General features: G+C 38.7%; 55 protein-coding genes and 6 tRNA genes (2 of these 61 running past the window's edge). 13 read left to right on the forward strand and 48 right to left on the reverse strand.

What is annotated here, in order from left to right:
- The 8 genes in view from CDOM15925_RS01905 to gatC are tightly spaced (at most 14 nt apart) and all read right to left on the reverse strand, a layout consistent with a single transcriptional unit that may run on beyond the window.
- Positions 1-336, reverse strand: the 5' end (the start) of a protein-coding gene (locus CDOM15925_RS01905) for an SPOR domain-containing protein (RefSeq protein ID WP_169940524.1). 570 nt of this gene lie to the left of the window's left edge; only the first 336 of its 906 coding nucleotides appear in the window; it begins with the start codon at positions 334-336; the stop codon falls past the left edge of the window.
- Positions 337-345: 9 nt separating this feature from the next.
- A complete protein-coding gene (locus CDOM15925_RS01910; protein WP_169940526.1) occupies positions 346-888 on the reverse strand; it encodes a DUF1882 domain-containing protein in 543 nt (180 codons plus the stop codon).
- Positions 888-2,132, reverse strand: a complete 1,245-nt coding sequence (locus CDOM15925_RS01915) for a serine hydroxymethyltransferase (RefSeq protein WP_169940528.1) — start codon at positions 2,130-2,132, stop codon at positions 888-890. Before CDOM15925_RS01915 ends, CDOM15925_RS01910 begins: the two co-directional genes overlap by 1 nt.
- Positions 2,129-3,637, reverse strand: a complete 1,509-nt coding sequence (lysS, locus tag CDOM15925_RS01920) for a lysine--tRNA ligase (protein ID WP_349644308.1) — start codon at positions 3,635-3,637, stop codon at positions 2,129-2,131. Before lysS ends, CDOM15925_RS01915 begins: the two co-directional genes overlap by 4 nt.
- A gap of 14 nt (positions 3,638-3,651) precedes the next feature.
- Positions 3,652-4,107 (reverse strand): Fur family transcriptional regulator, encoded by a 456-nt coding sequence (locus CDOM15925_RS01925; RefSeq protein ID WP_169940532.1) that lies wholly within the window; start codon positions 4,105-4,107, stop codon positions 3,652-3,654.
- Positions 4,108-4,110: 3 nt separating this feature from the next.
- Positions 4,111-4,722 (reverse strand): CvpA family protein, encoded by a 612-nt coding sequence (locus tag CDOM15925_RS01930; protein WP_169940534.1) that lies wholly within the window; start codon positions 4,720-4,722, stop codon positions 4,111-4,113.
- Positions 4,723-5,805 carry a type IV pilus twitching motility protein PilT gene (locus CDOM15925_RS01935; protein WP_169940536.1) on the reverse strand — a complete coding sequence of 361 codons (1,083 nt, stop codon included), beginning with the start codon at positions 5,803-5,805 and terminating at the stop codon, positions 4,723-4,725.
- A 5-nt stretch (positions 5,806-5,810) separates the two neighbouring features.
- Positions 5,811-6,098: an Asp-tRNA(Asn)/Glu-tRNA(Gln) amidotransferase subunit GatC gene (gene gatC / locus CDOM15925_RS01940; RefSeq protein WP_169940538.1), complete on the reverse strand. Its 288-nt coding sequence runs from the start codon at positions 6,096-6,098 to the stop codon at positions 5,811-5,813.
- Between the two features lie 122 nt (positions 6,099-6,220).
- Here gatC and CDOM15925_RS01945 point away from each other — a divergent pair, with 122 nt between their 5' ends.
- The 5 genes from CDOM15925_RS01945 to hisG are packed head-to-tail and all read left to right on the forward strand — an operon-like array spanning position 6,221 to position 9,340.
- Positions 6,221-6,787 (forward strand): YfgM family protein, encoded by a 567-nt coding sequence (locus CDOM15925_RS01945; RefSeq protein ID WP_169940541.1) that lies wholly within the window; start codon positions 6,221-6,223, stop codon positions 6,785-6,787.
- Complete coding sequence (locus CDOM15925_RS01950) at positions 6,784-7,791, forward strand: PQQ-binding-like beta-propeller repeat protein (RefSeq protein ID WP_169940543.1); 1,008 nt, start codon at positions 6,784-6,786, stop codon at positions 7,789-7,791. Before CDOM15925_RS01945 ends, CDOM15925_RS01950 begins: the two co-directional genes overlap by 4 nt.
- A 1-nt stretch (position 7,792) precedes the next feature.
- Positions 7,793-8,122, forward strand: coding sequence for a hypothetical protein (locus CDOM15925_RS01955; protein WP_169940545.1), 330 nt, complete (start codon positions 7,793-7,795; stop codon positions 8,120-8,122).
- On the forward strand, positions 8,109-8,738 hold the full coding sequence (locus tag CDOM15925_RS01960) for a type III pantothenate kinase (protein WP_169940547.1): 630 nt from the start codon (positions 8,109-8,111) through the stop codon (positions 8,736-8,738). The genes CDOM15925_RS01955 and CDOM15925_RS01960 overlap by 14 nt, the downstream gene beginning before the upstream one ends.
- Positions 8,732-9,340 carry an ATP phosphoribosyltransferase gene (hisG, locus tag CDOM15925_RS01965; protein WP_169940549.1) on the forward strand — a complete coding sequence of 203 codons (609 nt, stop codon included), beginning with the start codon at positions 8,732-8,734 and terminating at the stop codon, positions 9,338-9,340. The genes CDOM15925_RS01960 and hisG overlap by 7 nt, the downstream gene beginning before the upstream one ends.
- 56 nt (positions 9,341-9,396) lie before the next feature.
- On the opposite strand, the gene dapE is transcribed toward hisG, so the two are convergent.
- From dapE to ileS, 15 genes are all read right to left on the reverse strand, one after another.
- Positions 9,397-10,527: a succinyl-diaminopimelate desuccinylase gene (dapE, locus tag CDOM15925_RS01970; RefSeq protein ID WP_169940551.1), complete on the reverse strand. Its 1,131-nt coding sequence runs from the start codon at positions 10,525-10,527 to the stop codon at positions 9,397-9,399.
- Positions 10,528-10,550: 23 nt separating this feature from the next.
- A complete protein-coding gene (locus CDOM15925_RS01975; RefSeq protein WP_169940553.1) occupies positions 10,551-12,473 on the reverse strand; it encodes an EAL domain-containing protein in 1,923 nt (640 codons plus the stop codon).
- An 85-nt stretch (positions 12,474-12,558) separates the two neighbouring features.
- Positions 12,559-13,173 (reverse strand): LysE family translocator, encoded by a 615-nt coding sequence (locus CDOM15925_RS01980; protein WP_169940555.1) that lies wholly within the window; start codon positions 13,171-13,173, stop codon positions 12,559-12,561.
- 211 nt (positions 13,174-13,384) lie between these two features.
- Positions 13,385-15,586: an endonuclease MutS2 gene (locus tag CDOM15925_RS01985; protein ID WP_169940557.1), complete on the reverse strand. Its 2,202-nt coding sequence runs from the start codon at positions 15,584-15,586 to the stop codon at positions 13,385-13,387.
- The gene (locus CDOM15925_RS01990) at positions 15,587-15,928 is read right to left on the reverse strand and encodes a hypothetical protein (protein ID WP_169940559.1); all 342 of its coding nucleotides are present in this window, start codon (positions 15,926-15,928) and stop codon (positions 15,587-15,589) included.
- Positions 15,928-17,232 carry a UDP-N-acetylmuramate--L-alanine ligase gene (gene murC, locus CDOM15925_RS01995; protein WP_169940561.1) on the reverse strand — a complete coding sequence of 435 codons (1,305 nt, stop codon included), beginning with the start codon at positions 17,230-17,232 and terminating at the stop codon, positions 15,928-15,930. Before murC ends, CDOM15925_RS01990 begins: the two co-directional genes overlap by 1 nt.
- Before the next feature lie 61 nt (positions 17,233-17,293).
- On the reverse strand, positions 17,294-17,656 hold the full coding sequence (locus CDOM15925_RS02000; RefSeq protein WP_169940563.1) for an MmcQ/YjbR family DNA-binding protein: 363 nt from the start codon (positions 17,654-17,656) through the stop codon (positions 17,294-17,296).
- Between the two features lie 28 nt (positions 17,657-17,684).
- The gene (locus CDOM15925_RS02005) at positions 17,685-18,206 is read right to left on the reverse strand and encodes a YcxB family protein (RefSeq protein WP_169940565.1); all 522 of its coding nucleotides are present in this window, start codon (positions 18,204-18,206) and stop codon (positions 17,685-17,687) included.
- Positions 18,207-18,227: 21 nt separating this feature from the next.
- Positions 18,228-18,890, reverse strand: a complete 663-nt coding sequence (locus CDOM15925_RS02010) for a HesA/MoeB/ThiF family protein (RefSeq protein ID WP_169940568.1) — start codon at positions 18,888-18,890, stop codon at positions 18,228-18,230.
- On the reverse strand, positions 18,887-19,699 hold the full coding sequence (locus tag CDOM15925_RS02015) for a carbon-nitrogen hydrolase family protein (protein ID WP_169940569.1): 813 nt from the start codon (positions 19,697-19,699) through the stop codon (positions 18,887-18,889). Before CDOM15925_RS02015 ends, CDOM15925_RS02010 begins: the two co-directional genes overlap by 4 nt.
- Complete coding sequence (gene xseB / locus CDOM15925_RS02020; RefSeq protein ID WP_169940571.1) at positions 19,692-19,895, reverse strand: exodeoxyribonuclease VII small subunit; 204 nt, start codon at positions 19,893-19,895, stop codon at positions 19,692-19,694. Before xseB ends, CDOM15925_RS02015 begins: the two co-directional genes overlap by 8 nt.
- A complete protein-coding gene (metX, locus tag CDOM15925_RS02025; RefSeq protein WP_169940573.1) occupies positions 19,885-20,994 on the reverse strand; it encodes a homoserine O-acetyltransferase MetX in 1,110 nt (369 codons plus the stop codon). Before metX ends, xseB begins: the two co-directional genes overlap by 11 nt.
- On the reverse strand, positions 20,994-22,442 hold the full coding sequence (gene guaB, locus CDOM15925_RS02030) for an IMP dehydrogenase (RefSeq protein WP_169940575.1): 1,449 nt from the start codon (positions 22,440-22,442) through the stop codon (positions 20,994-20,996). The genes metX and guaB overlap by 1 nt, the downstream gene beginning before the upstream one ends.
- A gap of 2 nt (positions 22,443-22,444) precedes the next feature.
- Positions 22,445-23,803, reverse strand: coding sequence for an Asp-tRNA(Asn)/Glu-tRNA(Gln) amidotransferase subunit GatA (gatA, locus tag CDOM15925_RS02035; protein WP_169940577.1), 1,359 nt, complete (start codon positions 23,801-23,803; stop codon positions 22,445-22,447).
- Positions 23,804-23,899: 96 nt separating this feature from the next.
- A complete protein-coding gene (gene ileS / locus CDOM15925_RS02040; protein WP_169940579.1) occupies positions 23,900-26,659 on the reverse strand; it encodes an isoleucine--tRNA ligase in 2,760 nt (919 codons plus the stop codon).
- A gap of 127 nt (positions 26,660-26,786) precedes the next feature.
- Here ileS and CDOM15925_RS02045 point away from each other — a divergent pair, with 127 nt between their 5' ends.
- Complete coding sequence (locus CDOM15925_RS02045; RefSeq protein WP_169940582.1) at positions 26,787-27,890, forward strand: CinA family protein; 1,104 nt, start codon at positions 26,787-26,789, stop codon at positions 27,888-27,890.
- 165 nt (positions 27,891-28,055) lie between these two features.
- Here CDOM15925_RS02045 and CDOM15925_RS02050 read toward each other — a convergent pair whose 3' ends face one another.
- A complete protein-coding gene (locus CDOM15925_RS02050; RefSeq protein WP_169940584.1) occupies positions 28,056-28,430 on the reverse strand; it encodes a rhodanese-like domain-containing protein in 375 nt (124 codons plus the stop codon).
- 154 nt (positions 28,431-28,584) lie between these two features.
- Here CDOM15925_RS02050 and CDOM15925_RS02055 point away from each other — a divergent pair, with 154 nt between their 5' ends.
- The 7 genes from CDOM15925_RS02055 to CDOM15925_RS02085 all read left to right on the forward strand — a co-directional run bounded on the left by CDOM15925_RS02055 (position 28,585) and on the right by CDOM15925_RS02085 (position 35,654).
- Complete coding sequence (locus CDOM15925_RS02055) at positions 28,585-29,586, forward strand: Fe(3+) ABC transporter substrate-binding protein (protein WP_169940586.1); 1,002 nt, start codon at positions 28,585-28,587, stop codon at positions 29,584-29,586.
- Positions 29,587-31,137: an ABC transporter permease gene (locus CDOM15925_RS02060; protein WP_169940588.1), complete on the forward strand. Its 1,551-nt coding sequence runs from the start codon at positions 29,587-29,589 to the stop codon at positions 31,135-31,137.
- A gap of 5 nt (positions 31,138-31,142) precedes the next feature.
- On the forward strand, positions 31,143-32,060 hold the full coding sequence (locus tag CDOM15925_RS02065; protein ID WP_349644309.1) for an ABC transporter ATP-binding protein: 918 nt from the start codon (positions 31,143-31,145) through the stop codon (positions 32,058-32,060).
- A gap of 90 nt (positions 32,061-32,150) precedes the next feature.
- On the forward strand, positions 32,151-32,687 hold the full coding sequence (locus CDOM15925_RS02070) for a hypothetical protein (RefSeq protein ID WP_169940592.1): 537 nt from the start codon (positions 32,151-32,153) through the stop codon (positions 32,685-32,687).
- 139 nt (positions 32,688-32,826) lie between these two features.
- On the forward strand, positions 32,827-33,192 hold the full coding sequence (locus CDOM15925_RS02075) for a YtxH domain-containing protein (RefSeq protein WP_169940595.1): 366 nt from the start codon (positions 32,827-32,829) through the stop codon (positions 33,190-33,192).
- Between the two features lie 301 nt (positions 33,193-33,493).
- Positions 33,494-34,870, forward strand: coding sequence for a purine-cytosine permease family protein (locus CDOM15925_RS02080; protein WP_211436643.1), 1,377 nt, complete (start codon positions 33,494-33,496; stop codon positions 34,868-34,870).
- A 10-nt stretch (positions 34,871-34,880) separates the two neighbouring features.
- On the forward strand, positions 34,881-35,654 hold the full coding sequence (locus CDOM15925_RS02085; RefSeq protein WP_169940597.1) for a creatininase family protein: 774 nt from the start codon (positions 34,881-34,883) through the stop codon (positions 35,652-35,654).
- Between the two features lie 379 nt (positions 35,655-36,033).
- On the opposite strand, the gene CDOM15925_RS02090 is transcribed toward CDOM15925_RS02085, so the two are convergent.
- The 24 genes from CDOM15925_RS02090 to CDOM15925_RS02205 all read right to left on the reverse strand — a co-directional run.
- Positions 36,034-36,110: transfer RNA gene (locus CDOM15925_RS02090), tRNA-Arg, on the reverse strand.
- Positions 36,111-36,325: 215 nt separating this feature from the next.
- Positions 36,326-38,404 (reverse strand): elongation factor G, encoded by a 2,079-nt coding sequence (gene fusA, locus CDOM15925_RS02095; protein WP_169940599.1) that lies wholly within the window; start codon positions 38,402-38,404, stop codon positions 36,326-36,328.
- 12 nt (positions 38,405-38,416) lie between these two features.
- Positions 38,417-38,887 carry a 30S ribosomal protein S7 gene (gene rpsG, locus CDOM15925_RS02100; RefSeq protein ID WP_169940601.1) on the reverse strand — a complete coding sequence of 157 codons (471 nt, stop codon included), beginning with the start codon at positions 38,885-38,887 and terminating at the stop codon, positions 38,417-38,419.
- A 74-nt stretch (positions 38,888-38,961) separates the two neighbouring features.
- Positions 38,962-39,351, reverse strand: a complete 390-nt coding sequence (gene rpsL / locus CDOM15925_RS02105; RefSeq protein ID WP_169940604.1) for a 30S ribosomal protein S12 — start codon at positions 39,349-39,351, stop codon at positions 38,962-38,964.
- A gap of 90 nt (positions 39,352-39,441) precedes the next feature.
- Positions 39,442-39,831, reverse strand: coding sequence for a DoxX family protein (locus CDOM15925_RS02110; RefSeq protein WP_169940606.1), 390 nt, complete (start codon positions 39,829-39,831; stop codon positions 39,442-39,444).
- Positions 39,832-39,917: 86 nt separating this feature from the next.
- On the reverse strand, positions 39,918-44,426 hold the full coding sequence (rpoC, locus tag CDOM15925_RS02115; protein WP_169940608.1) for a DNA-directed RNA polymerase subunit beta': 4,509 nt from the start codon (positions 44,424-44,426) through the stop codon (positions 39,918-39,920).
- The gene (rpoB, locus tag CDOM15925_RS02120) at positions 44,419-48,558 is read right to left on the reverse strand and encodes a DNA-directed RNA polymerase subunit beta (protein ID WP_169940610.1); all 4,140 of its coding nucleotides are present in this window, start codon (positions 48,556-48,558) and stop codon (positions 44,419-44,421) included. The genes rpoC and rpoB overlap by 8 nt, the downstream gene beginning before the upstream one ends.
- A gap of 117 nt (positions 48,559-48,675) precedes the next feature.
- Complete coding sequence (gene rplL / locus CDOM15925_RS02125) at positions 48,676-49,050, reverse strand: 50S ribosomal protein L7/L12 (protein ID WP_169940612.1); 375 nt, start codon at positions 49,048-49,050, stop codon at positions 48,676-48,678.
- Between the two features lie 19 nt (positions 49,051-49,069).
- Positions 49,070-49,552, reverse strand: a complete 483-nt coding sequence (gene rplJ / locus CDOM15925_RS02130) for a 50S ribosomal protein L10 (protein WP_169940614.1) — start codon at positions 49,550-49,552, stop codon at positions 49,070-49,072.
- 103 nt (positions 49,553-49,655) lie between these two features.
- Positions 49,656-50,360 (reverse strand): 50S ribosomal protein L1, encoded by a 705-nt coding sequence (gene rplA, locus CDOM15925_RS02135; RefSeq protein WP_169940616.1) that lies wholly within the window; start codon positions 50,358-50,360, stop codon positions 49,656-49,658.
- A 63-nt stretch (positions 50,361-50,423) separates the two neighbouring features.
- Positions 50,424-50,849 carry a 50S ribosomal protein L11 gene (gene rplK / locus CDOM15925_RS02140; RefSeq protein ID WP_169940618.1) on the reverse strand — a complete coding sequence of 142 codons (426 nt, stop codon included), beginning with the start codon at positions 50,847-50,849 and terminating at the stop codon, positions 50,424-50,426.
- Between the two features lie 10 nt (positions 50,850-50,859).
- Positions 50,860-51,390 (reverse strand): transcription termination/antitermination protein NusG, encoded by a 531-nt coding sequence (gene nusG, locus CDOM15925_RS02145; RefSeq protein ID WP_169940620.1) that lies wholly within the window; start codon positions 51,388-51,390, stop codon positions 50,860-50,862.
- 13 nt (positions 51,391-51,403) lie between these two features.
- The gene (gene secE, locus CDOM15925_RS02150) at positions 51,404-51,583 is read right to left on the reverse strand and encodes a preprotein translocase subunit SecE (RefSeq protein WP_169940622.1); all 180 of its coding nucleotides are present in this window, start codon (positions 51,581-51,583) and stop codon (positions 51,404-51,406) included.
- Between the two features lie 14 nt (positions 51,584-51,597).
- Positions 51,598-51,673 (reverse strand) — tRNA-Trp (locus tag CDOM15925_RS02155).
- Between the two features lie 11 nt (positions 51,674-51,684).
- The gene (rpmG, locus tag CDOM15925_RS02160) at positions 51,685-51,858 is read right to left on the reverse strand and encodes a 50S ribosomal protein L33 (protein ID WP_169940624.1); all 174 of its coding nucleotides are present in this window, start codon (positions 51,856-51,858) and stop codon (positions 51,685-51,687) included.
- Positions 51,859-51,911: 53 nt separating this feature from the next.
- A complete protein-coding gene (gene tuf, locus CDOM15925_RS02165; RefSeq protein WP_169940626.1) occupies positions 51,912-53,111 on the reverse strand; it encodes an elongation factor Tu in 1,200 nt (399 codons plus the stop codon).
- Positions 53,112-53,196: 85 nt separating this feature from the next.
- Positions 53,197-53,271 (reverse strand) — tRNA-Thr (locus CDOM15925_RS02170).
- A 132-nt stretch (positions 53,272-53,403) separates the two neighbouring features.
- Positions 53,404-53,480 (reverse strand) — tRNA-Gly (locus tag CDOM15925_RS02175).
- A gap of 8 nt (positions 53,481-53,488) precedes the next feature.
- Positions 53,489-53,573, reverse strand: a tRNA-Tyr gene (locus CDOM15925_RS02180).
- A gap of 54 nt (positions 53,574-53,627) precedes the next feature.
- A tRNA-Thr gene (locus CDOM15925_RS02185) sits at positions 53,628-53,703 on the reverse strand.
- Between the two features lie 85 nt (positions 53,704-53,788).
- On the reverse strand, positions 53,789-54,400 hold the full coding sequence (locus CDOM15925_RS10015; protein WP_349644306.1) for a response regulator transcription factor: 612 nt from the start codon (positions 54,398-54,400) through the stop codon (positions 53,789-53,791).
- A gap of 10 nt (positions 54,401-54,410) precedes the next feature.
- The gene (locus CDOM15925_RS02195; protein WP_169940628.1) at positions 54,411-55,067 is read right to left on the reverse strand and encodes a DUF5416 family protein; all 657 of its coding nucleotides are present in this window, start codon (positions 55,065-55,067) and stop codon (positions 54,411-54,413) included.
- Complete coding sequence (locus CDOM15925_RS02200) at positions 55,067-56,485, reverse strand: HlyD family type I secretion periplasmic adaptor subunit (protein WP_169940630.1); 1,419 nt, start codon at positions 56,483-56,485, stop codon at positions 55,067-55,069. The genes CDOM15925_RS02195 and CDOM15925_RS02200 overlap by 1 nt, the downstream gene beginning before the upstream one ends.
- An 11-nt stretch (positions 56,486-56,496) precedes the next feature.
- A protein-coding gene (locus CDOM15925_RS02205; protein ID WP_169940633.1) for a type I secretion system permease/ATPase crosses the window boundary here: on the reverse strand, positions 56,497-57,671 show its 3' portion. 958 nt of this gene lie beyond the right edge of the window; the window shows 1,175 of its 2,133 coding nt (coding positions 959-2,133); its start codon lies off the right edge, out of view — the gene reads right to left on this strand; its stop codon occupies positions 56,497-56,499.

Here is a 57,671-nt window from a genome sequence, read left to right on the forward strand (position 1 = left end):
GAACAACTCGTCATTTTTAGCCGGCTCTTCAGGCTTTGGCTGCACAGGAGCAGGCACCGGCTTAGCTTCGTTTTGAGCTAAAGCACCATCTTGAGTCTTGGTTGTAGCAGGAGGCGTAGGTTTAGGCGCCTGCGGTTCCGGAGGAAGCACAAGTCTTGAATCAGGCTGCGCTACAGTGCTATCTTGCCCGCTTGAGTTTAAAATTTTCATCGCAACCAAAACACCTAAAAATACTATAAGCGCAAGCGCGATGAGCATTAAAATTTTCTTTGTGTTTTTACCTTTTTTTTCATCATTTTTTTCGAGCATGATATCTCGTAATTCATTATATTCCATCTTATCTCCTTACATATGCTTAGACCACGATGCCCCACGTTCCTTTTGATAGACCTTATAGGGCAAAGTAAGTATGTTAAAATCTCTTGGAACTTCAAGTGTCGGAAACACTCTCCACTCCTTTGCTAGCCGCTGAGACAAAAGCATGGATAGCTTGCTTGCCAGCTGATAGCCTTCATTTAGCGTTGTGTGACCTTTGTGTATATACAGGTGCAAATGCCCAGGTGTCTTGGTCTCATACGCCGTAAAATTTATATACCCCTCTTCTCTAAGCAACAACTGTGCCCTGTGCCAAAATCGCTCGGGCGTGCGTCCGTTATAATCAAATACGATATTTTCAACCTTATCGCTTGCACTTATCAAAGAGTGCGCTGCAATAATCTTGCCTTCGTTATGATCTTTTATCACTTGAAAATTTAACGGTTCGTCAATTTTTTCAAATTTATTAAAAAATATCCTTCCTTTGTGATCAATCTTATTTACGATATTATCGCGCTTGACCCAATAATGAGTCGTGATCATCTTAATTAGCGTTATATCTATATTTTGCATTAATACATTGCTCTATCATAGATGATAAATTTGCTCGCAAGCTCTTTTAGTTCGGCTTTTATCTTGTTTTGAAGCTCTGTATTATTTATATCATCAAGCACGTCGGCTATCTTATTTGCGATAATCTCAAATTCGCCCTCTTTCATTCCTCTAGCAGTAAGCGCCGGGCTTCCTACACGAATTCCGCTTGTTACAAAAGGGCTTCTTGTCTCGCCCGGAACCGTGTTTTTATTAACAGTAATTCCTGCATTTCCAAGAGCTATATCAGCCTCTTTACCGCTAAATTCTTTATTTAAAAAGCTCATTAAGATTAGGTGATTATCAGTGCCTCCGCTTACTAGATCGTATCCTCTAGCCATTAGCACTTCGCCCAGTTTTTTAGCGTTTGCCTTAACTTGTTTCGCATAAATTTTCCACTCAGGAGATAAGTTATGCTTAAATCCTACCGCCTTACCTGCAATAACATGCACAAGTGGCCCGCCTTGAATTCCGGGGAAAATTGCCGAATTTATCTTTTTAGCATACTCTTCGTTGTTTGTCATTATGATACCGCCGCGAGGTCCTCTTAACGTCTTGTGAGTCGTCGAGCTTACCACGTCACAATGCGGAAACGGATTTTGATGCTCGCCTGCAACGACAAGTCCTGCGATATGAGCTACATCCGCAAATAATATCGCACCAACCTCATCGGCTATCTCGCGAAATTTCTTAAATTCAATCTCTCTTGTATAAGCACTAGCTCCGCAAACTATCATTTTTGGTTTTACGATTTTAGCGATATCAAGCACTCTTTCGTAGTTTATCCTGCCGTCAAGCTCAACTCCGTAAAAAAAGCTCTCATAAATTTTACCCGAGCTACTTACCTTTGCACCGTGCGTAAGGTGTCCGCCATGGCTTAAATCCATACCTAAAATTTTATCTCCCGGATTTAAAAGCGCTCCATATACGCCTTGGTTTGCTTGAGAGCCCGAATTTGGCTGAACGTTTGCAAATTCGCAACCAAAAAGCTCTTTACATCTATCTATAGCGATCTGCTCGATCTGATCTACAAATTCGCATCCGCCGTAGTAGCGCTTACCCGGATAGCCCTCGGCGTATTTGTTTGTAAGGATTGAGCCCATCACTTCCATCACTTCAGGATAGGTGAAATTCTCGCTAGCTATCATCTCTAAATGATCGCATTGACGCTTTAGCTCGGCTTGTGTTAAGTCAAAAATTTCTTTATCATAGTTTTGTAAACTCATTTTTCATTCTCCTTGATTTCGTTTTTAAGAGGTCTCATCGCAGGAAACAACACCACATCCCGAATGGATTTTTTATTAGTTAGCAGCATAACAAGTCTATCTATGCCTATACCTTGCCCTGCGGTCGGTGGCATAGCGTATCCAAGAGCCTTTACGTAATCCTCATCCATGGCGTGCGCTTCGTCATTGCCGGCATCTTTAGCTTTAATTTGCTCAGAGAAGCGGTTATACTGATCTATCGGATCATTAAGCTCGTTAAATCCGTTTGCTATCTCTCGTCCTGCAATAAAGAGCTCAAATCTTTCGGCTATTTCAGGATTAGAGTCGCTTCTTCTTGAAAGCGGGCTAATAGAAATAGGAAAATCTATAATAAAAGTCGGATTTATAAGCTTGCTTTCTACGTAATTATCAAAAAGCTCGGCTTGCAAATGACCCAAATCAAGCTTGGCGTTTGCCTCAAATCCATCGGCCTTTAACTTAGCTAAAATTTTATCCTTATCTTCAATTACATCTGCCGGAATTTCGCCTACTTCAATGAGAGCCTTTTTATAACTCATCCTCTTGAAAGGCTTTGAAAAATCGATCTGCATTCCGTCAAATTCTACAACTTTTTCCATATCAAGCTTATCAAACAACACTCCAAACAGCTCTTCCGTAAGTCCCATAAGATCGTGATATGTGTGATACGCCCAGTAAAATTCGATACTTGTAAATTCAGGATTGTGAGTTAGATCCATGCCTTCATTTCTGAAATTTCTATTCATCTCATAAACGGCTTCAAATCCTCCTACTATAAGACGCTTGAGGTAAAGCTCAGGCGCAATTCTCATATAGCGATTTATACCAAGAGCGTTATGAAAAGTTACAAACGGCTTAGCGTTAGCTCCGCCTGCTATCGGGTGCATCATCGGGGTTTCAACTTCTAAAAAGCCCTTATCTTCAAAAAATCTTCTTATAGTGCTAACTATGATAGAGCGCTTTTTAAAATCCGTCCTTACCTCAGGATTCATGATCATATCAAGGTATCTTTGGCGATATCTAGTCTCGATATCCACAAGCCCGTGATACTTTTCAGGAAGCGGGCAGATAGCCTTAGTAGCTAGAGTAAGTTCGCTAACATGCATAGAAAATTCACCCGTTCTAGTTACAAAAGCATAGCCTCTAATAAATATGATGTCGCCTACTTCGATATTTTTCTTTACGACTTTAAACCAGTCTGGATCAAGAGTCTTGTTGCTAAAATAAATTTGTAAATTTCCATCTTCATCTTCGATATTGGCAAATATCGCTTTGCCAGCATCGCGTATTAGCTTAACGCGACCCGCAAGGCTTACAAACTGCCCTTCGGCACTCTTTGACTCGGTATCTTTGATATGGTTAAATTTAAGTCTGAATTTTGAGATATTCATATCTCGTCTTAAGAAGTGAGGATATGGGTTTATACCCATTTGCCTTAACTCCTCGATGGTTTTTAATCTTTGAATTTCCAGCTGATTTTCAAATATCACTACTTTACCTTTTAAATTTTTTTGCTACAATCTTTACAAATTCCGTAAAGTTGCATCATGTGGCCGGTTAGTTTAAATCCGTGCTCTTTTGCTATATTCATCTGTCTTTTTTCTATAGTGTGATCTTCAAATTCTATTATGACGCCGCAACGTCTGCATATCATATGATCGTGGTGAGGCTTTGTGGCAAGTTCAAATTTTTTGCCTTGAGAGCCAAAGCTGATTGAAGTAACCATCTCTGATTCTTCAAGCAAATTTAGAGTTCTATAAACTGTTGCGATGCCTATATTTAGCTCAGGGTGAGCCTCTTTGATAAACAGATATAATTTCTCAGGCGTAAAATGCTCGTCGTTATTATAAAGAGTTTTTAGTAAAACTTCACGCTGCTGAGTATACTTAAGCCCATTTTCTTTTAAAACTTTTTTGAATTTTTCAAGCAGTGCGTCATATTCTAAATTTTCAATCATCTTTTACTCCTTTTGTGTTGTGTTGCTATCTACGGTATTGTTTGAATCAATCGAAATTTCATCTTTTAATGTCGTATTTATAGGTGGTTGTATAGTGTTTTGTATATTTTGCTTTACTTCATTTACGTCTATATTCATTATCCATTTGCCGGTTTGTAAAAGCACGGGATAAAGGATACTGTCTTTCAGATACGGTTTTAGCTTGCTGTCTAGAACTCCGATATTAGCGACCGTTACTACCAAAACTGCAAATATCAAGAAAATTTTGGCACTTCCCATTATAAATCCGCCGATCTTGTTTAAAATCCCAAGACCGCTTAGATCTAAAAGCTTTGATAAAAACATACCTATGGCTAAGCAAACCACCCAAAAAACTATAAGTATGGATAAAAACCCTACAAAATGTATTATGGAATCGTTATCAAGCTTATAAATTTTATCGTTTATAAATTTACCCGCTTCATTTACAAATCTGCTTGCAACTACGATACCGCCTATAAGTCCTATAAGTCCAAAAATTTCTCTTATAAGACCGTGCATAATGCCCTTTATGCCAAGCATCAAAACAAGAACACCCACACAGATATCAAAAATACTTATATTAGCAAAATCCATCTACATTCCTATCACGCCGGCTAATTCTTGCTGGCTTGTTGAATATCTCATCGCCATATCTTTTGTGATCTGACCCGATCTTACGGCTTTAGTTAGAGCTTGCGTTTGAGTAGTCATGCCTGTCATTTGCTGATTTAGTTGCATTTGAGAGTAAATTTGATGAACTTTGTTCTCTCTTATGAGGTTGGCAATCGCAGGGTTGTTTATCAAAATTTCATGAACGGCTATACGCCCTCCGCCGTTTTTAGGCATAAGACTTTGAGAGATAACCGCCGTTAGCGAAACGGACAGCATGTTTCTTACCTGAATTTGCTCTCCGCCTTCAAAGCTATCTATAATACGGTTTATAGTCTGTATGGCTGAGTTGGTGTGAAGAGTGGCAAAGACAAGGTGTCCCGTTTCAGCAGCTGTTATAGCGATAGATATGGTCTCTCTATCACGCATCTCGCCTACAAGTATTATATCAGGATCTTCACGAAGTGAGTACTTAAGCGCTTGTGCGTAAGAATGCGTATCGGTACCTATATTTCTATGAGAAAATAGGGATTTTTTATTTTCATGAACGAATTCTACCGGATCCTCGATGGTTATTATATGTTTTCTTTCGTTTAAATTTATCTCATTGAGCATCGCCGCAAGAGTGGTTGATTTACCGCTTCCCGTAGGTCCCGTAACAAGTATCATGCCCTTTTCGCGCTTTACTATCTCTTTAAAGATTGAAGGCGCTCTAAGATCATCAAGCGAAGGAATCTCGGTAGGAATTATACGAAATGCCGCCGCTAAATCACCGTTCATAGTGTAGTAGTAGTTACCTCTAAAACGTCCGATATTAGGCAACTCTATAGCAAAATCAAGCTCTTTTTTCTCTTCCAGTTCACTCTTTTGGGCGTCGGTTATGAGAGCATAACAGATATCTTGTATGTCATGACCCGTCAAAACTCCCATTTCAAGAGGTCTTAAAGTGCCGTCTATTCTTATCTGAGGCGCACTTCTTGCGACAAGGTGTAAATCACTCGCTTTGTTATAAACAACAGTCTTTAAAAACGTTTCTAAATTCGTGCTAAATTTTCCGGTCTCTGTCATGGCGATCACTCTATGATTTTAGGAACGACAAAAAAGTGTTCGTTTCTTGCCGGAGCATGCTTTAAAATCGAATCTATTACGTCTGATTTGATCTCAACATCTTCCCTAAGCAAAGTACCGCCGTCTATGGAGCTTACCACAGCTTCGACATTGCTTAAATCAAGCTCGTTTAAAACATCGACAAAGGACAAAATTTCAGTAAGTTGCCTCTTAATCTCCCCCCGTTTATCCTCGCTTATTTCAAGCGAACTAAGCTTTTCCAGCTTAGCAAGTAACTCATCATCTATCTGCATAATGCCTCATTTGATTCAAATTTTAGTGCATTATATCACATTTTAGCTTTAACCTTTGTGATGTTTCAGATTTATTATGCTACAATTACAATCTTTTAACTACAACAATTTAAGGAAAAACATTGGCTATAAAAGAAGATTTAAAATCCATAAAAGAAGAGTTAAATACACAGGAACAATTTTTAGAAAACATAATAAAAAGCGAAAGATTTATCAAGAAATACAAAAAACCTCTCATAGTTACTTTAGTGTTGGCAATATTAATGATTAGTGCTTATTACGTCAATAACTTTATAAAAGAGAAGAATTTTAAAGCAGCAAACGAAGCTTATGCTACACTTATAACAAATCCGGGCGACTCTAAAGCAAAAGCTACCTTAAAAGAAAAGGATATATCTCTTTATGCTCTTTACGAGTTTAAAAGATCGCTTGAAAATAACGATACCGCCACTTTAAATTCGCTTATAAACGAGCCTATTGATCCTATCTTAAAAGAGATAATCAAATCCCAAACAAACGAACAAAGCGGACAAATTTTAAGCAACTACAAAACGGTTTTAAAGGGTTACGAGCTTATAAAAGACAATAAAATAGAAGAAGCAAAGATAGAATTTAAGAAAATTCCTCTCAATTCACAGCTTCAACCGATAGTAAAAAATCTTGAACATTACCAAGGAAGCGTCAAATGAAAAAATTTCATATATTTTTAGCCGTTATTTTTGCATCGATTTTGCTTAGCGGATGCGGAACCAAAAGGCAGTATTTTGAGCCTGAAAACGTAAATTCAAAAGCTGATTTTGAGTATAAACTACCTGATAATATCGCTTCAACAAGCCTAAATGCGGCAGTTCTTGAAAACGGAATGGTCATCACAAAACACGGCTTACTGGAAAATGTAAAATTTCCAAAAGGCACGACGCTCTTAAATGTCCAAAAAGACAAATTTATAACCTCAACGCTTGATGGAAATTTAATCATCACAGACCAATACGGACAGGCATTATACGAAAGAAAATTTAACGAAGCCATCGTATCTGCGTCACTTGAAGACAATAGACTTGCGCTGCTAAGCGCTTCAAATACGATATATCTTGTAAATATTGCAACCGATTCGATCCTGCTTGAATTTGAATCATCAGACGTATATGCACAAGATTCTCGCACCGCGTCACCTTATTTTTTAAGCTCTCTTGTTATATTTCCGACGCTTGATGGAAAGATTATGATAGTTGATAAAACTAACGGAAGAATTTTAAGAGATGTTGTTGTAAGTAGCGAGCAATTTTTTAACAACATAATATTTTTAGACGTGGTAAATGACACCATGCTTGCATCAACAGGCAAAAGAATCGTGTCGATAAGTCCGGAAAAAACGCTTTATTATAACGGCGAAATAAAAAATGTCATTTCAAATAAAGATAAAATTTATATCTTTGAAAAAGACGGCACGGTAACGCTAACCGATCTTAATCTACAAAAGCTAAATTCCGTAAATTTCAAATTCGCTATCTTTTCAAATGCAGTAGCATTTAGCGATCATCTTTATATCATCGAGAAAAAAGGCTACCTTATAAAAACCAGACTGGATTTAAGCGATGCGCAAATTTTTGAGCTAAATGATGAGATAAAAGATAAGAGTTTTGTCGGATTTAAGGATTTTTATTACGATAACTACTACCTGAAGCTAAATTAAAATGAGCTCTGAAATTTATAAAATTTTTGAGGCTCATAATCTTGTTTTAAAAGATCTAAAACAGATTGATTTAAGCGAATTTAGCAAGAAAAAAACTCTCAAATCGGCTATAGGTATTGACACAAAGGGATTTTATACTATAGTTTTCATAAGAGAAGCTAAAAGTAGATTTTTAAAAAAAGAATTTGAAAACATTATTGAAATTTGCCGAAAAATAGAAGAAAAGCTTGGCTTGAAAATTAAAAAAAGAGTTATCTTTTACAGCTCGCAAATTTGCTCGAAAACACAAAATTTGATAAAAGAATCAGGATGGAAATATGACGCTGTGTGATATCGGCAATACAAACGCCACCTTTTTTAAAGAGGGTAAAATTTCAAAGATCGATATCCAAAGCTTTAAAAATTTTAAAAGTAGTGAAAAAATATACTACATAAGCGTGAACGACTCTCTTAAATCCAAGCTTGAAAATGATGAAAATTTCGTAAATTTAGAGCCGTTTTTTGAGATTGACACTATATATAACGGACTTGGAATCGATCGCATAGTAAATTGCTACAGTATCGATAACGGAGTGGTTATTGATGCGGGAAGTGCTATAACGATAGATATAATGCAAAACAAAATGCATCTTGGAGGGTGTATCCTGCCCGGAATATCTCAAAGCCTAAAAACCTATGAAAACATATCCGAACGACTTAAGGTATCGCTAAATTCACAGATAGATCTTGAAGCTTTACCCCAAAAGACATCGGATGCCGTAAGCTACGGAGTAATCAAGCCTATCGTCCTTCTCATAGAAAATATCTCAAATAACTCTAAAATTTATTTTACGGGTGGAGACGGAGAATTTTTATCTAGATTTTTTAAAAACAGTATTTATGACAAGAGATTGATTTTTCGAGGTATGCAGGCGTTAATTGAAGAAAAAAAGGAAATTTTATGCTGACAGTTGCACTGCCAAAAGGCAGAATCGCCGAAGAGACTCTTGAAATTTTTAGAAAAATTTTCAAAACTCCGTTTTTGTTTGAGGATAGAAAGCTCATCATGCAAGAGGGGGATTTTAAATTTTTAATGGTTCGCAACCAAGATATCCCCGTTTATGTCATGAACGGAGCCGCCGATATCGGCGTAGTAGGACTTGACGTGCTTGAAGAGCACAAACCTGATGTATTAAGACTGCTTGATTTAAAAATTGGCAAATGTCGCGTTTGCGTAGGAGTTAAAGAGGGCGAAGAACTTGATTATAACGTCTCTGAACTTAAAGTCGCAACTAAGATGGCAAACATCTCTCGCAACTACTTTTCAGCCAAAGCGACACCTCTAAAAATCATCAAACTATACGGCTCTATAGAGCTAGCTCCGCTTGTTGGGCTTAGCGACGTTATCGTCGATGTGGTTGAAACAGGCGCCACAATGAAGAAAAACGGGTTAAAAGTGGCAGAAACCATCATGCACTCATCTGCACATCTGATAGCCAATAAAAATAGCTTTATTATCAAAAAAGACGAGATAATATCGCTTTACGAGAAGATAAAAACTCAAATTTAAGTGTTGTAAAAATCGAAAGTTTTCTTATAAATTTAAGTTAATTTAAGAGTGTAGATTTAAATTTTAGCGTTAAAACTTCTTATAAAATCACAAAAAATTTCATAGAGCTTTTCTACTTCATCCACGCAAACCCTCTCGTCTACAGCGTGAATTCTATCGTTTATAACGCCAAATTCAACTACTTTAACTCCAAATTCGGCCAAGTATCTAGCGTCGCTTGTTCCGCCTTTTGTATTAAGATCAGGCACGACACCAGTGATATTAGTTACGGAATTTTGTAGAGCTTTTACGACAGCGCTATTGCTATCTGTTAAAAACGGTTTTGAGCTCTGCTTGATATCAAGACTGTAGTCAAACTCTCCAAAAAGCTCTTTAACATAATCTTGCACGCGCGTTACATCCGTTTTAGTCGAATTTCTTATATTAAACATCACTTTTACGCTACTTGGAGTTACGTTACATACCTGCATTCCGCCTCTGATGTCGGTTATTACGATCTTGCTGGCGTCAAAAAAATCCCCTCCTTCATCAAGGTCAAATCCTGCAAATTTATGAAAAACGCTTGCAAGCTGATGAGTTGGATTTACGCATTTGTCTGGATATGCCGCGTGTCCTTGAATTCCGTTTATAACAAGAGTTGCGTTTATGGAGCCGCGCCTGCCCACCTTAATGGTATCTCCAAAAATTTTATCGCAAGTAGGTTCGGCTACTACTGCAAATTCGGGCAAACTTTCATTTTCTTTCATAAATTTTAAAGCTTCAAGCGTGCCGTATATAGCATCACCCTCTTCATCGCTTGTCAGTATCATAGATAAGGTGCCGTCAAATTTAACCTTACCCAAACTTATTTCAGAGCAAATTTGCTTGCAAGCACAAACAAATGCCGCGACTCCGCTTTTCATATCTTGAGCCCCTCGAGCGTATATAAATCCATCCTTTTGAACAGGATCAAAAGGCTCGCTACTCCAATTCTCTCCAGCAGGCACAACATCTACATGACCCGCAAATGCAAGATGTGCTCCACTGCCAAATTTCTTAGTAAGCATTAAATTTTTAACTCCGTTTTTATTAACGAATGTGGGTTTAAATTCATCGCAATAATCCTTGATAAATTCAAGCAATCCGTCATCATCCGGAGTAATGGATCTGAATTTCAAAATTTCTTTAAAAAACTCAATAACTTGCATAGTATTTCCGTCTAAATATAAATTTAAAGTAGAGTATGAGAAGGCTCGCCTAGATAAAAGCCTTGAAATTCATCTATACCAAGAGCCACGCAGGTTTCAAATACGCTTTTTGAATGAACAAATTCGGCGATTACCGTAATATTTAATCTCTTGGCAAAAGCGATTATCGCACTTGCGACTGAGCGCGAATCATCATCCGTATCGATATTTTTAATGATTGAACCGTCTATTTTGATATAGTCCGGCTTAAGTTTTAATATATAAGAGAAGTTGCTATATCCCGAACCAAAGTCATCAATCGCAATCTTTGCACCCATTCGCTTAACGCGCTCTATAAATTTACTAACCCGCTCAACGTTTTCGACATTTTCATCTTCCAAAATCTCAAACACCACACGATTTGCGACCTTATATCTGTTTATCCTGTCTATGATAAATACGCTCATATCGCCGTCAGTCATATCTCTACCGGATAAATTTATAGAAATGATCGCGTCAGGAGTTTCGTGAAGCAGCTTAAAGCTCTTTTCCATCAACATCTTTTCGATATCGACATATCTTTTTATACGCTTTGAAACCTCCAAAAATATATGAGGAGAAACTACTTCGCGACTATTTTGAATACGCATTAGAGTTTCATATTTCATAACCTTTTTTTGCGCATTAAATATCGGCTGATAATAAGGAATTATCTTATCGTTTACAATAGCGTCTCTAATCAAATTCGAGCGCTTAATCTGCTCTACGTACTGAACCGTATCATCGATACTCTTAAAATAACAAAAATAATCCTTGCCGCTTCTTTTTGCGAATTCAAGCGCAACTATAGCTTTTCTAAGAGTATGCGTATCATCCAGACAAAAACCGATAGTGCAATGAACCTCTATGAGATCTTGCTTGTCATCAACTCCGCGCTCGACGTCTATTATAAGACCTTTAAGGCTTTCTAAAAGATCGATCGCAAAATCCTCGTAGCGATCTATAAAAAAATCTCCGTCTTCAACGAAAGCGAATTGATCTGCACCGATTCTATAAACCTTCATACTCTCTTTTTGGGCGATTTTTTTAACTAAATCGGTAAGATATAGCAAAATTTGATTACAAATTCTCATACCGAAATAGTTATTCATCTTTCTAAAATCATCGATGTCCATAATGACTATTTTTGGCTTTCTCATATCATCTATATCTTTTTGCAAAGACGTTCGATTAGGAAGCCCCGTAAGCGGGTCAAAATAAAGTCGCTTTTCTATCTCGTTATTTTTAGAAACCAGCTCCGCATTTACGGTAGTTAATACAACCTGATTTGTTTTAAGCCGCTTGTAAAATAAAAAATACTGAAAAAGCCCGATGACCATCATAAAAGTAGTTACTATGATGGTATTTTTCATATTCGCAAAAAACCATTCGCTAAAATAGCTGTCGTGAATACCTGAAATTCTGATGTTATCCATCATGTTATATCCGATTATAACATCATCGTATTTTTTAAAATAGCAAATTTTAGCTTTATTATCAGGAAGTAATTTTATCTCTTTATAATAGCCTTCGCTTATAAATTCTTGGTATTTAATCTTATCTATACCGCAAATTTCAACGGGCAAAGGCTCTCCTATAAGCTCAGGATACCTAGAACTTGCCAAAACTATAAGCTCTCTTTCATCTTCCATCTCTTTAAGAACCCAAGAAGATAGGGCTTTTGTCTGCTCTGCATAGTTTTGAAAAGTTGCTATATCTTGTTCGGCAATAGTATTATACAAAAGCTCGACGGCATTCATGTGAGATTTTACTTTGGCGTCGATAGTTATGTTTGACATACTGCTTACGGAGGTTTTGTATTTGGTATAAAATATATAGGATACAAGCATCAAAGAACATATGATAAGTATGACTACAGGCAAAATTATAAATTGCGTTGTAGATTTTTTAAAATCAATATTTTGCATCCGACCTATTAACCTTTTATTAACACCAAGTTATATTAATCTTTTATAATATCACAATTTGATTAAAAAAGCTATTAATAAAATATTAAATATTTAAATTAAAAAATATATTATAAAAAAGACTTATTGCAAAGCCTATCAAAATAACTGCACAACTATAAGACATATACTTTATAACTCTATGCGAAATTAGCTTAGAACTCTTAAAAATAGCTAAAGGCATAAGAGTTATCCAAAGCCCGATAGCCGTAATTAATCCTGCCACCATAACCCATGCGTATCCTGCAAAGCTACTTGCAAGAGTAGCCACGCTTAGCCAAAATCCTATTGTATAAGGGTTGCTAAGAGTTGCAAATAATCCCTTAAAATAATTTTTAGCAAATTGTGTTTTATCTTTATCTAGCGTTTTTTCAAGCTTGATTTGGCTATTTGCCCCCTTAAAAATAAGCCAAGAGATAAAAAGCAGATAACAAATTCCAAAAATTCCGATCGCCTTTAAGATAAGTTCGTTTTGCAGATACTCCAACACTCCAAAACTAAGCAAAAGCAGATAAAGCACATCCGCACTCATCGCTCCAAGACCGATAGCAAACGCTCTTAAAAACGAACTAAGCGCAGCGGTCATTATCATTATATTAATAGGTCCAAGCGGTATGGCCGCTGAAAATCCAAGCAAAAGCCCTTGCAAAAAGATACTCATATAACTATGCCGATCATATAATTTTCACAAATGTATTTAATGTCGCCACCCTTGCAGATAGTCGCAACAAACAACCGATGGTCAAAAATCTCATCATCACTACAATACTCTCCATAAAATTTGCCCAAAAAGACTTTAACTCATACATAAAAGCAAATTTGACAAGCCGATACCATCCTCAGCGCAACAAAACAAATCACATAAAGCGAGTCTAGAGTCTTATTATCTTGGCTCCAAATCCACCTTGATTTGGCGGCGCATCAAAGAATTCCTTTACGCTAGGATGAGTCTTTAAAAAATTCCTAACCGCAAATGCAAGCTTACCGGTGCCGATCCCATGAAAGACGCTAACCTCATCAAAGCCCATTATCAGGCTATCGGAGATAAATTTATCAAGCTTTTCTATCGCCTCGTCTGCTCTAAGTCCGTGCAGATCAAGAGTAACGCTAGCCGTTTTTGGTTTTTGAACCTTTAAATTTACGCCTGATTTTGGAGCACTTGGAGGCGGATTGCCGCTTTTTTTAAGCATCTTGATAGGCACTCTAAGCTTAACGCCGTCGGTTTGTATAGTAGCGTCATTTTTACTAAGTCCTACCACGACGCCTTTTATCTTATTATATTTTACGTTATCGCCGATTTTTAGCTCAATTTGAGTTGAAATTTCAGGCTTTACGATAGCTTTTTTAGCCTCATTGGCACTATTTAAAGCACGCTGTTTTTCTTTGGTATCGTCTAAATTTATAGCTCTTTTAGCCTCGTTTATCGCCTTAAAATACTCTCTTTCAAGCCTATTTATAGTCTCTTGCTCTCTTATTTCGTTTTGCTCTTTTTGCTCTTTTAAGCTCTCAATGAGCAAGTCAAGCTTTTGCTCTTTTTTTACCGTGCTTTCAAGACGCTCTTTTAGCTCAACTTCCAAATTTAAAGTCTTGCTTATCATCTCGTTTAGATTTTCTTTATCTTCACCGTAAATTTTCTTCGCTTCGCTAACTAAATTTTGAGATATGCCGTATCTTGCGGCAGTTTCAAAAGCATAAGATTTGCCGATAGTTCCTTTTAAAAACTCAAATTTCGGACGAGAATTCTCCTCGTCATAAAGGGCTGCTATGAGCTCAACCTCGCTATTTTTAGCAAGCAGCATAGCAAGACGCTTATGGTGAGTAGTGATGATCATCTTGATATCGTTTGCTATAAGCCTTTCAATCATCACGCTATATAGACTAGCAGCCTCTTCAAAGTCCGTTCCAAGCTCTATCTCATCAATTCCGATGAGCAAATTTTTCTTGTTAAAAAGCCTTGAGAAGTGAAGCATGCGCCCTGCAAAAGTAGAGATATCGTTTTTTACATTTTGCGGATCTTCGATGATGGTATCAAACTCCTTAAAGCTTCCGATGTGCGAATTTTCAGCATCTATCCTTATAGGCAAAAGATACTTTGCTAAAAACGCCGCGGAAATTATTGATTTTAAAAGCATTGACTTGCCGCCCGCATTTACACCCGTTATCAAAAGCACTTTTTTACGAAAATCCACGCTAACACTCTTTGGGTTTTTAAGGGCGGGATGAGCGAAATTTTTAATAACGATATTTGACGAGCTATCACTTAGCACAAATTCATAATCCATACTCTTAGCCATAAGCACCCGCGCGCTATAAGCGTCAAATATATCAAAAGCCGAATTTATAAATTTCAAAAATAGCAAATTTTTGTGCATAACGCCACTCATCAGCTTGCAGTGCTCATATACTATCAGCTCTTTTTTATCCAAAAGCTCGCTTTGCTCTTTTTTAAGCTTTTCTATGTTTGCAGGCATTACGTAAAAGTATCCGCCCGAACTTCTTGCGACGACCGTGCCTTTTAGTACGTGATTAAACCCTCCGCGCACCAGCAAAGCTTCTTGGGCATTGACATAATGAACCTGAGTATCCACAAGATAAGGCGTTATTGATTTTGAGTAGATAAGTCGCTTTAAATCAGCGTCAATCTGAGACTTTTTCATAGCAAAAGCCGATTTTATGCCCGCAAGCCTCTCATCGACCTCATCTTTTAGCTCACCGTCTTTATCAAAGGAATTTGCGATTTTTAAAATAGCCGAAGGAATTTCTATCTTATCCAGCCACTCGCCAAGACGTCTTTCAAATTTAAGCGATTTAAGATACGAAAAATAGTTTATAATCTTAGCAAATTCATAAATTTCGCTGATATGAAGCACGGCTTGTTTGTTTAGCCTAATGAGAGCGTCATCTAAATTCGCAACCTCGCCAGGCTCTTTAAATTCCACATTTGAAAGCTCTAAAATTTTTTCATAGTGAAGCCTGCTATCTCCTTGCATAAAAAGCGGTTTTTCGCGAGCTAAAAACGAGCCGAATTTAGCGATATACTCGGTCAGATCAAGAGTATGAAGCAGTCTATCCACCTACTTCGCCTCGCAACTTTTTATCTCTATTATGACGCTGCTAAGCTCTTTAAATTCCCGCTTTGCGACAAAAGAGGCGGTGCCAAATTCGTAGTTAAATTTTTTATTGCTTACTTCCATCTCCCCGCATTTTAATATTTTACCTTGATTAAACGCGCTTAAAAGCTCGCGGGTTTTAGCCTGACTATCTTCAAAAGCACTCTCATAAACATAAGCCAAACCTCCTACAACCACGACAAAAGAGATTATTAAAATTTTAGCCTTTTTGCTGATCTTCTCATCGCTTATACTAAAGAGCAAAATAGCCACTAAAATAACTACTAAAACAAGTATAAACCTCATTATTTTCCCCTTAATTGATATGTGATGTCGCCTGCGCCAAATCCTATCACAAGTCCGTCATCAAGCAAATTCTTAACTCCGAATTCATCAAAAAACACAATACTATCATCATCTCTGCTAACGTGAGTGGTCATTATCGGATTATACTCTTTAAATTCCTCTTTCATATCTATCTCTATAGGCTCTTCGCCCGCCGCATAAACGGGCAGTATCACAAGCTCGTCAATGCCTTTAAAGCACTCTTTAAACCCTTGCAAATTTGCACTCAAGCGAGTATATCGGTGAGGCTGAAATATCGCCGTTATCTTTGAAATTCCAAGCAGCTTTGCGTATTCAAAGACCGATTTGAGCGTCGCTTTTATCTCGGTGGGATGATGAGCGTAGTCATCTATAAGCACGAATTTCTTAGTTGCCGTAAGTATATCAAAGCGTTTTTTTATACCTTTAAAATTCATCAAATTTTCACGAATTGAGCTTAAAGAGACTTCATTAATCGCAGCCAATATCGCAAGACTAGCGTCTATTGCGATATGCTCGCCCATGCCAAGCACTTCAAATTTGCCCAAATTTTTAAGATTAAAGGTAGTATATGGCACAAAATCCCTTACTACCATGGTCATATCGGTAATATCAACGCTTGGATTTAGTCTGATAGCATCAAACTTAAGCGTGCTTAAAAACTCATCTTCGGCGTTTATCACTCGAATTTTAGCTCGCTCTAAAAATCCCCTGTAAGCTGCGTGAAATTTCTGCATATCGTATTCGTAGTGCTCCATATGCTCGGGCTCCGCATTGGTTACGATGGCCAAATACGGGTTTGAGTTAAGGAAGCTTGAGTCGCTCTCATCGGCTTCAAAGATGACGTTTTCATGAGTGTTGTATTTCATGTTTGAATTAAACTGCTTTGAGATGGCGCCTATGATGACAGAACCCTCGACAAGGCTTGCAAGCATCGCCGAAGTGGTGCTCTTACCATGCGCTCCCGCAACTGCAAATACACGCTTGCCCTCAAGCACTATGGGCAAGGCTTCTTTGCGTGAAAGACACTTTATGCCGCGTCTTTTAGCTTCGATCAGCTCTATGTTATCCTCTTTGATCGCGGCTGAATAAATAACAAAATCCTGATCCGTTATCGCCTCTTTGCAGTGAGGCGTTATGACATTTATGCCTTGCTTTACGAGCTCTTTTGTCGTAACGCTTTCTTTGATGTCGCTACCGCTTATGATGTAGCCCTTTTCGTTTAAAAACCTCGCGATAGCCGATATGCCGATACCGCCTATACCGATAAAATGAACTTTTCTCAAATTTGACCTTAAATTAAATTTTAAATTTGATTATATCCAAAAGGAGCTTAGAGATATTGGTTTATCTTTTTGATTTGGTTAGCTCATAACTCTCATCAATCAGATCAAAGACCACCTCATCTAAGATATCGCTGCTTAAATTCACGCTTATCCAGTGCTTTTTGTTCATATGATAAGCAGCAAAAATTCTCTCATCATCTCTTAATAGGCTTGCCAGATCAGGCCTGCACTTTAAATTTAAGATAAAAGTTTCGCCATCTTTTTCAAGACCAAGTTTTTTATAATTAACTTTTAAGAGCAGGCAAAACCATTTTTGATTTTTCTCATGGCGAAAAATAGCATGGTCAGGATAGTTTTCAAAAACTTTTTCGTTTTTAACTCCAAATTTTTCGCTTATATATTCAAAAACGGCTTTTAGTTGCATTTGGTTTCATCGCTCTTTTTTAAGGCTTTCATTCAAAGATAGATTTATCAAATTTGCTAAAGAGAAAACTTTCTATCTCGCTCATCTCATGCTCGCTAAATTTACTGACATCGATTAAAATCGCCTGTTTAGAGCCAAACATAAGTGCAAAACCATCTTTTAGCCTATAAATTTTAAAAATTTGAGAATATTTAAGCGCAAGAGCAAAGTCGCCTTCATTCATATAAATTTTATCGCTAAATTTAAGCCACGTTTCATATCTGTTTTTATCATGAATCGCGTCACTACCCTGCTTTATCGCTTTTAACGTCATCTTTGGCGTTAGATAAATGATGAATATCCCAAGGAATATCATCGTTACCGCAGCGCTTAAAATTCCCACTTCAAACCTGTCAAATTCATCTTTTACCGAAAAAAGTAAGATCATAGAGCATATCGCAAATACGATAGTAAAGAAAATTTGCCTGATTTGACCTCTTGTGATAACGCGCACATACCGCTTTAAAAGCTTGTCACCGACGCTAAATTTACACTCAAATTCGCTTTGCATTTTAGCTTCTTGCCTTAAGTCTTATTTTGGAAGCTTAAATTTACGCAAATTTAACTCGCCGCTACTCATATCAAGATAATAAAGCAGGTCTTTTTGTACGCTTGAACCCGCAAGATATCTAAGAGCCAAATTTGCCTGAAAGCTAGCTATAAACATAACTATAGGAGCGGCAATTCCTGCGGGTTTGATGTCTGAAACCGCAAAGGCAGAAGTTAGCGAAGCTTTATCAAACAGACAAACCTGTCCGTGAAAGCTCTCAACAGAGCCGTAAAGCCAAGGCACGTCCAAGCTCTTTGCGTATTCGTTTATCTGCGCTCTTGTTTTTAGATTATCGGTAGCATCAATGATAAGATCAAATTTAAGCCCTTTGGTCGCAAATTCATCAAATTTACAAGCATGAACCGTTATCTTTACGCCGTCATATCTTCGCTCAAGGCGACTCTTAAAAATTTCAGCCTTAAATTTGCCCTCATCTCCCATATCAAAAAGAATTTGGCGGTGGATATTATGCACGCTCACTTCGTCAAAATCGACAATGTGAATTTCGCCTATCCCGCTTGAACTAAGAGCATATCCAAGCGAACTTCCAAGTCCGCCCGAGCCGATGATAGCTATGCTTTTGCTTGCCAAATTCGCTTGCGTCTCCTCGCCCCAAAGCTGAATTTGTCTATGAAAATAGTTCATATAAATTTCCTTTTATTTATAATGCAGCCAAATTCCCACATGCTTCTTGCTTTAGTAACTTCCTTTTTGCTTACATCTACAAGCAACATCTCTTCGTTTTTGCCAAGCCTTGCCTCGATATCGCCAAGCGGATTTATAAGCATGCTGTCTCCGTAGAATTTCCACTGCTCGTCGTTTGATTTGTGATTTCCGACACGATTAACTCTCAAGATATAAAGATTATTCGTAAATGCGCGAGTTTTTAAGAGCTCCTCCCATCTAGCCCGACTAAAAAACGTGCAAGCTGACGGCATAAGCACCACATCAACTCGCTTTTTCATCATATACGCCCAACACGCATCAAAGTGAGCTTCATAACCAAACATCACGCCAAATTTTATCTTCTCGTGAGTAAATGTCAAAAACTCAAATTTATCATCGTCGGAGTCGTTTTGAGAATTTGTAAAAAATTTCGCTTCATTCCAGTGAGAATACGGCATCAAAATTTGCTGTTTAAAAAATTTAGTCTGATTCGGGCTAAATTTACCGACCGCTTTTATAAGCTCTTTGCCCCTGCTTAATACGATAGGAGCGATGATCGTGATATCGTATCTCTTTGCGAATTTCGCCAATGTCTCGCGTTTGATCTCGCTTTGTTCTTTTATGATGCTTTTTGGCATACTTTCAAGCTCTTTAAAGAAGCTGTTTAGCACGTATTCTCCGAGCACGACAAGCTTAGCGCCACTATCTGCACACATCTTAAAATAATAATCAAGCCTTAAGTCGCTGATAGGCTGAGTGGGAAGTTGTAGGGCGCAAATTTTACTCATTGGATATCTCTTTTATCTGAAGTTTTGCATTTTGTAAAATTTCCCCGGCCTCATCAAGTAGCTTCTTGCCCTCTTTATGAAGCTTTACGCTCTGCTCTAAGCTTAAATCATCCTTGCTTAACTTCTCTAAAATTTCATTTGCTTTTATCAGCTTTGATTCAAAACTATCTTCTTTTAAATTTTCATCATTTTGCATCCAAAACCCTTTTTACATATTTTTCAAATTTATCAACTTCAACCAAAAACGCATCATGTCCGTAGCTGCTATCTATCTCGATATACTCGCATTCGCAAGGCTTTTCAAGCTTGGCAATCTCATCAGCCATCTCCTTCATGCAACTTGGCGGAAATAATATATCGCCACTAAATGATATGAGAGTGAGTCTCGCGCGAATTTGTGAAAGCGCGTCACTAAGGCTATCATAGTGCCTCGTGCAGTCAAAGATATTCATCATCTTAACGATATAAAGATAGCTTAACGGATCAAAGCGCTTTGGGAAATTATGCCCGTTATACTCCATATATCTATCCACTTGAAAGCGTCCAGTAAGCTCATAAAGTCCGTCGGTTTCTACATAGTTTCTGCCAAATTTCACGTCCATCGACTCAGGGCTTAAAAAGCTTATGTGTCCTGCCATCCTGCCAAGTGCCATGCCTACAAGTCCACTTTCTGCGATATCAACAGGATCGTATTCGCCGTCTTTAAACTCCCTATCGCGTAAAATTCCCTCAATTGCGATTTTATTAAACGCGATCGCCCAAGGCTTGGTCTGGTAGGTGCTTGCCATGATTATTACGTTTTTTGCAAAATTTGGAAATTCTATCGCAAAACAAAGCGCTTGCATACCGCCAAGACTTCCGCCGATAACTGCGTGAGCCTGCTTGATGCCAAGCCTTTCAAAGAGCTTCATTTGAGCTTTTACCACATCGCTTATCGTTAAAACGGGAAATCTCAAACGATACTGCCTGCCTGTGCTTTTTTCTATGCTAAGCGGATTTGTCGAGCCGAAATTTGAGCCCAAGATATTTACGCAGATGACAAAAAATTTATTTGTATCAACTGCCTTACCCTCGCCTATGAAGCTATCCCACCAACCTGGCTTTTGCTCGTTTTCATAAAATCCAGCCGCATGATGCGAGCCCGTAAGTGCGTGGCAGATGACAATGACGTTGCTTTTATTTTGATTTAAATTTCCGTAGGTTTCATAAACAAGCTCGAAATTTGAGAGAATTCGACCGCTCTCAAGGTAGAGCGGCTCGTCGAATTTCTCTTTGCCTGTTTTTAAATTTAGCACTAATTGACTTTGTAATTCGGCGCTTCATGCGTTATAACTACGTCATGAACGTGACTTTCTTTAAGCCCGGCACTCGTAATTTCTACAAATTCCGCCTTTTCTTGAAGCGTTAAGATATCTTTTGAGCCGCAATATCCCATCGCGCTTCTTAATCCGCCAAGTAGCTGATGTACTACATCTTTGATACTGCCTACATAAGGAACGCGACCTTCGATACCCTCGGGCACAAGTTTATCTTGAGCGGTGCCTTCTTGAAAATATCTATCCGAGCTTCCCTTGCTCATCGCGCCTATTGAACCCATGCCGCGGTAGGTTTTGTACTGGCGTCCTTGGAAGGTTATAAGCTCGCCCGGACTCTCGTCACAACCCGCAAGCAAGCTTCCCACCATGATACTGCTTGCACCTGCGGCAAGCGCTTTGGCCAGATCGCCTGAATACTTGATACCGCCGTCTGCGATAACGGGAATGCCGTATTTTTTAGCTTCGTTTGCGCAGTCGTCAATGGCTGAAATTTGAGGCACGCCCACGCCTGCTACGATCCTTGTAGTACAAATCGATCCTGGTCCAATTCCTACCTTTATGCCGTCAGCTCCCGCTTGCGCTAGGTCTTTAACGGCTGCAGGATTTGCGATATTTCCCACGACTACATCGACGTTAAAATTCGCCTTTATCTCTTTAAGCGTATCGATGATACCTTTCGTGTGTCCGTGAGCCGAGTCCATAACTATCGCATCAACTCCCGCTTCCACAAGCGCTCTTGCACGGTCTATCTGCCCTACTCCGATAGCTGCTGCCACTCTGAGTCTGCCGTAGCTGTCTTTGTTGGCGTTTGGATACTCTTTACGTTTTTTAAGGTCTTTTATAGTTATAAGTCCTTCTAAATGTCCGTTTTCGTCGATTATCGGAAGCTTTTCTACGCGATTTGAGTGAAAAATTTTCTCCGCTTCATCAAGAGTGCAACCCTTTGGAGCGGTTATCAAAGGAGCCTTTGTCATACGCTCTTTTACAAGTACTTTCGGATCGGTTTCAAAGCGAAGATCACGATTGGTTAAAATTCCTATAAGTTTATTTGCTTCATCAACCACAGGTACGCCCGAGATATGAAGATCCGCCATCAGCGCCCAAGCTTCGCCGACCGTTGCGTCAGGACGTATGGATATAGGATCGATGATAACGCCGCTTTCGCTCTTTTTCACCCGTCTTACTTCGCGCACTTGCGAGGCTATGTCCATGTTTTTATGTATGACGCCGATACCCCCAAGACGCGCCATCATGATAGCCGTCCTGTGTTCAGTAACCGTATCCATAGCTGCTGAGATAAGCGGGATGTTTAAGCTTATGTTCTTGCTAAAAACGGTCTTTACGCTCACCTCTTTAGGCAAAATTTCAGAGTATTGCGGGACTAAAAGCACATCTTCAAAGGTTAAAGCTCTTTTAACTATCTTCATTTTTATCCTTTTATCAAATTCTCTAAACTATACGCTCCGTCAAGTAGTGTCTGCTCGTCCCAAGCCCTGCCTATAAGCTGAGCCGAGACATTTAGTCCGTCACTTGTCTTTGCAACAGGCACTGATATCGCAGGAAGGCCTGCTAGATTTACGCTAATGGTATAAATGTCTGCAAGGTATGCTTTAAGCGGGTCTGCAAGCTCTCCAAATTTTGGAGCCACGGTAGGCGATACGGGCATTAGCATGAGATCGCATTCGCTTAAAATTTTCTCATATCTTGCTTTCGTGTATGCTCTAGCCTTTTGAGCCTTGATGTAGTAAGCGTCGTAATATCCGCTACTAAGCACAAAGGTTCCTAGCAAAATTCTTCTTTTTACCTCATCGCCAAAGCCCTCGGAGCGAGAATTAATGTAAAGTTCTTTTAAATTTTTAGCCTCTGCGCGTCTGCCGTATCTTATACCGTCAAATCTGCTTAAATTTGCGCTCGCTTCGGCGGTTCCGATGATATAATATGTCGCTATATCGCATTTTGAGTTTTCCAAATTTTTATAAACTATCTTGTGTCCTGCCGTTTTTAAGATATCAATCGCTCTTAAAAGCTCTCTTTTTGTCTCTTCGCTTGCTTCATTTACGTAGTTTTCTATAACGCAAATAGTTAGCTTTCGCTCGCCGTTTAAATTTTGGCTTACTTTTTTATATTCGATATTTGCGCTTGTGCTGTCTTTTTCGTCATGCCCAGCGATGATATCATAAAGTATCGCTGCGTCTTCTACGTTTTGAGTTATAGGACCAATTTGATCCAAACTGCTTGAGTAAGCGCCAAGACCGTATCTGCTTACGCGTCCATAAGTCGGTTTAAAGCCGACACATCCGCAAAATGCCGCAGGCTGACGCACGCTACCGCCGGTATCGCTACCGAGTGCAGCTATGGCTATACCGCCGCCTACCGCAGCCGCAGAGCCGCCGCTACTTCCGCCTGCAACGCAAGCGTGATTTAGCGGATTTAAGGTTTTGCCGTATATCGAGCTCTCAGTAGTGTTTCCCATCGCGAATTCGTCCATATTGGTCCTGCCAAAAGGCGCTAAATTCGCTTCTAAAAGCTTTTCTATGACGGTTGCGTTGTAAGGCGCTACGTAGCCTTCTAAGATTTTAGAGCATGATGTTATGCTCCAGTCTTTTACTTGGATATTGTCCTTGATCGCTATAGGAATGCCTTCTCCAAGCTTTGATATCGGTAAATTCGCAAGCTGCTCCACATAAGCTCCAAGCTTTTTCTCGGACGCAATCTTTACTTCAAGCTCGCTTCTTAGTGATCTTATTTCCTCTTTTGAGAGCTTTAAAGCCTCTTTTAAAGTTATCATCTGTTTTCCTTAAATTTATTTACTAAAACTATCCCGATGCCGACTATGCATAAAATAGTAGCGATAGTGATTACGATGATGCTAAAGCTGATCGGCTCAGAGAGCATTTTTTAGCACCCTTTCACATCTTGGGCAAGTTTCGCCGTCATGTTTAGCGGTAAATTTCCAACACCTCGGACACTTAAATTTGCTTGACATTACAAGCTTAAATTTATCATGCCCGACTTCAAATTCAGCCAGACTGTCCTTGCCGTCAAGACTCTCTATCTCGCTTACCATATACCAATCCGTTATCTCGTCCAAATCTTCGCTTAAGATAGAATTCGAGCTGGTTTGAAGCACTAACTCAAGGGTTGATTTTATCTTTTTATCTTTTTTAAGTACGTCTATAAGCTCAAAGAATTTCTCTCTGCTTTGAACCAAAAGCTCGTCATCCACTTCAAATTCCCACTCAATCGGCGCATACTCAAGATCAAATGCGTCTTTGGCTCCGTTTTTGATGATCTCAGGCGCATAGTCCATAACTTCATCGACCGTATACGTAAGTGTCGGCGCAATGAGCGGCAAAAGAGCTCTTGTGATGATAGCCATAACACTTTGAGCTGATCTTCTGCGATCATCATCGCTACCGTCGCAATACAGCCTGTCTTTGCTGATATCAAGATAAATTCCGCTCAAATCCGCACTTAAAAAATTCATAAGCAGGCTAAAGCCCTTTGAGAAATCATAATTTCTAAATGCCGCTTCAGCTTCACTAAAAGCCCTTCTGGCACGGCTTAGTATCCATTTATCAAGGATATTGAAATTTGAGGTTTGCAAATCCTGCAAGTCATTTACGTTTGCAAGCAAAAATCTTATCGTATTTCTTATCTTGCGGTACTGCTCGCTAACTTGTTTTAGGATATTGTCGCTGATTTTTAAATCGCTTGAATAATCGCTCAGCGCAACCCAAAGGCGTAAAATTTCAACTCCGTAAGTTTTGATGACATCTTGAGGTGCTACGACGTTACCCTTGCTCTTACTCATCTTTTGTCCGTTTTCATCAACGGTAAAGCCGTGAGTTAAAACGCTTTTATAAGGCGCTTGACCTTCAGCTGCGCAGCTTAAAAGAAGCGAGCTTTGAAACCAACCTCTATGCTGGTCGCTGCCTTCTAAGTACATATCCGCCTGATAACCGCCCGCATCGTAATCGCCACTCTTTAAAACCGCGGACCAAGTGCTACCGCTATCAAACCACACGTCAAGGATGTCGGTTACCTTTTCTAAATTTTGCGGGTCATATTTGGAATTTGGTGCTAGAAGCTCTTTAATTTCCATATCCCACCAAGCGTCAGCTCCCTTTTCTTCAAAAATTTTGGCTACAAATTCCAAAACCTCATCGTCAAATATCGGTTCTTTCGTCTCTTTATCCCTAAAAAACGCGATCGGCACACCCCAATCCCTTTGGCGAGAGATACACCAGTCAGGGCGATTGGCAACCATGAGCCCTATCCTTCTTGCGCCGCTTGCAGGATAAAATTTCACCTTTTCTATCTCGCTTAAAGCAACCTCTCTTAGAGTTTTTCCGTCTATCTTTGGCTCGTCCATAGCGATAAACCACTGCTTTGTGGCGCGATAAATAACAGGCTTATGAGTTCTCCAGCAAAACGGATAAGAGTGGGTAAATTTACTAACCTTTAGCAGGCTTTTGCCTAAAATTTCTAAAATTCTCTCGTTAGCCTTAAATATATGCATACCGACAAGCTCATCTATTACATCTGCGCGAAAAAGCTTCTTGGCTCTAAGTGTAGAGTCGTAAAGTCCGCCCTCATCTACCGGCATGATAACTTCTATGCCATATTTTAAGCTTATGTGATAGTCATCTTCGCCGTGTCCGGGAGCCGTATGCACAAGACCCGTTCCTCCGTCCATAGTAACGTGCTCGCCGAGGATAAATTTAGACTCGCGGTCGTTTAGAGGATTTATCGCGTGTAGATTTTCAAGCTCTGCGGCTTTAAATTCCTTAACGATCTCGCCTTTAGTAAGCCCTTCTTTAACAAGTTCTTCGATCATCTCTTTGGCAAATATCAAATTTTCGCTTGTGATTACGTAAATTTCATTTGGGTTTAAGCTGATGGCTTGGTTTGCAGGAAGCGTCCAAGGAGTCGTAGTCCAGATAACCGCTCGCGCTTCTTTTACGCCGAGTTTTCTAAGCGCTTCTTCGCCTAGTTTAAAGGCTACGTAGATGCTATAGTCCTCTTTGTCTTCATACTCTACCTCAGCCTCCGCAAGGGCCGATTTCGCCGCCCAACTCCAATAAACAGGCTTGCTTCGCTCTATCAAAAGTCCGCGCTTAGCTACCTTACAAAGCGTTTTGTAAATTTCAGCCTCAAATTTAAATTTCATCGTAAGATAAGGATCATCCCAGTCGCCGACTATGCCAAGCTGCTTAAATCCCTCTTTTTGGATCCCTATAAACTCTCTTGCATGCTCTCTACAAAACTCTCTGATCTGAGTTGTGCTCATCTCCTTTTTCTTCTCGCCGAGCTTTACTTCGACCTGTTGCTCTATCGGCAAGCCGTGGCAATCCCAGCCCGGAGTATATCGGATCTCTTCGCCAAAGAAATAGTGAGTCTTAGTGATGATGTCTTTGAGTGTTTTATTAAGCGCGTGTCCGATGTGCAAATTTCCGTTAGCGTAAGGGGGTCCGTCGTGAAGGTTGAAACTCTTTTTAGCCTTTTGGCGTTTAGCTTTCATCTTGGAGTAGATATCTCGCTCGCCATACCATTTTTCCAGCCGTTCAGGCTCATTTTGCGGCAGGTTGCCGCGCATAGGAAACTCCGTGCTTGGAAGCAGGAGCGTATCTTTATAATCCATACTTTTACCTTGTTTTAAATTTGTAAATTTTATCTAAGCAGTGATTAAAGGCTACTGAAAATAGAGCTTTAAGCTAAAAATTTAGTCGATTTTTTTGTGATATAATTTCAAAAATTAAGGGGTTTTTATGAAAAATGCACTTTTAATAATCGGGAAAGATTTAAGCATAAATGCCGCTTTTTTGGGATATATTTTTAGCTTTTATAAGGCTCATTTCAAAGAACTTGGGGAGTTTAATTTCGCCGATAAAAGTGACAAAGAGTTGCCCTTTATCATAGAAAAAATATGCTTTAAATTTGACACTCTTACGATATTTAGCTCTGATGAAACATACGCGACGGTGGCTAAAATTTTAGCCACTTTAAGCTCGGATAAGCTTGAGCTAAAAGATGAAAACACGCTTGCCTTAAGCAAGGCCGCCAAGGTTTCAAAAGATAGCTTTTTAATAAATTTAAACTCAACGCAAGTAAATTTACTTAAAGCAAATCCGACTTGCGAGCTTCCTGAAATTCTCATCGAGCCAAATTTAAATTTTGAGTATTTTAATCTAGTTGATATCGATAAAGAGAGTGCGAAAATCCTGCTTGAGCCGATAGCCAAAACTTACGAGGTTCAAATTCACTTTTCGGAAATCACTAAAAATTTGATAATAGTGCGCGCAGAAGCCAATAAATTCGGTCAAACAAAAGGCTTCATAGAAAGTGCGGTAAATTTATTTTCAAATAAAATAATTTTAGGCAGAAATTTCATAGAGCATATCGCTAAAATTTTGATTAAAAACGAGCTTAAAATCACATTTGCAGAGTCTTGCACCGCAGGTCTTATCGCATCAAAATTTACAGCCACGGCAGGAGTATCTGCGGCATTTGACGGCGGACTTGTGACATATGCAAATGAGATAAAGCGCGACTGGCTTGGGGTTAGCGATGAAGTGCTTAAAACTTACGGCGCAGTTAGCGAGCAGTGCGTAGAAGCGATGCTAAGCGGCGCACTTACATCAAGTGGAGCTGATTTTGCACTTGCGGCAAGCGGTATAGCAGGACCGGGCGGCGGAAGCGAAGAAAAGCCGGTCGGAACGGTATTTGTAGGTGCGCTTGCAAAGGACGGAATCAGTATCATTGAAAGGCTAAATTTAAAAGGCGACAGAGGCTATATCAGAGAACAAAGCGCCCTGCACGCTTATCTTTGCTTACTAAAACTAAGACCAAGGCTATTTTTTAGACAAATTTAAATCGCCAAAATTTATGCGAAAACATTTGCTTTACTGAAGTTGCGGAACTATTCTTATGAAGGTATAATTAAAAACGGCTTAGTAAATTTTAATTTACTAAGCCGAAAAATTACGAAATTTATAAGCTCAAAAAGCTAAGGTGAAATTTCTTATTTAAGATAAATTCTAATTATAAGGCTCGGTTTTAAACCCCTGTCTTATAAGGCTTCCCATACCGCCATTTAAATTTATGATATTTATATCTTCCGAATCAATAATAGAAGCTGCATTATAGCTTCTGCTACCGCTTCTACAAATTATCGCGATAGGTTTTTTAAGATCAAATTTCTTAGAAAGCTCTTGCAAGAATCCGTCTTTATTATAAGGGTCAAAAGTAATGAGCTCGGCTCCTTTGATAACTCCTGTTTGACGCCACTCCGTAGGGGTTCTTATATCAACTATCTGCTCGTAGTTTTTGATATTATCGGGTGTTACATTAACATGCTCTATCTTGGCTAACGCAAGAGAGGCTAGAATGGATAATACAATAAGTTTTTTCATAATTTTACTCTTTTAATAAAAATTTTCGTTATATTATCATAAAAAACAGTAAATAAAAGATAAATTTAATCAAATTTCGTCCTTTATGATAATTAATATTATAATAAGAAATAAATGCTACCATTACAAAAAAATATCATTTTAAAGGATAAATATGAAAAAAAGTTTATTGGCACTTAGCCTGCTAGCTGGTTTCGCACTGGCCGCAGAGGTAAATATCTACTCTGCTAGACACTACGATGCGGATAATGAAATTTACAAGCTGTTTGAGCAAAAAACAGGTATTAAAGTAAATGCAACTCAAGCAAAAGCAGGAGAGCTTATTAAAAAGCTTGAAGCTGAAGGCGACACTTCTGCGGCGGATCTTTTTATCTCAGCTGATGTTGGAACGTTTTTTAACGCAAAGGAAAAAAATCTTTTACAACCTGTAAAATCAGACTACCTAGAAAAGACGATACCTTCTCAATACAGAGATAATGAAAATCAGTGGTTTGCCATCTCAAAAAGAGCAAGAATCATCGCTTACGATAAGAGAAATTTCGATCCAAGCGGTATAAAAACTTACGACGATCTTACAAAACCTGAGCTTAAAGGCAAGCTTTTAATAAGAAGCGCAACTTCAGGGTATAACAGATCTCTTCTAGCGTCAATCATAGCTAACGAAGGAGTAGATGGCGCTAAAAAATGGGCTGAAGGCACTCTTAAAAACCTAGCTCGCGATCCAAAAGGCGGTGACAGAGATCAAGCTAAAGCTATCTTTGCAGGAGAGGGTCAAGTAGCCGTTATGAACACTTACTACATCGGACTTATGCTTACATCTCCAAAGCCCGAAGATGTAGAAGTGGCTAAAAATTTAGGCGTGATCTTCCCGAATCAAGCAGACAGAGGAACTCACGTAAATATAAGCGGTATCGCACTTACAAAAGCGTCTAAAAATAAAGAAAACGCTGTTAAATTTATGGAGTTTTTAGTTAGCCCTGAAGCTCAAAAGATATTTGCGGGCATCAACTACGAATACCCAATCAATAAAGAAGTTGAAGCAAGCGACGTGATTAAAGCTTTTGGAACATTTAAAGAAGACACGACTCCGCTATACAAAGTTGGCGAAAATATCAAAGAAGCCGTCAAGATCTACGACATGGTCGGCTGGAAATAAGTGAATATCAAATTTTGGGCGATTTTTATCGCCCTTATCATCCTAATCCCGATTTTTAGTATATTTGTTGAAATTTCCTTCGGCGATTATTCGCTGCTTGGGCACTTTTTCGAGTATCTATTTTTAAGGTATGTTCAAGGAACATTTTTTGTAGCCATCGGAGTTTTAACCCTTAGCATCATCATAGCCACGATATCGGCTTGGATAGTGGCTAACTACAAATTTCCTCTTTCAAATTTCTTTGAATATGCCCTAATGCTTCCACTTGCGGTGCCTGCTTACATATTTAGCTTTTGCTACGTAGGCATCATGGAATACGGCGGATATTTTCATAAAATTTTTGGCGTTAGATTTGAGTTTATGAACATTTACGGCGCGATATTTGTGCTATCAATGTCGCTTTATCCTTACATATATATGTTTGCTAAAACATCTTTTAAAACGCAATCTCAAACGATATTTGACACCTGTAAAATTTACAAATTAAGCCAGTTTCAAATTTTTTATAAAGTCGCCATCTTCATCTCTCGCCCTGCAATCATCGGAGGAGCGATGCTTGTACTCATGGAGACGCTTAGCGATTACGGAACGGTTGCGTATTACGGAGTTGAGACGTTTAGCGCGGGAATTTTCAAGCTATGGTTTGACATGGGCGATTCTTACTCGGCATCCGTTCTTGCGGCGATGCTAATGGTATTTGTCTTCATCATCATGATATTTGAGCATTTTAATAAAAACTCCAAAAGATACAGCTTCAACACCCACAACACATCAAAGCTCACCGCCAAAATCAAACTTAGCAAATTTGGCTCGGTTGCTGCATTTTTGTGGTGTTTTGCGCTATTTTGCCTTGCGTTTTTATTTCCTTTTATCTGGCTTGTTTATTGGAGCATTAAGACTATAGGCTCGTTTAAATTTGAGTTCGTGCAGATGGCTTTTAACTCACTCTTAATGGCTAGCGTAAGTGCGGTTTTGATAACTGCGATTAGCTTCTTTTTGGTGTTTGCAACGCGCATCATAAAAGATAAGAGACTAAATACTTTTTTACTTAAAGCAACTTCACTCGGATACGCGCTGCCGGGAGCCAGCATAGGGCTTTGCGTGATTATCGTATTTGGATTTATAGATAGAAATTTCAGCCTTCAGCTTCTCTCATCCAGCTTTATCGTGCTGATATTTGGCTATATAGTAAGATTTCTAGCCACTTCGATCTACGCCGTAGAGAGCGGCTACTCTAAAATTCCAAGCAATATCGATGATGCGAGCTTGCTTTTAAACAGGTCTAAATTTACGCTATTTTTCAAAGTTCATTTTCCGCTTTTAAGGCATTTTTTCTTCTTGTCGCTGATAGTCGTTTTTATCGACATCATCAAAGAGCTTCCGCTAAGCCTTATTTTGCGTCCGTTTGGCTTTGAAACGCTTAGCATAAGGGCGTTTTTTTATGCTACTGACGAGAGACTTTACGCAGCTGCGCTACCGTCTTTACTGATAGTTCTGCTATCGCTTGTTGCAGTGGTCTGGCTTGAAATAATATCTAGGAAAAAATCATAATGGAAATTTTAAAAATCAAAAATTTAAACAAAAAATTCGGAAACCTGCAAATTCTAAAAGATATAGACCTGACCTTAAACGAAGGCGAAATTTTAAGCATTTTAGGAGAGAGCGGGTGTGGCAAGAGCACTCTGCTTAGGATTATTGCTAATTTAGAAAGCAAAGATAGCGGAGAGATAGAATTTTGCGATATATGCGGTGTTGCGATGATGTTTCAAAACTATGCGCTTTTCCCGCATTTAAATGTCTATAAAAACATCGAATTTGCTCTTTTTAAAATGCCTAAAAATGAGCGAGAAGATCGCATAAAAGAGCTTTTGCAAAAATTTAAGATAAGCGAACTAAAAGATAAAATGTGCGATCAAATTTCAGGCGGACAGGCTCAAAGAGTCGCCTTTGCAAGAGCCGTAGCCAATAGAGAAAAGCTTTTATTGCTTGATGAGCCGTTTGCAAATTTAGACCACAATCTAAGAAGCAGCCTTAGGCTGGAGCTAAGAGATATGATCAAGCAAAATTCCCTTAGCGCAATAATGGTAACTCACGATAAGGAAGATGCGTTTTTGCTAAGCGATAAAATCGCGCTTATAAAAAACGGCAAAATTTTAGCTATAGACACTCCTAAAAATTTATATTTTCATCCTCAAACTAGAGAAATAGCGCTCTTTCTAGGAGATATGAACTGCATAGATAAAGATGTGGTGACAAATTTGCCAAGCGAATTTCAAGGCTGGCTTCAGAATAGAAACTTTATGTTTCGTCCCGAAGAGATAAAGCATGGTAAAACTTATGAAGCGAAAATTCTAAAGGCTCAGTTTTTGGGCGCATTTTATGAGCTACTCTTAGACTTTGAAGGGATTAAATTCAAAGTTATCGTTAGTTCAAATTTGAATATCAAAGAGAATTTTAAATTTGACTTGGTTTAAATTTAAATCACAAGTTTATAAATAAAACAAAAACACTCCCATTAACTTTACTGATATACAATTATTAAATATTAACACAAAGGATTTCGTATGAAAAATATTTTAATTTCCCTAGCGGCTATATCAATACTTTTGCTTGCCGGTTGTTCAGACAACAGTAAAAAAGAGGTTAAAGATAAAGTAGAAGCCACAAAAGAGATGACAGAAAAAGCGGTTGATAAAACTAAAGAGATGGCAAATGATGCCAAAGAGGCGACAAAAGATATGGCGAACAAAGCTATGGATAAGAGTGCCGAAATGGCAGATAAGGCTAAAGAAAAGGCGGTAGAGATGAAAGACGCTGCTAAAGATATGGCTGAAAAAGCCATAGATAAAACCAAAGAAGTAGCAACAGAAACAAAAGAAAAAGCTGCCGATATGATGGATAGCGCAAAAGAAAAAACTATGAATGCAGGCGAGAAAGCAAAAGAGATGACAAAAGACGCTATAGACGCTACGAAAGAAAAAGCCTCGGAGATAAAAGATGCAGCCGGCAAAAAGATGCAGGATATAAAAGAAGGTGCTAAAGATATCGGTGAAAAAGCCATGGATAAGACAAAAGAAGGTGTCGATAAACTAAAAAATTAAACCTCGCAATTTACAAACTAAGTGATGGCGCTTGGCTGTCGCTTTTATTCTTTTTTACTTCTTATAATATTAACAAAACAAAAATAGCTATATTAACTTTATTTATATACAATAGCCTAAATTTTAAAAAGGATTTGTAATGAGACGAATTTTAATACCTATGTCGATATTGATGCTTATATTATTAGGTTGTTCAGATAGCGATAAACAAGAGGCTAAGAATGCTGTTGAAAGCGCTAAAAACATCGTAAATGAAGCCATAGACAAAGGTGCCGATGTAGCAAACGAGGCTTTAAAAAAGACTGAAAATTTCAGACAAAACGCTAAAGATATCACAGATAAAGCGCTAATCAAAGGAAAAGAGATCGCAAACGAAGCTAAAGATATGGCTAAAGACGCCATAGACGGTGCTAAAGAAAAAGCAAATGAAATACTGGATAACGCCAAAGAGAAGATGGATGAGATAAATAAAGAGCCTGTTGACGACGGAATTATCAGAACTTAAATTTATAAAGGCGAGAATGCTCGCCTACTTTGCAAATCTCCTTAATCCTTAAATCTCTCACTTACGTAAATTTACACAAGTTTATTTATGACTTAAAACTACAATATTTATTTTTTAAATTTAAATCACAAAGAGCTTGAACAAAGCTTAAAATTTATAAATTTAGTTAAATTTTAACCAATGAGTATTATTGAAAACACAAATACAAAATTTAATCCAAAATACAAAACAAAATTTAAAGCATAAAAACTAATGTGATATAATCAAACCAAGGATAAATCTTTCATGAAAGGAGTTTCGTATGGGTGCTTCTAAGCTAAATATTAACGGTAGCGATAATGAAAGAATGCTCTCGCCCGTTCCTATGAGTGAGCGCAGACCGACTTTTAACCAAGTAATGGTATGGGTCGGTTTTGGATATGTCGTTACGGGTTTATTTGTAGGTGGCGTACTTGCAGGCTTTGGAAACAAGCCTGGAGTATCGCCTGCAACGGCTATATGGGCTATTATTCTGGGAATGGGCTCGCTTAGCGTCATTACCGCCCTACTTGGTATAGCGGCTCAAAAGACTGGCATGAGCCTAGCTCTTATCTCGCGATACTCTTACGGGATAAAGGGTGCAAATTTGCCTATTACCATCATGGCTCTTTTAACTCTTGGCTGGTTTGCTAGTATCACCGGCATGGTCGGTCAAATTTGGGGTTCATTTATCGGCAATCCTACCGGAATAACCGTATTTGATCCTGCAAGCATAGGATATAGCGGTATAGCACCTATAACACTTGAAGTATTTTTAGCATGCTTTATATTCGGCATAGTTTTTACCGTAACTGCATATATAGGCATCAAAGCGCTTGAAGCCATAGCTATTCCCATAAGCCCCGTAATCTTAATAATAGCCGTGATAGTAGGATACGGAATGCTAAAAGAGGGTGGCGGACTAAATTCATTCTTTGAAAAGACAAAAGATATAGGCGGTCTTGGTCTTGGAAATGCGATTACCGTAGTGGTTGGAAGCTGGATAGCAGGAGCGGTAATGGGAGTTGATCTGTTTAGATTCAACAAATCCGTTAAAGCAGTTATAGCAGGAGTTTTAGCGTGCTTTATCTTCACAAATCCTATATTAAACATAGTAGGGTATATAGGCGCCGTATCGGTAGGGCAATTTAATTATGTAGAGTGGATGCTTACAAAGTCGCTATTATTAGCCCTTATTGGCGTTGTAGCCTGGACGGCTTCTCTTTGGACAACAAATAATGCCGAGCTTTACTGCAACTCGCTTTATACGGGTCCGGTGTTGTCATCTTATGGCATAAATTTAGATAGAAGAACTCTTGTTTTAATAGCAGGTATATTAGGAACCATACTTGGCTCGCTTGCATTTTATCAGATATTTTTTGCAGATTTTATAACCATACTGGGTACTTTTGCGCCTCCTTTGGCAGGTCCTATTATTGCGGATTATTATCTAGTAAAAAAACAAAATTATGACATAGAGGCGTTTGACAAAGAGCCAGATTATCACCCTGCAGGAGTAATATCCTTTATCATAGGTGCGGCTCTTGGATTTATCTTCCAGTACTTTTTACCACTACCATTTGGATTGCCGTCAGGACTTGTGGCTCTTATAATAACAATCGTAATATACCCTATAATTAAAAATTACATCAAAAAATAAAGGAGAGATTATGAAAAAAGTAGTTTTGAATGAATTTAGTACCAGAGAATTGATTGAAAAATTTAAAAACAAAGAGATAGATAGTGCGATAACTATATTTGGAAGCTGCGAAAGTCATGGGTCACACTTGCCGCTTGGTCCTGATTTATTTGTGCCAGAAGAAATAGCTAAAAGAGCCGCAAGAAAGCTTGATAGCACGATCGTAGTACCTGGCGTTCCGTTTGGAACTTCTATCCATTACAATCAATTTCCTATGTCAATAACGCTTAGATTTGAAACCACTATCGCAATAGCTGAAGATATGTTTGAAAGCCTTATAAATAACGGAATAAAACATATCATAATACTAAATGGTCACGATGGAAATATACCGGCTCTTGAAATCGCAGCAAGAAAAGTAAAAGATAGACATAAAGATGCTGTTTTGGTGTTTATTCCGGCATGGTGGAACATAACGGGAGCAAGACTGAAAGGTGTTTTTGATGTATGGGATGGACTTGGGCATGGTGGAGAAGGGGAAACTTCTATAACTATGGCAGTTAAGCCGGAACTTGTAGATTTAAAATACGCTAAATGCCAAATGCCAAACGATGTAATTGATATGGGTGAATTTGCAACTATAATATGGGATATAAAAGAGATAAGCCAGACTGGAGCAACCGGAGATAACACAAAGGCTACTTTAGAAAAAGGTCAGAAAATGCTTGATTGTGTTACTGATTACGTCGTAGATCTCATTAAAAACCTTGAAAAAAGAGAGTGGAAATACGATCATAGAAAGTAAATTAAATATGTCCGCAATGCAATTTTTGCGGACATATTTTTATAATAATAAATTTAAATAACCATTTGAAATCAAAAAAATTAATAAATTGGTTTTCAAATTCTCAAAAATAAATTTGATAATTTTATACTAAAATACAATATTAGGCAGAACTTAATAAGTAAAATTTTATAAAATTAATATTTGAATTTAATCCATGGTAAAAACTACTCTAAGAATAAGAGAATTATTTAAAAATTAAAACATCAAACATTCAATAAGAGATTGCAAGTATATCCTTATAAATTTATTCATATTTATTCTCAGTTAAAGCGCAAATATACGTCCTCTATCTTGCATGCAATAGTATTTTACTTAATTCGTATCAAAAATCAGAAGGTGGTGTCCTCAGCGAGATTCGAACTCACGGCCTCAAAATTAGGAATTTTGCGCTCTATCCTGCTGAGCTATGAGGACAATTTTAAGAATAGAAAGTATATCAAATCAATTATATTTTTCAAATAAGTTCTTTGAACTCTTTTTATAGAAATTTCTAATTTATATATAAAAACTCATGGTTCATTTGATTATTTATAGCAACTTTAAATACTACGATATAAAATTTTATTGTTTTAAGTAAAACTATCTTGGTTGATAAATTTAAAAAGGGCGAGAAAACCTCGCCCGAAATTTTAGCCATTTCTCTTTTTGATAATCTCTTCGGATACGTTTTTAGGAACTTCCTCATAGTGATCAAATTCCATAGAATACGTAGCACGACCTTGAGTTTGACTTCTAAGATCCGTTGAATAACCAAACATCTCAGCAAGTGGGCAGAATGCCGTAACAATCTTATTACCACTTCTTTCATCCATAGAGCTGATCTGTCCGCGGCGCTTATTAAGATCGCCGATAACATCACCCATATAATCCTCAGGAGTTTCAACCTCAACCTTCATCATAGGCTCAAGGATAACTGCTCCCGCTTTTCTAGCACCTTCTTTAAAGCCCATTGAAGCAGCAAGCTTAAACGCCATCTCGGAGCTATCCACTTCATGGTAGCTTCCGTCAAACAACGTAACTTTAACATCCTCTACCGGATATCCTGCAAGAACACCGTTTTGAAGTGCCTCTTTACAACCTTTATCAACAGCAGGGATGTATTCTTTAGGAACCACACCACCCTTAATATCATTAACGAACTCATAGCCGCTACCCGGCTCAAGTGGCTCAAGACGCAAGAATACGTGTCCATATTGACCACGTCCGCCTGATTGTTTAGCATATTTATACTCTTGCTCAACTGTTTTGCGGATAGTCTCACGATATGCAACTTGTGGCTGACCAACCTCTGCATCAACCTTAAATTCGCGAAGCATACGATCAACGATAATTTCAAGGTGAAGCTCACCCATACCAGATATAATTGTTTGACCGCTCTCTTCGTCTGTTCCTACTCTAAAGCTCGGATCTTCTTGTGCAAGCTTTTGAAGCGCAAGAGCCATCTTCTCTTGATCGGCTTTTGTTTTTGGCTCAACAGCAACAGAGATAACAGGCTCAGGGAAGTCCATCTTCTCAAGTATTACTTTATCTTTCTCACTTGCAAGGGTATCGCCTGTAAGAGTATTTTTAAGACCAACTACGGCACCGATCTCGCCTGCATGAAGGACTTTAATCTCTTCTCTTTTATTTGAGTGCATCTTTAAAAGACGACCGATTCTCTCTTTGTTGCTTTGAACGGTATTGTAAGCATAACTTCCACTCTCAAGCTCGCCGCGATAAACACGTATAAAAGTAAGTTGTCCTACAAACGGGTCCGTCATAATCTTAAATGCAAGAGCCGCGAATTCACCGTTATCGGTTGATTCTACAAGAACCTCTTGACCGTCTTCATACTGACCCTTTATAGCCTCGATCTCATCAGGAGCAGGTAAATAATCAACAACAGCGTCAAGCAAAGGCTGAATTCCTTTATTTTTAAACGCGGTTCCGCAAAGCATAGGCGTCATAGTCATTCTTAAGCAACCTGCTTTTATGCCTTTTTTAATCTCTTCTTCGGTTAACTCTTCACCGCTAAAGAATTTCTCCATCAGGCTATCATCTGTCTCAGAAACAGCTTCAACAAGCTTATTTCTATATTCGTTTGCTTTTTCTGCTAACTCGGCAGGAATTTCTTTTTCTACATAAGTTGTAGGCTTGCTTTCATCTTCCCAAACATATGCCTTCATCCTTACAAGATCGATAACACCTTTAAAGTTATCCTCAGCTCCTATTGGAATTTGGATAGGTACAGGGTTTGCTTTTAGCCTATTTTTAATTTGCTCTTCAACGTTAAAGAAATTTGCGCCGATTCTGTCCATTTTATTTACAAAAACTATTCTTGGAACGCGGTATTTATTAGCTTGTCTCCAAACCGTTTCAGATTGAGGTTGAACACCACCAACCGAACAAAATACCGAAACCGCTCCGTCAAGAACGCGCATAGAACGCTCAACTTCAATAGTAAAATCAACGTGGCCCGGAGTGTCGATAAGGTTTATTTGATGCTCTTTCCAGTAAGCGGTAGTAGCAGCAGAGGTTATAGTGATACCTCTTTCTTTCTCTTGCTCCATCCAGTCCATAGTAGCAGCGCCGTCATGAACCTCGCCAAGCTTGTGGCTAAGTCCCGTAAAAAATAAAATTCTCTCGCTAGTAGTCGTTTTGCCCGCATCAATGTGAGCGGCAATACCGATATTTCTAACCATATGAAGTGGGGTTTTTCTATCTGACATGAATTTTCCTTATTACCAGCGGTAGTGAGCAAATGCCTTATTAGCCTCTGCCATTTTATAAGTATCTTCTTTCTTCTTAAAAGATGCACCTTTTGAATTTGCAGCATCAAGTAGCTCGTTAGCAAGCTTATCTATCATAGTTCTTTCGCTTCTTTTTCTTGCATAGCCGATTATCCATCTGATTGCAAGAGCTTGCTGGCGTGCAGGACGAACCTCGACAGGAACTTGATATGTAGCACCGCCTACACGACGTGATTTAACTTCCATGATAGGCTTTACGTTTTCTATAGCATCGTTAAAAACATCTATGCCTTTAACTTCGCTATTTCTTTTCTCGATAGCTTTGATAGCACCGTACATAATCTCGGTGGCTACGCTTTTTTTGCCATCATACATAAGCGAGTTAATAAATTTAGTGATTACTTTATTTCCGTAAATCGGATCAGGTAAAACTTCCCTTACAGGGGCTTTTCTTCTTCTCATTTGATTATTCCTTCAAATTTTTATAAATTTTACTCAAACGCAACTAAATTAAAAGCGCGTCTGCGAACCTAATTTTATTTCTTTGCTGCGCCTGCTTTAGGACGTTTAGCACCGTATTTAGAACGTGAAACTGTTCTTTTTGCAACACCGGCCGTATCAAGAGCACCGCGAACGATATGATATTTAACACCCGGTAAGTCTTTAACCCTTCCTCCGCGAACCAGCACAATGCTGTGTTCTTGTAGGTTGTGACCCTCACCGCCGATATAGCTAATAACTTCAAAGCCGCTAGTTAATCTAACCTTGGCAACTTTTCTCAAAGCAGAGTTTGGTTTTTTCGGAGTTGTAGTATAAACTCTCGTGCAAACGCCTCTTCTTTGAGGACACTCTTTTAGCGCAGGTGATTTTGATTTTACAATCACTTTCTTGCGCTCTTTTCTGACCAATTGATTTATGGTTGGCACAGTAATTCCTTTCGACTAAATTTATTAAAAAGACCTAATTATATTTAAATACAACTTAAATTAATGTAAATCCTGTATTTTTGCTGAAATTTAATCAGCCTTTAATGCGTATTTGCCGCTACCTGTAAATAAAATAGACAAAGCAAGAGTCATATAAAGATATACAATTTCGGCTTTAAATCCACCGACATTAGTAAGCTCAAACAGATTTGCAAGACCGTGAAATGAATACAAAATAGTAAGGCATGTCCCAATAAGCAAGATGCTTCCTATCCTTGAAAAAATTCCTAAAATTATCATCAAAGGAGCCAAAACCTCTCCGACATACGCAAAATAAGCCATAAATTCAGGCAAGCCTGCTTTACTAAGAATAGCCTTTACTCCGCCGATTCCGTTCATGATTTTGCTAAATCCGTGTGTCAAAACACAAATTCCAAGACCAAGTCTTGCAACAAGAATTCCTAAATCTAAATTTTTCATGTTACTCCGATTAAATTTTGATATTTTATTTGTTAAAAATAGAATTTGATTAAAAGCTCCGCCGAATTTAAAGGCGGAGCAAAATGTTAGTTTTGTTTTAGCTTGATTTTTTTATCTTGATAAAGACCTGTTCCAACAGGTATCATGCGACCTAAAATAACGTTTTCTTTCAGATCCTCAAGATAGTCAAATTTAGCCGCTATACTTGCCTCTGTTAAGACTTTTGTAGTCTCTTGGAAAGATGCGGCGGATATGACGCTATCGCTTCCTATGGCAGCCCTTGTAACACCAAGCAAGATAGGCTCTGCTATGGCAGGGTTTCCACTCATGCGCATAATTCTTTCATTTTCTTCTTTAAATCTTGCGCGTGAAACCATATCTCCAACGATGAAATTTGTATCTCCGCTGTCTATGATCTTAACCTGTCTTAGCATCTGAGAAACGATGATCTCGATATGCTTATCGGCAATCGCAACACCCTGAGAGCGATAAACTTGCTGAATTTCGCTTATCAGATAGTAGTGAAGCGCTTTTTCGCCTAAAATTCTAAGCACGTCATGGCTTGAAATAAGACCGTCTGTTAGCTTCTCACCTGCATGGATAAACTCCCCGCTTCTTACTTGAATTTGACGAGTTTTATCTATCAGGTATTCAGCAGTTGTTCCGTCTTCTGACTCGATGATAATTCTTTCTTTCGAGCGAAGAGGTTTATCAAATCTAACAACACCGTCAATCTCTGCAATGATAGCCGTATTTTTCGGGCGTCTTGCTTCAAATAGTTCACTAACGCGAGGAAGACCTCCGGTAATGTCTTTTGATTTTGCTACCGCTTTTGGAGTCTTAGCCAAAATTTCAGCCTGCTCTACACTAGCTCCGTCTTTTACAAATATCGCAGTCTTTGGCTCAAGCTGATATCTGATAAGTTTTCCGTCTTTTGTCGCGATAACTATCGTAGGCTTGATGCCTGAAGGCAAGTATTCGTTGATAACCAAACGGCTTTGACCGGTCGTTTCGTCATACTGCTCGGCAGCAGAATACCCAGGCTCGATATCCTCATAAGTTACCGTTCCTGCTTCTTCGGCTATCGTAGGAGTCGAATACGGATCCCACTCTGCAATAATAAGTCTCTCTGCATCCGAAGGCTCAGCCAAGATCGTTTTAGACGCTACTATATCGCTATCGTTTACTTTTATGACCGAATTTCTAGGTATATAGTAACGAACCGCTTCTCTATCTTCTTCGTCGGCCACAACTACAAATAGGCCCTTTTCGGTTACTAAATGTCCTTTTTTGATATCTCTTATACGCTCTAAATAATCGCCCTTAAGGATGTAAAATTTAAGCACTCCGTTTGCACCTGCGGTTATCTTTTTAGTTATAGGATCTCCGTCTTTTACCTTTATCTCGCTTGCAAACGGAATACGATTAGGCACGTTCCAACCCTCTTTAATAACCTCAACTATACTTTCGTTTTCTTTTACCTTATCTCCGTCGGCATACGGTATGTAAATTTTACCTTCTACCTTACCGCTAACGCCTGCTAGCTCGTTTGGTTTAGCCACGTCGTTTCTACGAAGAGTATATTTAACCTCTTCTTTTTTGCCTTTTATCGTTATATTGATATCTTCGTGAGCTACTTCGATCTCTAATTTTCCGTCAAACGGCGCTTTGATCTTTGGCTCAACCAAAAGCACGGCAGCATTTCTACGATTTGCAACTATATCTTTGCCGTTATTTTCATAAACGTTTAAATTATAGTATCTTATGAAGCCCTCTTTTTGAGCTACAACTTGACGATCTTGTTGCTCCGTAGATGCTGTTCCGCCGATATGGAAAGTTCTAAGAGTAAGCTGTGTTCCAGGCTCACCGATTGATTGAGCCGAGATGATACCTACGGCCTCACCCGGTTTTACCAGCTTGCCTTCGCCCAAATTTATACCGTAGCATTTAGAGCATACACCCTTTGCGGCTTTGCAAGTGATCGGCGTTCTAATGCTTACCGATTTGATACCGGCTTCGATGATGGCTTTTGCTTTTTCTTCATCTACTAAAGTGCCTTCCGCAAATAAAATTTCATTTGTTATCGGATCTATAACGTCATCTGCAAGAACACGTCCAAGCACTCTTTCTTCAAGGCTTTCTATAAGCTCGCCGTTTTCGGTTATCTCGGTGATCTCAACACCCTCGTGCGTGCCACAATCTTCAATTGTAACCTTAACGTTTTGCGCTACGTCTATTAGCTTTCTAGTTAAGTATCCCGCGTTTGCCGTTTTAAGAGCGGTATCGGCAAGTCCTTTTCTAGCACCGTGAGTTGAGATGAAGTATTCAAGTACGTTTAGTCCCTCGCGGAAATTTGATGTAATAGGCGTCTCGATGATCGAACCGTCAGGCTTAGCCATAAGACCACGCATACCCGCAAGCTGACGAATTTGCGCAGCAGAACCTCTAGCACCTGAGTCCGCCATCATATAAATAGAGTTAAATCCGCCCTTATCGTTTTGGATGAGCTTCATCATCTCGCCTGCCACTACGTTATTTGTATCGGTCCAGATATCAACGATCTTGTTATATCTTTCTGAATCTGTTAAAAGACCTGCGCCGTATTGGTTTTGAATTTCACGCACTTTTTTCTTAGCGCTATCTATGTGCTTTTGCTTTCCTTCAGGAACGATGATATCGGCTATAGATATAGAAATTCCCGCCTTTGTAGCGTAGCGGAAGCCTAAATTTTTAAGCTTATCTAAAAATCCTGCAGTTATCTCAAGTCCGCCTACTTTATAAACATAATCAACCAAATTCGCTATATCTTTTTTCTTAAGAACTCTGTTCCACATATTTTCAGGAACAAAATCAGGTAGTATCGAGCGGATAATCAAACGTCCGGCAGTCGTAAATAGCGTCTTGCTCTCAATCATAGTCTTGATCTTTGAGTGAACCTCAAGGCAGTGCGCTTCCTCGGCTATCATCACCTCATCAACACTTGCAAAAATTTTATTTGCGCCTTTTGTATCACTCTTTTCTAGGCTCAGATAGTAAATTCCTAAAACCATATCCTGGCTTGGAACGGTTATAGCCTTACCGCTTGCAGGAAGCAAGATATTCATCGAACTAAGCATCAAAATTTTGCACTCTGCAATAGCCTCTTGTGAAAGCGGGACGTGAACAGCCATTTGATCACCGTCAAAGTCAGCGTTAAACGCAGCGCACACAAGCGGATGAAGCTGTATCGCCTTGCCTTCAACTAGCACAGGGTGAAACGCTTGGATAGAGAGCTTATGCAGCGTAGGAGCACGGTTTAGCATAACAGGATGATCTTTTACCACCTCTTCTAAGCACTCCCAAACTTCATTCGTCTTATCCTCTATCATCTTTTTAGCTTGCTTAACGGTCGTTGCATAGCCCTTTTCTTCAAGACGCGCTAAAAGGTGCGGTTTGAATAGCTCAAGAGCCATTCTTTTTGGAAGTCCACACTGATCCATCCTAAGTTTTGGACCTACAACGATAACAGAACGACCCGAGAAGTCAACACGCTTACCGAGCAAATTTTGTCTAAAGCGACCTTGCTTACCTTTTATAATCTCAGAAAGCGACTTAAGCGGTCGTTTATTTGCGCCTTTAACGGCATTTGCCCTTCTTCCGTTATCAAAAAGAGCGTCAACCGCCTCTTGAAGCATTCTTTTTTCGTTTCTGATAATAATTTCAGGCGCATCAAGCTCCATAAGTCTTTTTAGACGCGCATTTCTATTAATAACACGGCGGTAAAGGTCATTCACGTCAGAAACAGCAAATTTGCCTCCGTCAAGGCTAACAAGAGGACGCAAATCAGGCGGAAGTACAGGCAAATTCGTAATCATCATCCACTCAGGACGATTGCCCGAATTTAAAAACGCCTCAACAACTTTAAGTCTTTTTACGATAGTTTTTTTCTTCGCTTCCGAATTTGTAGAGCTTACTTCATCTTTAAGAGTATTTAAAAGCTCAACAAGATCTAAATTTTCAAGCAGATCGCGGATAACTTCGCCGCCCATTCTAGCCTTAAATCCGCTATCTTCAAATCGCTGAATTAAAGATTGATACTGCTCTTCGTTTAAAACATCATAAATTTCTACTTTTTTACTGTTTTCATTATCATAAAACGCTTCGCCGGCCACTTCAACTATATAAGCCTCATAGTAAAGTACGCGCTCTAAGTCCTTCATCTTAATACCAAGAAGTGTTCCTATACGGCTTGGGAGTGAATTTACATACCAGATGTGAGCCACAGGAGTTACAAGCTCGATATGACCCATGCGCGAACGACGAACTTTTGAGCTAGTTACTTCAACACCACACTTCTCGCATTTAACGCCCTTATAGCGCATTTTTTTATACTTACCGCAAAGGCACTCATAGTCACGGATTGGACCAAAAATTTTGGCGCAAAACAGACCGTCACGCTCAGGCTTTAGAGTTCTATAATTTATAGTTTCAGGCTTTTTAACCTCTCCGTAACTCCATGATTTTATCTTCTCAGGACTAGCCAAGCGAAGTTGGAAAGCTTCAAAATCACGCGGGCGTTGCTCTTCTTTTATTTCAATCGGTTTTAATTCACTCATCGTTATCTTCCTCGTCATATACTTCAACATCAAGCGCTAGAGATTTAAGCTCGTTTGTTAATACGAAAAACGTTTCAGGAATTCCCGTTTCAGGGACGTTTTCACCTCTTGTTAGAGCCTTATACGCCATTAAACGACCTTCAACATCGTCTGATTTTACGGTTAGCATCTCTCTTAAAGTATGAGCCGCACCATAAGCTTCAAGCGCCCAAACCTCCATCTCACCAAATCTTTGACCGCCAAATAGCGCCTTACCGCCGACAGGTTGCTGTGTAACAAGACTGTATGGTCCAGTACTTCTTGCGTGAACTTTTTCGTCGACAAGGTGGTGAAGCTTAAGCATATACATGCAGCCGACATTTACTCTCTCTTTTATTTTTGAACCGGTGCGTCCGTCATAAAGCTCGGTTTTACCGTCCATATCGACTTTCGCCATCTCAAAGAGCTTGGCAAATTCTTCAACTCTAACGCCTTCAAATATAGGAGTGGCAAATTTAACGCCACTTGCCCAATCTCTTGCGTATTCGATAAGTTGCTCATCATCTATTTTGGCAAGCGTTTTTTTAGCATCCATAAATTTAGAAACCGAAGCGATCTCTATCATCTTAGCGCGAAGCTCTTTAACCCACTCGCCTTTTTTCTCTTCGAAAATTTGATTTATCTGCTCACCTAGACGATATCCGACAAGACCGAGGTGGCTTTCTAAAATTTGACCGATATTCATACGGCTTGGAACGCCCAGTGGATTTAATACTATATCCACGGGCTGCCCGCTAGGAAGGTATGGCATATCAACTTCAGGAACGATGTTTGAAACGATACCTTTGTTACCGTGACGTCCCGCCATCTTATCACCCACTTTTAGTTTGCGCTTGGTCGCCACATATACTTTTACTAGCTTTACAACGCCGCTTGGCAATATATCGTCTTTTTCTAAAATTTCGATTTTGTTATCGTGCTCTTCTTTTAGCTTTTTCTTCTCGTTTTGGAAATAGACTTTTAGCTCGTCATATTTCTTTTGAATATCTTTTGAGAAGCCTTTAACTATAGTGTTTAGAGTAAAACGGTTGATATTTTCAAGCTCAGCTTTATCTATCTTTTCGCCTTTTTTATACTCTTTTTTGCCTATGGCTTGAGCCGATGCAAGAGTGTTTTTAGAAAGAAGAGAAGTAACTTTTAGCATCTCTTCTCTATCCATCATAAGAAGTCTATCGTGATGCTCTTTTTCTAAAGCCGCTTTTTCCTCTTCGTAAGTTTTATTAGTTCTGCTATCTTTTTCGTGACCTTTTTTGGTAAAAATTTTAACATCTACCACAACGCCTTCCATAGAAGCCGTTGCGTATAGTGATTTATTTACCACATGACCAGCTTTTTCACCAAATATCGCTCTTAAAAGTCTCTCTTCAGGAGTTGGTTTAACCTCACCTTTTGGAGATACTTTTCCTACTAGTATCATGCCGGGTTTTACATGCGTTCCGATCTTGATGATTCCACTTTCGTCAAGATGCATAAGATCTTCTTCTTTTATATTAGGGATATCTTTTGTAATCTCCTCTACACCGTCTTTTAGCTCGCGAGCTTCTATCTCTTTTTCATAGATATGAACGCTTGTAAAAGCATCTTCACGTATCATTTTTTCGCTGATTACGATCGCATCTTCGTAGTTGTATCCGTTCCAAGGCATAAATGCGATAAGTGCGTTTTTGCCTATGGCAAGCTCACCACACTCCATACTAGAGCCATCGGCTATAACTTGTCCAGCTTCAACCACATCGCCTTTTTTGACTATCGGATGTTGAGAGAAGGTTGTGTTTTGGTTGGTTCTTAAATTTTTCTCCATAGAGTAGTGATCTATATAAGGACCTACCTCGTCTTCACCCAAAATGAAAATATTTTTATTATCGACTTTTTCAACAACGCCCGAGCGTTTTGCCTTGATAGCCTCCCAAGCATCGCGCGCTACGATTCTTTCCATACCGGTTCCTACGATAGGAGCGGATGAGCGAAGAAGCGGTACTGCTTGACGTTGCATGTTTGAGCCCATGAGAGCACGGTTGGCGTCATCATGTTCCAAGAATGGAATAAGAGAAGCAGCAACACCCGCTATCATACCCGAACAAAGGTCGATTAGCTTAACATCTTCACGCTTGGCAAGTATCATCTCGCCATCTTGTCTAGCCTCAATCAGGTCTTCAACTATATATCCGTTATCATCTATCAAAGTTGAAGCCGGAGCTATAACGCTATTTTCCTCTTGAGTAGCCGTTAGATAAACAATTTCATCGGTTACTTTGCCGTCAACTACTTTTTTATACGGCGCTTCAACAAAGCCTAGGTTATTTACTTTCGCATAAGTTGAAAGTGTGTTTATAAGACCAATGTTTTGACCTTCCGGAGTCTCAACCGGACAAATTCTGCCGTAGTGAGTAGGATGAACGTCACGCACTTCAAATCCTGCACGCTCTTTTACAAGTCCGCCCTCACCAAGTGCCGATAAGCGGCGCTTATGCGTAACTTCACTTAGCGGGTTTGTCTGATCCATGAACTGGCTTAACTGCCCGCCCGTGAAAAATTCTGTTATAGTCGTAGTAATCATCTTTGGATTTACAAGATCATAAGGCACTATCTCTTCGATATTACTGCTTAGGCTTGTAAATTTATCACGGATTGCCTTTTGCATTTTCACAAAGCCAAGATGAAGTTCGTTGGCTAAAAGCTCGCCGATAGAGCGGATACGTCTATTTCCGAGATGATCTCTATCGTCTATATGTCCTTGTCCGTTTTTAACCTTGATAAGATATTTTGCCGTTTTTATAATGTCTTCGTTTGTTAAAACTGTTACGTATTCAGGAACGTCAAGACCTAGCTTGTGATTCATCTTCATACGACCGACTTGTGTTAGATCATATCTTTCAGGATTAAAGAAAAGATCGTTTACAAATGTTTTTGCAGCGTCCTTTACGACAGGCTCGCCAGGTCGCATAACTTTGTAAATTCTAATCGCTGCAAGGTCGTTTTCATCTTCAACATTTTCAGTTTGCTTAAGAAGCTTTAGAGTCTCGCTATCTGCAATAAATGAGTTTATAATCGCATCATCAACGCCGGCTGCCAAGTCGTTTGCTATCTCTATACTATCTTGCTCGGCTAAAATTTTGACCAGTTTATTTTCATCAAGCTGTGCAAGAGTATCGTAAAGCACCTCTCCGCTCTCTTTATCGATAACAGGAGAAGCTAAAAATCTATTAACCAAAATTTCAGTCGGATACTCAACCCACTTTACGCCCTCGCTTATTATCTTGTCTGCTTTTTTCTTAGTTAATCTTTTGCCTGCTTCATGAAGCACATTTCCGTCTTCATCTTTTATATCGTATTCGATTCTGCCGACATAGTCTTCAGGATTAAACGGAGTTAAAAATTTATTATTTTTAATCGATAGGGTTTGGATAGGATAAAATAGCTTTATAATATCTTGTTTTTTATATCCAAGCGCTCTAAATAGTATAGTTACAGGAACTTTTCTGCGCTTATTGATACGAACATATAAAACGTCTTTTGTGTCGTATTCAAAATATAGCCAAGAGCCGCGATCAGGGATAATCTGAGCCGTGTAAATTAGTTTATTTACGACAGTCGGGCTTTCTTCTTCTTTAAATATAACGCCCGGGCTTCTATGAAGTTGGTTTACGACAACTCTTTCAACGCCGTTTATAATAAATGAAATTCTATCTGTCATAAGAGGAATTTCACGTATAAAAATTTCTTGCTCTTTTATATCTTTTACACCGATCTTTTCACCGGTTTTCTCATCTTTTTCATGAACTATGAGGCGAATTTTCATCTTCAAATTTACAGAGTATGTAAGACCTCTTTCCATACACTCTCTAATAGTATATTTTGGTTTGCCAATCTCTGAGCTTACATATTCAAGCGAAAGTCTATTTTGCGGATCATGTATAGGAAATATTGATTTAAAAACTTTTTCGATACCGCTTTCGCTTTGATTTTCGCTCAAATTTAAAAAGTGATCAAAGCTCTTTTTTTGTAATTGTAGTAGGTTAGGAACATCTATCTCTTTAGCGACATTTGAAAAATCAACTCTAAGACGATTTCCTGAGTATAAGCTGTTTAACATGCATCTACCTCGTGGTATAAGTTTGAAAGAAAAGTATTGAGCCACAAATTTGCGGCATCTAAAATTTAATTAAGGAAGCCCGAGAGCTTCCTTCCAAAAATAACAAAATAATAAATATTATTTAAGCTCGACTTTAGCGCCTGCTTCTTCAAGTTGTTTTTTAGCTTCTTCAGCTTCAGCTTTGCTGATTCCTTCTTTAAGAACTGAAGGAGTTTGCTCAACTGCATCTTTAGCCTCTTTAAGACCAAGACCGGTAAGAGCTCTAACAACTTTAATAACGTTGATTTTCTTATCTCCGCCATCAAGTAGAACAACGTTAAATTCAGTTTTCTCTTCAACTTCTGCCGCTGCTGCGCCGCCTGCTGCGCCTGCTACCATAACTGGAGCTGCGCTTACGCCAAATTTCTCTTCAAATTCTTTTACTAATTCGCTTAGCTCTAATACTGAAAGATTAGAGATAAATTCTAGTACATCTTCTTTAGTAATTGCCATTTTTAAATTCTCCTAATTTTTATGCTGATTGTTCTTTTTTCTCTTTAAGCGCATTTAATCCAATTGTGAAATTTTGGATAGGCGCATTCCAAACTTGCAATAACATTGCAATAAGCTCATCACGACTTGGCATTTTAGATAGTGCTTTAACTTTTTCAACACTAGCAACTTCGCCATCAATGTGCGCTGTTTTAATCTTAAACAACTCACTGTTAGTCTCTTCAAATTTAGCCGCAACTTTAGTAGCCGAAAGCTGGTCGCCCCAAATGAATATATTGGTATCTTTAAGAGACATACCGTCTTTATCCGCATTCTTAAGTGCTATATTTGCAAGAGTATTTTTTACTACTTGAACTTTTACGTTTTGCTCTCTTGCGGCATTTCTTAATACTTCAAGTTTTTTAACGTTAAGTCCACGGTAATCACATACTATAATGGCTTCATTCTCTTTAAATTCGGTTTCAAGTTTAGCTATTATTTCAGATTTTTCGCTTCTTGTCATTCATTCTCCTTTCCGACCGGTGATTTCAAGCAGAGCGGGTCGTCCAATTAAGTCTATTGACCTCGGCTATCTCCAATCTAAGATATAAATTTATAAAATTTAATTAACGTAAATCTATAAGTTCTTGAGTCTCAAGTGAAATAGACGGACTCATAGTTAATGACAACGCTGCATTTTTGATATATCTTCCTTTTGCAGCTGCCGGTTTATGCTTGTTTATGGCTTTAATAAAAGTTGAGATATTATCGTTAAGTTGTTCTTTTGAAAAACTTACTTTACCAAGTCCGGCATGGATATTTCCTTGTTTATCTACACGGAAATTTACCTGACCGCTTTTTGCATTATTAACAGCTTGAGCAACGTCCATTGTAACGGTTCCGGTTTTAGGGTTTGGCATAAGACCTTTTGGCCCAAGTATACGACCAACTTTACCTACAAGACCCATTAAATTTGGAGTAGCTATAAGCACATCAAAATTCATTACGCCTTTTTGGATATCTTCAATCAAATCATCGCTTCCAACGATATCCGCGCCCGCCGCTTTAGCTTCATCAGCCTTAACGTCTTTTGCGATAACAGCTACACGAACGGTTTTACCTGTTCCAGCAGGAAGAACAACCGAACCTCTTACCATCTGATCGGCATGTCTTGGATCAACGTTAAGTTTAAGTGCTATTTCAACTGTTTCATCAAATTTTGCAGAAGCAAGAGTTTTAACAGTATCGATTGCTTCATCTAGTGCATAAATTTTGTTTGCATCTACTTTTTTAAGTAGTTCGCTAAATCTTTTTGTAGTTTTTTTTGACATTAATTTCTCCGCATTTTAAAGTGCTTCCGCCTTAAAATTTAAATCCTTGGCGGTTTAAGGATTTTAATCAATGATATCTATACCCATTGAGCGAGCAGAACCTGCAATAATTTTAGCAGCTTGCTCTTTATCGTTGGTGTTTAAATCAACGATTTTTCTATCAACGATTTCAAGTATTTGAGCCTTAGTAAGCTTTCCTACTTTATTTTTTAGCGGATTATCCGCACCTTTTGATATGCCGGCTGCTTTTTTGATCAAATCTGTAGCAGGCGGTTGCTTTGTGATAAATGTAAAGCTTCTATCCGCATAAACAGTGATAACTACAGGGATATTGTATCCTGCCATATCTTTTGTTCTTTCGTTAAATGCTTTACAAAACTCCATAATATTTACACCTTGCTGACCCAGAGCAGGACCTACCGGTGGGCTTGGGTTTGCTTTAGCCGCTGCAATTTGTAATTTAATTTCGCCTATAACTTTCTTAGCCATAAACCTCTCCTTATACTATCTTCTCAACTTGTGAATATAAAATTTCAACCGGTGTACTTCTGCCAAAAATAGAGACATTAAGTCTTAACTTACCATGTATCATATCATACTCTTCGACTATACCGGTAAAATTCGCAAAAGGCCCATCTATAATGCGAACACTTTCACCGTTATCAAATGAAATTTTAGGTTTAGGTGCTCCGCGTTTTTGAACTTTTTCTAATATTAAATTTATATCTTTATCGCTTAAAGGGGTAGGTTTTTTTGATTCACCTATAAATCTTCCAACTTTTGGCAATGATTGAATTTTATGCCAAAGCGCAGTGTCCAAATCAAGATGTGCAAAAGCATAGCCTGGGTAAAGGCTTCTTTCGTTTATTTTTTTCTTGCCGTTTTTAATCTCAATCACATCTTCGGTAGGAACAACAACTTCTTTAAGCTGATCTTCTATATTATGATCTCTTACTAAATTTTCAATAGCTCTCTTAACACTCATCTCACTACCGGCGTAAGTTTGAATCGCATACCATTTATGTGCCATAACCTACAACCTTTTAAATTAATTTTGAAAGAGAATAAGACATCACCACATCAACAAGTGCTAGAAACAGTGAAACTACCGCCACAACCGCAAAAACAGTTATAAACGCATTTCTTACTTGCTCTTTCGTAGGGAATATAACCTTTTTTATTTCTGCACTAGAGAGTTTTAAATAGTTCGTTAATTTTTCCATTTTCAACCTTATGATGGCAGGGCAAGAGGGATTCGAACCCCCAACCATTGGATTTGGAATCCAGCGCTCTACCGTTGGAGCTATTGCCCTAAGTGAGCATATTAGCTCTTTAGTTTAACTTCTTTATGAACTGTGTGTTTTTTTAATCTTGGACAATATTTTTTAATTTCCAACTTTTCAGTAGTTGTCTTACTGTTTTTTGTCGTAGTGTAATTAATATCACCAGACTCTGAACACTTAAGACCAATCTTTATTCTACTATTATTTTTTGCCATAAATTTCCTTTAAAAAGCGGAGAAAAATCTCCGCTAAAAATCAAAATATTAAATTAAGCTAATATTTTAGAAACAACACCTGAACCAACTGTTCTACCACCCTCACGGATCGCGAAACGTGTTCCCTCTTCAAGAGCAACAGGTGCTATAAGTTCAACTGTAATTTTTAGGTTGTCACCAGGCATAACCATCTCTGTTCCCTCAGGAAGTGTGATAGAACCTGTAACATCAGTTGTTCTTACATAAAATTGTGGTCTATAGTTGTTAAAGAATGGAGTGTGGCGTCCACCTTCTTCTTTTGTAAGGATATAAACTTCACCCTCAAATTTTGTATGTGGAGTAATTGATTTTGGTTTACATAGAACCATACCGCGCTCAACGTCCTCTTTCTTAGTGCCTCTTAGAAGTACACCAACGTTGTCGCCTGCTTCACCTTGCTCCATCTCTTTTCTAAACATCTCAACGCCTGTAACTGTTGTTGTTTGCGTATCTCTAATACCAACGATTTCGATTGTATCGCCAACTTTGACAAGACCTTTTTCAATTCTACCTGTAACAACCGTACCACGACCAGAAATTGAAAATACGTCTTCGATTGGCATCAAGAAATCTTTATCTGTAGCACGAACCGGAGTTGGGATATAGCTATCAACAGCAGCCATAAGCTCCATAACTTTTGCTGACCACTCGCCGTCTTTACCTTCTTTAGCTTCATTTAGAGCTTGAAGAGCAGAGCCAGCTACGATTGGAGTGTCGTCTCCCGGGAAGTCATACTCACTGAGAAGTTCACGAATTTCCATCTCTACTAGCTCAAGAAGTTCGGCATCATCAACCATATCAGCTTTGTTCATGAAAACAACGATATATGGAACACCAACTTGGCGAGATAGAAGGATGTGCTCTCTAGTTTGTGGCATTGGGCCGTCTGCTGCAGAAACAACTAGGATAGCGCCGTCCATTTGAGCAGCACCCGTAATCATGTTTTTAACGTAGTCGGCGTGGCCTGGGCAGTCAACGTGAGCATAGTGGCGATTGTCTGTCTCATACTCAATGTGTGAAGTTGCAATCGTAATACCGCGCTCTTTTTCTTCTGGAGCATTATCGATATTATCATAATCTTTAAGCTCAGCAAGACCTTTTCTTGAAAGAACAGCAGAGATAGCAGCTGTTAGAGTTGTTTTACCATGGTCAACGTGACCGATAGTACCTATATTTACGTGTGGCTTGTTACGTGAAAATTTTTCTTTTGCCATATCTTCCTCCGTAATGATATTTGTTACTTTAAAATTAAAAATTCATGCTTGTTTTATACTTTATCTATATTTTTAGTAAAATCCGTGGAGCTCATAGCGGGACTTGAACCCGCGACCTCTTCCTTACCAAGGAAGTGCTCTACCTCTGAGCCATATGAGCGTTACAAACGCTTGGCAATACAGAATTTCATAAAACAAACATAAACAACTCTATGGAATAAATTTGGTAGACTGTATAAATGTATAAAAATTTTACAGCTCCCAGTTTCACTCCAAATTCTTACCCAAATCTTGGAGCGGGAAACGGGACTCGAACCCGCGACCCTCAGCTTGGAAGGCTGATGCTCTAGCCAACTGAGCTACTCCCGCGTATAGCATGGTGGTGAGACGTGGATTCGAACCACGGAAGACATAGTCAGCAGATTTACAGTCTGCCCTCGTTGGCCACTTGAGTATCTCACCCTATTTAACATTAATAATTTTATTTGGTATTTCTGGTCAAACACTGTTACAAAATGGAGCTGGTGAACGGATTTGAACCGCCGACCTACTGCTTACAAGGCAGTTGCTCTACCAACTGAGCTACACCAGCACTTAATTTGTGAAAGCTGAATTATATCTCAAAAAATTTTTAAAGTCAAGGATTTTGGAGTCAAATTTCACTTTATCAAGTTATTTTAACCACTTTTTCTCATAAGAACAACTAAATTTATCCTATCTTTCACGCCTGTCTTTTCAAAAATCGCAGAGATATGCGCTTTAACGGTTCGTAAGCTTATGTTTGCCACTTCGGCTATCTCTTGATTACTAAGTCCTTGATAGATAAAATTTGCCACTTCTTTTTCTTTTGGCGTTAGCTTCTCAAGAGCCGCTAAAGATTTTTCGTTGGAGCTATCTTTAGTCATCATCATTATCATGCTTTGGATAAATTCAGGATACAGCCAGACATTTCCCGCCTCAATACTTTTAACGGCATCGTTTAGATGAATTTCTAGCATGTGAGCGTTACCGTATCCTTTGATTCCATGCGCTAGAAATTCCTTACCTTCGCTAAAATTTGGCTCTTTTGAGAGCAAAAACACTTTTAGTTCGGGATAAATTTGTAAAATTTCAAGGATAAGATCTCTTACGCCTGCAAAAAATTCCACACAAAGCACGGCACATTCGCTTGTGTCTATATTTATTAAAAGATCAGACTCCGAAGCAAAGGCTATCACTTCACGCTCTTGCAGCTTACTTCGCCACTCTTTTACAAGAGAGTCGCTAGATGCGTATAGTCCGACTTTCACTGTAACTCTTTTAAATTTTTATATCAAATTTATACAAAAGTTTATCATTAACTATAATATAAATTTCTTTTGCTTTTTTTGGGGCTAAAGACATTTTCATATAGGCAAACGTCTTTAAAAACTCGCTTATAATCTCAGCTTGCATATGTGTAGATATTGAAATTTCGATAGTATCGTTTGTGATTTTATACTTATACACGCTTTTACTATCAAGAATTTGCAGATCAAGATATATACTTTCACTGCTTTCATCATATCCATTTATAAAAATTTTAACGCTTATTACAATATCGTCTAAAATTTTTATATCCTCTTCAAATTTATACACACAAGAGTCGCTTTTACATTCATCAAAAGGCTCTTCTATAATCTCAAATTTAAAATTTTCATCTGTATTTAGATGGCTCTTTAAGCCTACTTCATTCAAAACTTGATCAAATTTCTTAACACAATCACTAAAGATAAGCTCTTTGATAGACGAGTTAATCACATCTACACCGTCTCTTTCGTTTATCATATCAGTAACCACAAGAGTATCTACAAGCAGATGCGATCTAGCAATGATATATTCTTCAAATTTTCCGCTATAAACGGCTTTATTTATATCATCTTTTACTGTTTTGTGAGAATTATCACTCTCTTCTATCGCAAATGCTCTTGTTTGCACTAGCGCTCCCTTAGAGCATTTTGCTTAGCTTTTAAAATCGGTTTTAAAAGATAATCAAGAACTGTTTTTTTACCGGTAATAATATCAGCACTGGCTATCATACCAACTTTTATACGAAGCGGCTTATCTTCGCTGCCTAAGAAATTCTTTTCGGTTTGAATTCTAACCAAATAGTAGCTTTCGCCACTTTTTTCATTTGTTTCGGTGTCGGCTGAAATTTGAACAACTTCGCCGTTAAGCCCGCCGTAAATAGAAAAATCATAAGCCGTAAGTTTTACTACCGCTTTAAGTCCAGGGCGCAAAAACGCTACATCTGCCGGCTTAACTTTAACTTCGGCTATAAGAGTATCTTCTATAGGAACAATCTCCGCTATGTCCATTCCTGGTTTTATAACGCCCGAAACGGTATTTACCATAAGCTTACTCACGATACCATCAACCGGCGAGCGCACAAGAGTCCTATCGACTCTATCGCTTAAATTTATCTGGCTTTCATTTAGTCTTGAAATTTCGGCAGATACTTCATTCAGCTCTTTTTTGACATTGTTTTTAAAAGCAAGCCTCGTTTCGGTTATCTTGTTTTCAACCTCTTTTATGGTAGATTCTATCCTCGGCACCGAAAGGGTCGCTGCATTTAAATCACCCTTTAAATCATTAACTCTTCGTTGCAACTGCAAGTATTCAACTTCACTTACAAGCCCTTTTCTAAAAAGCGGTTCGGTGATATTTTTCTCTTTAAGCATTAGATTGTAGCTATTTTGCGTTTGAGATATCTTATTTTTAAGCTCGACAAGTTCATTTCTGCGCTGTTTTATCTGCTCTTCAAAGATGCTTACTTGCTCTCTTAGTCTTGCCTTATTTGTCTCAAAAAGACTCTTTTCAAACAGAACAAATTGAGCCATATCCTTATCTCTAGTCTCGTTATAGTCAAATTCTTTGTCATTTGCTTCGGCAAAAAGGCGCATGTATTTAGCTTGAAGCTCGTCCATACGAAGTTTTGACTCGCCATAGCTACTTGAGAAAGTTTTGTTATCTATCTTCAGTATCACTTGACCTTTTTTAACCTCATCTCCTGTTTGGATTAAAATTTCTTCGATTATACCGCCCTCAAGGTTTTGAACGATCTGGTTTTTACCAGAAGGGATGATCTTGCCTGCACCTCTGGTTATCTCATCTACTTCCGCCCAAGACGCCCAGATGATGAGCCAAGCGATAGTGATAAAAACTGCATATAAAATTCCCCTAGAAGCCGATGGCGCCTTAGCAAGCACGGCTTCAGATAAGCTTGACATAAAGCGAAGATCGTGAGCGTCATAATTTTTTGACTGAACCGTTTTTTTGATACTATCAACGGAGTCGTTTAAATTTGAACCTATGTTCTTTTGTTTTTGTATATCGTTTTTTAAATTATTATCCATCTTCTTGCCGCCTATTTACCGCTTAATTTAGCCAAAACTTCATCTTTTGGACCGTCAAGCAAAATTTTGCCCCCATCAACGACTATAAGCCTATCAACCAGATCAAGCAATGAAGTCTTATGGGTTATCAACATCACGGTTTTTTCTTTGGTATTGTATTTCAGATTATTTTTAAGTTTATTTTCCACGCTGCTATCAAGAGAATTTGTAGGCTCGTCAAGCAGTATAATAGGACTATCAAGCAAAAACGCCCTTGCAACGGCAATAGCCTGACGCTGACCGCCGCTTATGCCCTCACCTCTTTCAAAAACAGGCATATCAAAGCCAAGCGGATGCGCATCGACATACTCGTCTACTCCGCTTACTTTGGCAGCTTTTATTATCTGCATATCATCGACGTGAGGCGCTTTATAAACGATATTTGCCCTAACCGTTCCTTTAAATAACATAACATCTTGCGGGACGTAGCCGATATTGCGGCGAAGGTCGGCAGGATCTATCTGATTTATATCTATGCCGTCTATCAAAACAGAGCCCTCAGTCGGAGAGTAAAGTCCCAAAATCAGCTTTTCTATAGTTGTTTTTCCTGAGCCGTTTCTACCTATAAGACCTACTTTTTCGCCTGCATTTATAGTGAAATTTACCCTATCAAGAGAGGCTTTTGTACTTTCAGGATATGTAAAACTTACGTTTTTAAACTCAATCTTTCCTGCAAAATTTGTTCTTCTTACAAATTTCTTTCCGTCAGGTCTCTCAACAGGCATTTCCATTATCTTTTGCAAGCTCTCATAAGCAGTCTTTGTCTGCTCAAAATTTGCCAAAAGTGAAGCGACCTGCCCCATAGGAGCAATCGCTCGCGAAGATAGCATAACAGATGCTATAAGCCCACCCATTGTCAAATTCATATCCTGTATCATATATACGCCACATACCACTACGGCTATAGTATTAAGCTGAACAAGAAAAGATGTAACGGTGCTAATTGAGGCTGAAATCAGCTTTGATTTTATGCTTTTATTAGCAATTTCACCCGTAGCTTCCTCCCAGTTCCACTGCGCATGGCCAGTAGCGCCCATCGTTTTTATCGTTTCAAGACCATTTAGGGTTTCAATCAAAATTCCGTTTTTCTTGGCACTTGCCTCAAAGGTGCTTTTAATGCTGGCTTGCAGCGGATCTTTGATAAGCA

It is taken from the genome of Campylobacter sp. RM15925, assembly GCF_012978775.1.
Taxonomy (GTDB): domain Bacteria; phylum Campylobacterota; class Campylobacteria; order Campylobacterales; family Campylobacteraceae; genus Campylobacter_A; species Campylobacter_A canis.

Coding starts and splice junctions, on each gene's coding strand:
- CDOM15925_RS01910 (WP_169940526.1), bottom strand. CDS start 888: ATGCAAAATATAGATATAACGCTAATTAAGATGATCACGACTCATTAT.
- CDOM15925_RS01915 (WP_169940528.1), bottom strand. CDS start 2,132: ATGAGTTTACAAAACTATGATAAAGAAATTTTTGACTTAACACAAGCC.
- CDOM15925_RS01925 (WP_169940532.1), bottom strand. CDS start 4,107: ATGATTGAAAATTTAGAATATGACGCACTGCTTGAAAAATTCAAAAAA.
- CDOM15925_RS01930 (WP_169940534.1), bottom strand. CDS start 4,722: ATGGATTTTGCTAATATAAGTATTTTTGATATCTGTGTGGGTGTTCTT.
- CDOM15925_RS01935 (WP_169940536.1), bottom strand. CDS start 5,805: ATGACAGAGACCGGAAAATTTAGCACGAATTTAGAAACGTTTTTAAAG.
- gatC (WP_169940538.1), bottom strand. CDS start 6,098: ATGCAGATAGATGATGAGTTACTTGCTAAGCTGGAAAAGCTTAGTTCG.
- CDOM15925_RS01950 (WP_169940543.1), top strand. CDS start 6,784: ATGAAAAAATTTCATATATTTTTAGCCGTTATTTTTGCATCGATTTTG.
- CDOM15925_RS01955 (WP_169940545.1), top strand. CDS start 7,793: ATGAGCTCTGAAATTTATAAAATTTTTGAGGCTCATAATCTTGTTTTA.
- CDOM15925_RS01960 (WP_169940547.1), top strand. CDS start 8,109: ATGACGCTGTGTGATATCGGCAATACAAACGCCACCTTTTTTAAAGAG.
- hisG (WP_169940549.1), top strand. CDS start 8,732: ATGCTGACAGTTGCACTGCCAAAAGGCAGAATCGCCGAAGAGACTCTT.
- dapE (WP_169940551.1), bottom strand. CDS start 10,527: ATGCAAGTTATTGAGTTTTTTAAAGAAATTTTGAAATTCAGATCCATT.
- CDOM15925_RS01975 (WP_169940553.1), bottom strand. CDS start 12,473: ATGCAAAATATTGATTTTAAAAAATCTACAACGCAATTTATAATTTTG.
- CDOM15925_RS01980 (WP_169940555.1), bottom strand. CDS start 13,173: ATGAGTATCTTTTTGCAAGGGCTTTTGCTTGGATTTTCAGCGGCCATA.
- CDOM15925_RS01990 (WP_169940559.1), bottom strand. CDS start 15,928: ATGAGGTTTATACTTGTTTTAGTAGTTATTTTAGTGGCTATTTTGCTC.
- CDOM15925_RS02000 (WP_169940563.1), bottom strand. CDS start 17,656: ATGCAACTAAAAGCCGTTTTTGAATATATAAGCGAAAAATTTGGAGTT.
- CDOM15925_RS02005 (WP_169940565.1), bottom strand. CDS start 18,206: ATGCAAAGCGAATTTGAGTGTAAATTTAGCGTCGGTGACAAGCTTTTA.
- CDOM15925_RS02010 (WP_169940568.1), bottom strand. CDS start 18,890: ATGAACTATTTTCATAGACAAATTCAGCTTTGGGGCGAGGAGACGCAA.
- CDOM15925_RS02015 (WP_169940569.1), bottom strand. CDS start 19,699: ATGAGTAAAATTTGCGCCCTACAACTTCCCACTCAGCCTATCAGCGAC.
- xseB (WP_169940571.1), bottom strand. CDS start 19,895: ATGCAAAATGATGAAAATTTAAAAGAAGATAGTTTTGAATCAAAGCTG.
- guaB (WP_169940575.1), bottom strand. CDS start 22,442: ATGAAGATAGTTAAAAGAGCTTTAACCTTTGAAGATGTGCTTTTAGTC.
- gatA (WP_169940577.1), bottom strand. CDS start 23,803: ATGATAACTTTAAAAGAGGCTTTAAAGCTCTCAAAAGAGGAAATAAGA.
- ileS (WP_169940579.1), bottom strand. CDS start 26,659: ATGGATTATAAAGATACGCTCCTGCTTCCAAGCACGGAGTTTCCTATG.
- CDOM15925_RS02045 (WP_169940582.1), top strand. CDS start 26,787: ATGAAAAATGCACTTTTAATAATCGGGAAAGATTTAAGCATAAATGCC.
- CDOM15925_RS02050 (WP_169940584.1), bottom strand. CDS start 28,430: ATGAAAAAACTTATTGTATTATCCATTCTAGCCTCTCTTGCGTTAGCC.
- CDOM15925_RS02055 (WP_169940586.1), top strand. CDS start 28,585: ATGAAAAAAAGTTTATTGGCACTTAGCCTGCTAGCTGGTTTCGCACTG.
- CDOM15925_RS02070 (WP_169940592.1), top strand. CDS start 32,151: ATGAAAAATATTTTAATTTCCCTAGCGGCTATATCAATACTTTTGCTT.
- CDOM15925_RS02075 (WP_169940595.1), top strand. CDS start 32,827: ATGAGACGAATTTTAATACCTATGTCGATATTGATGCTTATATTATTA.
- CDOM15925_RS02080 (WP_211436643.1), top strand. CDS start 33,494: ATGGGTGCTTCTAAGCTAAATATTAACGGTAGCGATAATGAAAGAATG.
- CDOM15925_RS02085 (WP_169940597.1), top strand. CDS start 34,881: ATGAAAAAAGTAGTTTTGAATGAATTTAGTACCAGAGAATTGATTGAA.
- fusA (WP_169940599.1), bottom strand. CDS start 38,404: ATGTCAGATAGAAAAACCCCACTTCATATGGTTAGAAATATCGGTATT.
- rpsG (WP_169940601.1), bottom strand. CDS start 38,887: ATGAGAAGAAGAAAAGCCCCTGTAAGGGAAGTTTTACCTGATCCGATT.
- CDOM15925_RS02110 (WP_169940606.1), bottom strand. CDS start 39,831: ATGAAAAATTTAGATTTAGGAATTCTTGTTGCAAGACTTGGTCTTGGA.
- rpoC (WP_169940608.1), bottom strand. CDS start 44,426: ATGAGTGAATTAAAACCGATTGAAATAAAAGAAGAGCAACGCCCGCGT.
- rpoB (WP_169940610.1), bottom strand. CDS start 48,558: ATGTTAAACAGCTTATACTCAGGAAATCGTCTTAGAGTTGATTTTTCA.
- rplL (WP_169940612.1), bottom strand. CDS start 49,050: ATGGCAATTACTAAAGAAGATGTACTAGAATTTATCTCTAATCTTTCA.
- rplJ (WP_169940614.1), bottom strand. CDS start 49,552: ATGACAAGAAGCGAAAAATCTGAAATAATAGCTAAACTTGAAACCGAA.
- rplA (WP_169940616.1), bottom strand. CDS start 50,360: ATGTCAAAAAAAACTACAAAAAGATTTAGCGAACTACTTAAAAAAGTA.
- rplK (WP_169940618.1), bottom strand. CDS start 50,849: ATGGCTAAGAAAGTTATAGGCGAAATTAAATTACAAATTGCAGCGGCT.
- nusG (WP_169940620.1), bottom strand. CDS start 51,390: ATGGCACATAAATGGTATGCGATTCAAACTTACGCCGGTAGTGAGATG.
- secE (WP_169940622.1), bottom strand. CDS start 51,583: ATGGAAAAATTAACGAACTATTTAAAACTCTCTAGTGCAGAAATAAAA.
- rpmG (WP_169940624.1), bottom strand. CDS start 51,858: ATGGCAAAAAATAATAGTAGAATAAAGATTGGTCTTAAGTGTTCAGAG.
- tuf (WP_169940626.1), bottom strand. CDS start 53,111: ATGGCAAAAGAAAAATTTTCACGTAACAAGCCACACGTAAATATAGGT.
- CDOM15925_RS02200 (WP_169940630.1), bottom strand. CDS start 56,485: ATGGATAATAATTTAAAAAACGATATACAAAAACAAAAGAACATAGGT.